The sequence below is a fragment of the Streptomyces sp. NPDC057099 genome (assembly GCF_042671245.1).
GTDB lineage: Bacteria > Actinomycetota > Actinomycetes > Streptomycetales > Streptomycetaceae > Streptomyces > Streptomyces purpurascens.
The window spans coordinates 1-57671 of the sequence record NZ_JBHUTX010000049.1 but is presented as its reverse complement, the minus strand read 5'-3'; the positions used below and the strand labels follow the sequence as shown (position 1 = coordinate 57671).

General features: G+C 71.8%; 43 protein-coding genes (1 of these 43 running past the window's edge). 20 read left to right on the top strand and 23 right to left on the bottom strand.

What is annotated here, in order from left to right; all coding sequences use genetic code 11:
• Together ACFT4A_RS35735 and ACFT4A_RS35730 are read right to left on the bottom strand one after the other, a co-directional pair.
• On the bottom strand, positions 1-1127 hold the 5' portion of the coding sequence (locus ACFT4A_RS35735) for a hypothetical protein (protein ID WP_382838922.1). The gene continues 562 nt to the left of window position 1, outside the view; the window shows 1127 of its 1689 coding nt (coding positions 1-1127); it begins with the start codon at positions 1125-1127; the stop codon falls past the left edge of the window.
• 52 nt (positions 1128-1179) lie between these two features.
• Positions 1180-1374, bottom strand: coding sequence for a hypothetical protein (locus ACFT4A_RS35730; protein ID WP_030843336.1), 195 nt, complete (start codon positions 1372-1374; stop codon positions 1180-1182).
• A 298-nt stretch (positions 1375-1672) separates the two neighbouring features.
• Here ACFT4A_RS35730 and ACFT4A_RS35725 point away from each other — a divergent pair, with 298 nt between their 5' ends.
• From ACFT4A_RS35725 to ACFT4A_RS35705, 5 genes are all read left to right on the top strand, one after another.
• Entirely contained in the window at positions 1673-2065 is a 393-nt protein-coding gene (locus ACFT4A_RS35725; protein ID WP_382838919.1) for an ankyrin repeat domain-containing protein, read from the top strand.
• A 301-nt stretch (positions 2066-2366) separates the two neighbouring features.
• Positions 2367-3785, top strand: coding sequence for a HEAT repeat domain-containing protein (locus ACFT4A_RS35720; RefSeq protein ID WP_382838916.1), 1419 nt, complete (start codon positions 2367-2369; stop codon positions 3783-3785).
• Positions 3786-3971: 186 nt separating this feature from the next.
• Positions 3972-5099: a glycosyltransferase family 4 protein gene (locus tag ACFT4A_RS35715; protein ID WP_382838913.1), complete on the top strand. Its 1128-nt coding sequence runs from the start codon at positions 3972-3974 to the stop codon at positions 5097-5099.
• Positions 5096-6271, top strand: coding sequence for a glycosyltransferase (locus tag ACFT4A_RS35710; protein WP_382838911.1), 1176 nt, complete (start codon positions 5096-5098; stop codon positions 6269-6271). The genes ACFT4A_RS35715 and ACFT4A_RS35710 overlap by 4 nt, the downstream gene beginning before the upstream one ends.
• Positions 6268-7134, top strand: coding sequence for an SGNH/GDSL hydrolase family protein (locus tag ACFT4A_RS35705; RefSeq protein WP_382838908.1), 867 nt, complete (start codon positions 6268-6270; stop codon positions 7132-7134). Before ACFT4A_RS35710 ends, ACFT4A_RS35705 begins: the two co-directional genes overlap by 4 nt.
• Before the next feature lie 27 nt (positions 7135-7161).
• Here ACFT4A_RS35705 and ACFT4A_RS35700 read toward each other — a convergent pair whose 3' ends face one another.
• From ACFT4A_RS35700 to ACFT4A_RS35680, 5 genes are read right to left on the bottom strand one after another with little or no spacing between them, the layout of a single operon-like run.
• Positions 7162-8031, bottom strand: a complete 870-nt coding sequence (locus ACFT4A_RS35700) for a biotin-dependent carboxyltransferase family protein (RefSeq protein ID WP_382838905.1) — start codon at positions 8029-8031, stop codon at positions 7162-7164.
• Positions 8028-8645: an allophanate hydrolase subunit 1 gene (locus ACFT4A_RS35695; RefSeq protein ID WP_382838902.1), complete on the bottom strand. Its 618-nt coding sequence runs from the start codon at positions 8643-8645 to the stop codon at positions 8028-8030. Before ACFT4A_RS35695 ends, ACFT4A_RS35700 begins: the two co-directional genes overlap by 4 nt.
• Positions 8642-9400 carry a LamB/YcsF family protein gene (locus ACFT4A_RS35690; RefSeq protein ID WP_382838899.1) on the bottom strand — a complete coding sequence of 253 codons (759 nt, stop codon included), beginning with the start codon at positions 9398-9400 and terminating at the stop codon, positions 8642-8644. The genes ACFT4A_RS35695 and ACFT4A_RS35690 overlap by 4 nt, the downstream gene beginning before the upstream one ends.
• A gap of 15 nt (positions 9401-9415) precedes the next feature.
• On the bottom strand, positions 9416-10237 hold the full coding sequence (locus ACFT4A_RS35685) for a putative hydro-lyase (RefSeq protein WP_382838942.1): 822 nt from the start codon (positions 10235-10237) through the stop codon (positions 9416-9418).
• Between the two features lie 11 nt (positions 10238-10248).
• Positions 10249-11550: an MFS transporter gene (locus tag ACFT4A_RS35680; protein ID WP_382838896.1), complete on the bottom strand. Its 1302-nt coding sequence runs from the start codon at positions 11548-11550 to the stop codon at positions 10249-10251.
• Positions 11551-11676: 126 nt separating this feature from the next.
• Here ACFT4A_RS35680 and ACFT4A_RS35675 point away from each other — a divergent pair, with 126 nt between their 5' ends.
• The 4 genes from ACFT4A_RS35675 (at position 11677) to ACFT4A_RS35660 (ending at position 19573) form a co-directional block, all read left to right on the top strand.
• The gene (locus ACFT4A_RS35675; RefSeq protein ID WP_382838893.1) at positions 11677-12372 is read left to right on the top strand and encodes a GntR family transcriptional regulator; all 696 of its coding nucleotides are present in this window, start codon (positions 11677-11679) and stop codon (positions 12370-12372) included.
• Between the two features lie 79 nt (positions 12373-12451).
• Positions 12452-13978, top strand: a complete 1527-nt coding sequence (locus ACFT4A_RS35670; RefSeq protein WP_382838890.1) for a hypothetical protein — start codon at positions 12452-12454, stop codon at positions 13976-13978.
• Between the two features lie 40 nt (positions 13979-14018).
• Positions 14019-14897, top strand: a complete 879-nt coding sequence (locus ACFT4A_RS35665; RefSeq protein ID WP_382838887.1) for a hypothetical protein — start codon at positions 14019-14021, stop codon at positions 14895-14897.
• 38 nt (positions 14898-14935) lie between these two features.
• Entirely contained in the window at positions 14936-19573 is a 4638-nt protein-coding gene (locus tag ACFT4A_RS35660) for a hypothetical protein (RefSeq protein WP_382838884.1), read from the top strand.
• Positions 19574-19645: 72 nt separating this feature from the next.
• Here the strand turns inward: ACFT4A_RS35660 and ACFT4A_RS35655 are convergent, their stop codons facing one another.
• The 7 genes from ACFT4A_RS35655 to ACFT4A_RS35625 form a co-directional block, all read right to left on the bottom strand.
• Positions 19646-21196: a GMC family oxidoreductase gene (locus tag ACFT4A_RS35655; RefSeq protein WP_382838881.1), complete on the bottom strand. Its 1551-nt coding sequence runs from the start codon at positions 21194-21196 to the stop codon at positions 19646-19648.
• 10 nt (positions 21197-21206) lie between these two features.
• Entirely contained in the window at positions 21207-22769 is a 1563-nt protein-coding gene (locus tag ACFT4A_RS35650) for an APC family permease (protein ID WP_382838878.1), read from the bottom strand.
• Positions 22770-22808: 39 nt separating this feature from the next.
• On the bottom strand, positions 22809-24275 hold the full coding sequence (locus tag ACFT4A_RS35645; protein WP_382838875.1) for an aldehyde dehydrogenase family protein: 1467 nt from the start codon (positions 24273-24275) through the stop codon (positions 22809-22811).
• A complete protein-coding gene (locus tag ACFT4A_RS35640; RefSeq protein WP_382838872.1) occupies positions 24256-25398 on the bottom strand; it encodes an aromatic ring-hydroxylating dioxygenase subunit alpha in 1143 nt (380 codons plus the stop codon). Before ACFT4A_RS35640 ends, ACFT4A_RS35645 begins: the two co-directional genes overlap by 20 nt.
• 96 nt (positions 25399-25494) lie before the next feature.
• On the bottom strand, positions 25495-27945 hold the full coding sequence (locus tag ACFT4A_RS35635; RefSeq protein ID WP_382838869.1) for an FAD-dependent oxidoreductase: 2451 nt from the start codon (positions 27943-27945) through the stop codon (positions 25495-25497).
• An 81-nt stretch (positions 27946-28026) separates the two neighbouring features.
• Entirely contained in the window at positions 28027-29112 is a 1086-nt protein-coding gene (locus tag ACFT4A_RS35630; protein ID WP_382838866.1) for an S-(hydroxymethyl)mycothiol dehydrogenase, read from the bottom strand.
• Positions 29113-29325: 213 nt separating this feature from the next.
• Positions 29326-30168 (bottom strand): IclR family transcriptional regulator, encoded by an 843-nt coding sequence (locus tag ACFT4A_RS35625; protein WP_382838864.1) that lies wholly within the window; start codon positions 30166-30168, stop codon positions 29326-29328.
• Positions 30169-30486: 318 nt separating this feature from the next.
• On the opposite strand from ACFT4A_RS35625, the gene ACFT4A_RS35620 reads away from it, so the two are divergent.
• Together ACFT4A_RS35620 and ACFT4A_RS35615 are read left to right on the top strand one after the other, a co-directional pair.
• Complete coding sequence (locus tag ACFT4A_RS35620; RefSeq protein ID WP_382838862.1) at positions 30487-30810, top strand: bifunctional 3-phenylpropionate/cinnamic acid dioxygenase ferredoxin subunit; 324 nt, start codon at positions 30487-30489, stop codon at positions 30808-30810.
• A 157-nt stretch (positions 30811-30967) separates the two neighbouring features.
• The gene (locus tag ACFT4A_RS35615; protein WP_382838860.1) at positions 30968-32158 is read left to right on the top strand and encodes an NAD(P)/FAD-dependent oxidoreductase; all 1191 of its coding nucleotides are present in this window, start codon (positions 30968-30970) and stop codon (positions 32156-32158) included.
• A 78-nt stretch (positions 32159-32236) separates the two neighbouring features.
• Here the strand turns inward: ACFT4A_RS35615 and ACFT4A_RS35610 are convergent, their stop codons facing one another.
• On the bottom strand, positions 32237-32800 hold the full coding sequence (locus ACFT4A_RS35610; protein WP_382838939.1) for a hypothetical protein: 564 nt from the start codon (positions 32798-32800) through the stop codon (positions 32237-32239).
• A gap of 421 nt (positions 32801-33221) precedes the next feature.
• Here ACFT4A_RS35610 and ACFT4A_RS35605 point away from each other — a divergent pair, with 421 nt between their 5' ends.
• Genes ACFT4A_RS35605 through ACFT4A_RS35585 form a run of 5 tightly spaced genes read left to right on the top strand, consistent with a single transcriptional unit; the run spans position 33222 to position 41369 of the window.
• Positions 33222-36272, top strand: coding sequence for a nitrate- and nitrite sensing domain-containing protein (locus tag ACFT4A_RS35605; protein WP_382838858.1), 3051 nt, complete (start codon positions 33222-33224; stop codon positions 36270-36272).
• A complete protein-coding gene (locus tag ACFT4A_RS35600; protein WP_382497466.1) occupies positions 36269-36703 on the top strand; it encodes a roadblock/LC7 domain-containing protein in 435 nt (144 codons plus the stop codon). Before ACFT4A_RS35605 ends, ACFT4A_RS35600 begins: the two co-directional genes overlap by 4 nt.
• 9 nt (positions 36704-36712) lie before the next feature.
• Positions 36713-37108 carry a DUF742 domain-containing protein gene (locus ACFT4A_RS35595; RefSeq protein WP_189726348.1) on the top strand — a complete coding sequence of 132 codons (396 nt, stop codon included), beginning with the start codon at positions 36713-36715 and terminating at the stop codon, positions 37106-37108.
• A 24-nt stretch (positions 37109-37132) separates the two neighbouring features.
• A complete protein-coding gene (locus tag ACFT4A_RS35590; RefSeq protein ID WP_382838855.1) occupies positions 37133-40783 on the top strand; it encodes a hydantoinase B/oxoprolinase family protein in 3651 nt (1216 codons plus the stop codon).
• Positions 40764-41369, top strand: a complete 606-nt coding sequence (locus ACFT4A_RS35585) for an ATP/GTP-binding protein (RefSeq protein WP_382838853.1) — start codon at positions 40764-40766, stop codon at positions 41367-41369. The genes ACFT4A_RS35590 and ACFT4A_RS35585 overlap by 20 nt, the downstream gene beginning before the upstream one ends.
• A gap of 87 nt (positions 41370-41456) precedes the next feature.
• Here the strand turns inward: ACFT4A_RS35585 and glpK are convergent, their stop codons facing one another.
• From glpK to ACFT4A_RS35560, 5 genes are all read right to left on the bottom strand, one after another.
• Positions 41457-42977, bottom strand: coding sequence for a glycerol kinase GlpK (gene glpK / locus ACFT4A_RS35580; RefSeq protein ID WP_382838851.1), 1521 nt, complete (start codon positions 42975-42977; stop codon positions 41457-41459).
• 19 nt (positions 42978-42996) lie between these two features.
• Positions 42997-43791 carry an MIP/aquaporin family protein gene (locus tag ACFT4A_RS35575; protein ID WP_382838847.1) on the bottom strand — a complete coding sequence of 265 codons (795 nt, stop codon included), beginning with the start codon at positions 43789-43791 and terminating at the stop codon, positions 42997-42999.
• A gap of 617 nt (positions 43792-44408) precedes the next feature.
• On the bottom strand, positions 44409-46070 hold the full coding sequence (locus ACFT4A_RS35570) for an EAL domain-containing protein (RefSeq protein WP_382838844.1): 1662 nt from the start codon (positions 46068-46070) through the stop codon (positions 44409-44411).
• 153 nt (positions 46071-46223) lie between these two features.
• Positions 46224-47414, bottom strand: coding sequence for a lipid-transfer protein (locus ACFT4A_RS35565; RefSeq protein WP_382838841.1), 1191 nt, complete (start codon positions 47412-47414; stop codon positions 46224-46226).
• Entirely contained in the window at positions 47411-47836 is a 426-nt protein-coding gene (locus tag ACFT4A_RS35560) for a Zn-ribbon domain-containing OB-fold protein (RefSeq protein ID WP_382838937.1), read from the bottom strand. The genes ACFT4A_RS35565 and ACFT4A_RS35560 overlap by 4 nt, the downstream gene beginning before the upstream one ends.
• A 129-nt stretch (positions 47837-47965) precedes the next feature.
• On the opposite strand from ACFT4A_RS35560, the gene ACFT4A_RS35555 reads away from it, so the two are divergent.
• Together ACFT4A_RS35555 and ACFT4A_RS35550 are read left to right on the top strand one after the other, a co-directional pair.
• Positions 47966-48775, top strand: coding sequence for a M15 family metallopeptidase (locus tag ACFT4A_RS35555; RefSeq protein ID WP_382838838.1), 810 nt, complete (start codon positions 47966-47968; stop codon positions 48773-48775).
• A 47-nt stretch (positions 48776-48822) separates the two neighbouring features.
• Positions 48823-49359 (top strand): NUDIX domain-containing protein, encoded by a 537-nt coding sequence (locus ACFT4A_RS35550; protein ID WP_382838835.1) that lies wholly within the window; start codon positions 48823-48825, stop codon positions 49357-49359.
• A gap of 2 nt (positions 49360-49361) precedes the next feature.
• Here ACFT4A_RS35550 and ACFT4A_RS35545 read toward each other — a convergent pair whose 3' ends face one another.
• Complete coding sequence (locus tag ACFT4A_RS35545; RefSeq protein WP_382838833.1) at positions 49362-51728, bottom strand: glycoside hydrolase family 31 protein; 2367 nt, start codon at positions 51726-51728, stop codon at positions 49362-49364.
• Positions 51729-51939: 211 nt separating this feature from the next.
• Between ACFT4A_RS35545 and ACFT4A_RS35540 the strand changes: the two genes are divergently transcribed.
• Together ACFT4A_RS35540 and ACFT4A_RS35535 are read left to right on the top strand one after the other, a co-directional pair.
• On the top strand, positions 51940-53907 hold the full coding sequence (locus ACFT4A_RS35540) for an acetoacetate--CoA ligase (RefSeq protein WP_382838831.1): 1968 nt from the start codon (positions 51940-51942) through the stop codon (positions 53905-53907).
• A 192-nt stretch (positions 53908-54099) separates the two neighbouring features.
• Entirely contained in the window at positions 54100-54990 is an 891-nt protein-coding gene (locus ACFT4A_RS35535) for a hypothetical protein (RefSeq protein ID WP_382838830.1), read from the top strand.
• A gap of 69 nt (positions 54991-55059) precedes the next feature.
• On the opposite strand, the gene ptsP is transcribed toward ACFT4A_RS35535, so the two are convergent.
• Both ptsP and ACFT4A_RS35525 read right to left on the bottom strand, forming a co-directional pair.
• Positions 55060-56730 (bottom strand): phosphoenolpyruvate--protein phosphotransferase, encoded by a 1671-nt coding sequence (ptsP, locus tag ACFT4A_RS35530; RefSeq protein WP_382838828.1) that lies wholly within the window; start codon positions 56728-56730, stop codon positions 55060-55062.
• Between the two features lie 78 nt (positions 56731-56808).
• Positions 56809-57258, bottom strand: a complete 450-nt coding sequence (locus ACFT4A_RS35525; protein ID WP_189726335.1) for a PTS glucose transporter subunit IIA — start codon at positions 57256-57258, stop codon at positions 56809-56811.
• Between the last annotated feature and the right edge of the window lie 413 nt (positions 57259-57671).

The window sequence follows — 57671 nt, the reverse complement described above, 5'->3', positions numbered from 1 at the left end:
AACGCCGTCGGGCGGTCCAGGAGGATCCACAGGGGACGCTTGGTGTCGTCCGGCGGCGGCTCGCCCGCCTGGTGGGCCCGGTTGGCCGCGATCAGCCGGCGCTCGGTCTCGGTCGCGGCCCACTCCAGGCTCGCCAGCACCCCGGGGAGGCCGCACTCCACGGCCAGCACGCCGTCCCGGCCGGTCAGACAGGCGTACTCGCCGGTGCCGCCGCCGTCGACGATCACCACGTCGCCGTGCTGGAGGGCCTGCAGGGCGATGGACCGCAGCAGGGTCGAGGTGCCGGTGCCCGGCTGGCCGAGGGCGAGCAGATGGGGCTCGGTGGAGCGCAGGCCCGTGCGCCACAGGACCGGGGGCACGTCCCGCCGCTGTTCGCCGTGGGCCAGGGGGAGGGTGCGCTGGACCCGGGTGGGGTCGGTGAAGCCGAGGACCGTCTCGCCCGGAGCGGTGACGAAGCGCTGGGCGGCGATGTCGACGGCGAGCGGCATGAACACGCTGACCGTCAACTGGTTGCCTTCCTCTTCCCACGAGAAGTGGTACTCGCGGCCGCGGCCCGACTTGGCCGCGAGCAGGCCCTCGATCCGGGCGCGGGGCTCGGCCTCGCCGTCGGCGAAGTACGCCGGGTAGTGGATCACCAGGTGCGAGATCCGGCCGGTGCCGTCGAAGGCGTAGGTGGGGAAGGCCTTCTCCCAGGTGCCGCCGTGGGAGTACAGCGGCTCGGGGTCCTCGGCGGTGGAGAAGTACGGCACGAGCGCCTCGTACAGCGACTGCAGGCGCTGGGCCTGCGACTCGTCGGGCCCATCGGAGGCCGCCGCGGCGTGTTCCCGGCCCTGCCATGCGGCCGCCGCCATCAGGGTGATGGCGGCGAGCAGCGGTCCGTACGGCATCAGTGCCACGACCAGGATGACGGAGGCCGCCAGGAACAGCAGCGCTCCCCGTTTGTCCTTCGGGGTCTCGCTCCATCTGCGCCGTCCGGCCGCTGCCAGCCGGCGCAGCCCGCGTGTGATCGTGATCAGCGGGTGGAGGACGTCGGTGGCGCTGTCGGCGGCCGTCCGGGCCAGCTCCCGGCTCCGGACGAGCTGCGCGCTGCCGTTGCTCAGAATGCGGGGGAGGGGGCGCCGGGCCACTGCTGCCTCCAGAGAGTGCGTACGGGCGGGATGCGTACGGGGTGCGGGGCCGTCAGAACTTGATTCCGCCGAGGAGGCTCGCCAGGCTCTCGCCGCCTGCCTTGATGCTCGGGGCGATGGCCGTGCTGGCCAGGTAGAAGCCGAAGAGCATCGCGACCACGGCGTGCGACGCCTTGAGGCCGTCCTTGCGGAAGAAGATGAAGACGACGATGCCGAGCAGGACCACGCCTGAGATGGAGAGGATCATTTGGGTTCTCCTGGTTCGCGGGGACAGTCACCATGAGTACTTCCAGGCTCACAGGATGTATCCATGCGATAAAAGGTGCAACTGGGTGGAAAAGGGGTGGTTTCCCACAGGCTGCGGAGTGGTCCCGGAACCGGTCGAGCTGGGGTGTTGTGCCCGCCCGGGTCCGTAGTGATCTTTACCTCGGGCACATCGGGTCATGTGCCGCGCGAGCCAGTACCCTGGCGATTCACTCGTACGGCTGCATCACTCGCAGACGTGCGCACCCGACGTGATGAGCAGTGGAGAGGCGGTCCGGCCGATGACCGAAGTCCCCGACCCCAAGGTCGTGGAGCTGGCGACCAAGATCTTCGATCTGGCCCGGCGGGGACGGACCGAGGCGCTCGTGGCGTATGTCGACGCGGGTGTTCCGGCCAACCTCACCAATGACCGCGGCGACTCGCTCGTGATGCTCGCCGCCTATCACGGCCATTCCGACGCGGTGCGCGCGCTGCTCGCCCGCGGCGCCGAGGCCGACCGGGTGAACGATCGAGGCCAGACCCCGCTCGCGGGAGCGGCCTTCAAGGGCGAGACGGACGTCATCAAGGCCCTCCTGGAGGGCGGCGCCGACCCGTCCGCCGGCACGCCGTCGGCCGTCGACACGGCTCGGATGTTCGGCCGGACGGAACTGCTCGAACTGTTCGGCGAGCGCTGAGCCGACCAGTCTGACCTGGAACGACACAGAAAACGGGGGAGGCGGTACAGGGCCGCCGAAATTTCGGTCGCGGCAGACGGAAGAGCCGAGTCATCATGACGACGTGGTTCACGGACGTGATGGTTGGGCAGGTGTTGCCGCACCGCGCGGGCCGTGACGCGGTCCGCAAGGGGCCACCGACGAGAGGCAGAGGAAGATGGTCTACAGCAAGCAGGAAACGGCGGGCACTCCGACGTGTTGTCGCGCGGCCAGGTAGTACACGTCCCCGGTTGCGTCGACGCTTGATGTGAGGCTGTTTCCCATGTTCGATCCGGTCATAGCGCCCAGCGGTACGCTGCTCGGCCTGCTCCAGCGGGGCCGCGGCGACGGCACGCTGCACGCGCTCACCGCCCCGCGCCCCGAGGCGCTCGCGGCGTTGAACCACTGTGTGCTGCGCGATCCCCGCCACGACTGGCAGGTGGAGAACCGCTCCCTCTACTACGCCCGCCTCTACCTCGACCTGAACGGCGAGCTGGACGCGATCGAGGCCCATCTCTTCGACGCCGAGGACGTCCTCGACGCCGAGGAGTCACGCACCGGCCTCGCCCTCGCCGTCCTCGGGCACCTCGCCTCCTACGGCAGGCGGGACGCACTCGAACTGCTGCGCAGGTACGCCGCCCACGGCTCGAACTGGGCCTGGGCCCTCGACGAACTCGCCCTCAGGGACGACGACGCCGGCCTGCGGGCCCTCGCCGCGCCCGTCCTCGCCCGGTTCCCGGCCGATCCGGAGGGCGAGGCCGAGCTGGCCGCCACCGTCCGCGACGCCTTCGAGCCCCGGCCGTGGCGGCTGTGGGCCGAGGATCCGCGCGAATCCATCGCCACCCGCGTGCGTGCCGCCCACGAGACCGGCAGCTTCGACCGCTGGCAGCGGCAGATGCGGCCGACGGGCCCGCGCCCGGGCTGGAGCGTGCAGGCCGTCTTCGAATGGGCCCAGCAAGGCCTCGACCGGGGCGCCGCACTCCATGTCCCGGCCGCCCGCTGCCTCACCGCCGTGGCCGGTCCCGAGGACCGGGCCGAGATCGTCCAGGCCGCGAAGGACGGCGGCGACGGAGCCCGGTGCACCGCCCTGCGCTATCTCGCCGAGGGCAACGACCCCGACGCCCTCGACCTGATCGAGGCCGCCATGGCCACCGGCTCGACGGTCGTCGTGGAGGCCGCCGTCGACTCCTTCGAACGGATGCGCAGTCTCACGGCCGTGGACCGGGCGCGCGGCTGGGCGCACCGGCCCGACGAGCTGGGTGCCGCCGCCGGACGCGTCCTCGCCTGTCTGGGCGGGGTGCACGACCGGGACCTGGTCCTCGCGGCGCTACGGGAGGCGGTGCGGGGCGAAGGCCCCGACGCCCCGACCCTGTGGACCCTGGTCGACGGCACCGGACGGCTCGGCATCGCCTGCGCCGCACCCGTGCTCCGCCACGTCTACCGCGAGACCGCCTCGTCCCATCTGCGCGGCCGGGCCGCCCGGGCCCTCGCCGCCACCGACCCCTCCTTCGCCACCGGCTTCGCCGTCGAATGCCTGTGGGACTGCGAGGAGACCACCCGCGAGATCGCCGCCCGGCACGCCGAGACCGGCGACACCCGGGTCGTGGAGCGACTGCGCCGGCTCGCCGCCGACCCGGCCGAGGAGGCCGAGGTCCAGACGGCCGTCCGCAGCCGGATCGGTCCCGAGGAGACCGCTGTGTGACCCCCCTCGTTCCAGGACGCCGGGGCGGAATCAGGCCGCCCGGGTGAACGAGGGGTGACTCGCGGGTCAGGAGCGTATGGACGCGGCCTGACCTGCGCGGGTGCACCTCAGAACGCTCATAGGACGTTCCTCGTTCGGAAAGATCCACGTTGACGCGGCCACGTCCGGCCCGGCGACAACACCGGTATGCGTGTCGTCATCGTGACCGAATCCTTTCCCCCCGACGTGAACGGCGTGGCCCACTGCGCGCTCCAGACCGCCCGGCACCTCGTCGATCGCGGTCACACCCCCGTCGTCGTCGCCCCGGCCCCGGCGCCCGGGAACAAGCCCGACGCCTCCGCGCCGTGCCGCGTCGTCCACGTCCCCTCCCTCCCGCTCCCCGGCTACCCCCAGGTCCGCGTCGCCCTCCCCAGCCGCCGCCTGGCCGCCACCCTCATCGAGCACCGTGCCGATGTCGTCCACCTCGCCAGCCCCTTCGTCCTCGGCGTGCGCGGCATGGCCGCCGCCGCCCGCCTCGGCATCCCCGCCGTCGCCGTCTACCAGACCGACCTGGCCGGATACGCCCGTACGTACATGGGCGCCGGAGAGGCCGCCGCCTGGCGGCGCATCCGCTCCGTCCACGGCGCCGCCGACCTGACCCTCGCCCCGTCCAGCGCCGCCCTCAACGACCTGGAGACCCACCAGGTGCCCCGGGTCAAGCTGTGGCCGCGCGGCGTCGACACCGAACGTTTCCGGCCGGACCGCCGCGACGAGGCCCTGCGTCGCGAGCTGGCTCCGGGCGGTGAGCTGATCGTCGGCTACGTCGGCCGGCTCGCCCCCGAGAAGCACGTCGAACTCCTCGCCGGTGTCTGCGGCCTGGAGGGTGTCAAGGTCGTGGTCGTCGGCGACGGCCCCAGCCGGCCCGGCCTGGAGCAGGCGCTGCCGGGCGCGGTCTTCCTCGGCCGCCGCACCGGTGACGATCTCGCCCGGGTCTTCGCCTCGTTCGACGTCTTCGCGCACACGGGCCCCTTCGAGACCTTCTGCCAGACCGTGCAGGAGGCCATGGCCAGCGGTCTGCCGGTGGTGGCACCCGCCGCGGGCGGGCCGCTGGACCTGGTCGCGCACGGGCAGACGGGGCTGCTGGTGCCGCCGCGCGACGCGACCGCCGTACGGGACGCGGTGCGGTCCCTGGCCGACGGTCCCGCGCTGCGGGCCGCCTTCGGCGCCGCCGGGCGGGCCATGGTGGAGGGCCGCACCTGGGCGGCCGTCGGCGACCAGCTGATCGGGCACTACGCGAACGTGCTCGCCGGGCGCAGGGCGATGGTGGCGGCGTGAGCGCGATCGGGACCGGCCAGTCGCTGCGGATCGTCCGGCTCGCCAACTTCGTCGCCCCCGCGTCCGGAGGGCTGCGCACCGCCCTGCGCGAACTCGGCAGGGGCTTCAAGGCGGCGGGGCACGAGCCCGTCCTCGTCGTCCCCGGCGAGCGGGCGAGTGACCGCGAGACCGAGCAGGGGAGGGTGATCACCCTCCCCGGGCCGCTGCTGCCCGGCACCGGCGGCTACCGCGTTCTGGCTGACAGGCGGCGAGTGGCCCGGCTTCTGGAGGAACTCGCTCCGGACCGGCTTGAGGTGTCCGACCGTACGACCCTCAGGTGGACCGGCAAGTGGGCGCGGCGCGCCCGGGTCCCGGCCGTGATGGTCTCCCACGAGACCGCCGACGGCGTGTTGCGCACCTGGGGCCTGCCCGAGGGCGCCGCCCGGCGGGCCGCCGACGCCCTCAACGTCCGTACGGCCCACACCTACGCGCGCGTGGTGTGCACCACCGAGTTCGCCGAGCGGGAGTTCGTGCGGATCGGGGCACGCAACGTCGTCCGGGCCCCACTGGGCGTCGACCTGGTGCAGCGGCACCCGGCGCTGCGCGATCCGGAGCTGCGGGCGCGGCACGCGCGCGAGGACGAAACGCTGCTCGTGATGTGCTCACGGCTGTCCGTCGAGAAGCGGCCCGGCACGGCGCTGGACGCCCTGGAGACGCTGCGGCGGCGCGGGCGGCGGGCGGTGCTGGTGGTGGCCGGCGACGGTCCGCTGCGCGCGCGGCTCGAACAGCAGGCACGCGAGAGCGCCTTGCCGGTCACCTTCCTCGGGCACGTCACCGACCGCGGGCTGCTCGGCGCGCTCCAGGCGTCCGCCGACGTCGCCCTGGCACCGGGGCCCGCCGAGACGTTCGGGCTCGCCGCGCTGGAGGCCATGGCGTGCGGCACGCCCGTGGTGGCGAGCGCTTCATCCGCGCTGTCCGAGGTGATCGGCTCCGCCGGGTCCGTCGCGGCGGATCACGGGGAGGCCTTCGCGGACGCCGTGGACCTGCTGCTGGAAGGCTTGGAGGCGGACCGCCGCGAGGCCGCACGCGCGCGTGCGGAGTGCTTCGGGTGGAACGCGGCGGTCGACGCCTTCCTCGCAGCGCACGACGCGGCCGTCCCCGTGCGCCCGTACGTGCCCGGAGGCGTGGCATGAGACCCCCGCGGTTCGTGGGAGCCCCGCGTTTCGTGGCCCTCGGCGACTCGCTGACCGAGGGCGTGGGCGACCCCGTCGGCGACGGGTGGCGCGGCTGGGCCGCGCTGCTCGCCGACGGGCTCTCCGAGGGGCCCGCCCGGTTCACCAACCTCGCGGTGAGCGGGGCGCAGACCCGGGACGTGCTGGAGCGGCAGCTGCCCGCCGCGCTGGAGCTCCGGCCCGAGCTGGTGTCCGTCGTCGTCGGCGTCAACGACACCCTGCGCTGCACCTTCGACATCCAGGCCGTGGCGGCCCGGCTCGACCGGGTGTACCAGGCCTGCACCGAGCGGGGCGCGGTCCTGCTCACCGCGTGCCTGCCCGACCCGGGCACGATGCTCGGGCTGCCCGGGGCGCTGGCCCACCCGCTGGCGCGGCGGCAACGGGCCGTGAACGCGGTCGTCCATGCCCTGTCCGACCGGTACGAAGCCCTGCACCTGCACGCGTGCGAGGGCGAGTGGACCACGGACCGCGCCATGTGGAGCGCGGACCGGCTGCACCCCGGCGAACGGGGACACCGGCAACTGGCCCTGCGCTTCCACGCGCTGCTCGCCGGGCACGGCCTCGCGACGGGGCCCGCGCCCTCGCCCGAACCCGACTTCCCCGTCCCGACGAAATCGGCGAGCCTGTGGTGGCTGGCCACGGCCGGCACCGGCTGGGTGGCCCGCCGCTGCACCGACCTGCTGCCCCAGCTCCTGACCCTGGCCGCCGACGAGCTACGCCACCGCGCCCGGGGGACCAGCGCCCGGCTCGACCTGCGGGCCTCCGCGGCGGTGTCGGCGGCGCTGGCCGCGCTGTCGGTGGCGGAACAGGCGGACGCGGCCTGACCCGGCCGGCGGCCTGCTCCGAAGGGCTCAGCGACGCCGTACGGCCACGAAGCGCACCGGCGTACCCGGGACCGCCTGCGCGGCGGCCGACAGGTCGGCGGCCCGGACCACCGCGATCACCGGGTAGCCCCCGGTGGTCGGATGGTCGGCCAGGAACACCACCGGTCTGCCGTCGGGCGGCACCTGGACCGCGCCCAGCACCATGCCTTCGCTGGGGAGTTCACCGTGCCGGACCCGCTCCAGGGCGGGGCCCTCCGTGCGCAGCCCGATGCGGTTGCCGGAGGCGGACACCCGATAGGGGAGGGAGAGGAAGGCGCGTACGGCCTCCCGCGTGAACCAGTCGTCGCGCGGGCCGAGGGTCACCCGCAGGACCAGTTCGGACGGCGGCGCCGGCTGCGGGGCGACGTCCACGCGCGCGTGCGCACCGGTCGGCGGGCCCAGCGGCAGCACCGTGCCGTCCGTGAGCGGGGCCGGGCCGAGCCCCGACAGCAGGTCCGTCGAACGGCTGCCGAGCACGGGCTCGACGGCGATGCCCCCGGAGAGACCCACATACGCGCGGACGCCCGACAGCGCCGGACCGACGTCCAGCAGCGCCCCGGCGGGCACGCGCACCGGCGCGCCCCACGGGACGGGCCGGCCGTCCACCGTGACCCGGCAGTGCGCGCCCGCCACCGCGACCGTGACCGTCGAACGCGGGCGCACGGCACAGCCGTTGAGCGTCGTCTCCAGCACGGCCGTCCCGCGCGGATTGCCGACCAGCCGGTTGACGAGGTCCGCCGCCGGCCCGTCCAGGGCACCGGAGCGGGGGACACCGAGATGGGCGTGCCCGGGGCGGCCGAGGTCCTGCACGGTGGTCAGGGCCCCGGCCCGTACGACGGAGAGGGCGCGATCCGTCATGACCCCGCCTCGGGGACGAACCGCACGCGCGTGCCCGGCGACAGCAGAGCGGCGGGCACCCGCGCGTGGTCCCACAGGACGGTGTCCGTCGTGCCGATCAGCTGCCAGCCGCCCGGCGACGAGCGCGGGTACACGCCCGTGTACGGGCCCGCCAGCGCCACCGACCCGGCGGGGACGGCCGTGCGCGGGGTGGCCCGGCGCGGGACGTCGTAGCGCGACGGCAGCCCGGTGAGATAGCCGAAGCCGGGCGCGAAGCCGCAGAAGGCGACCCGGAACTCCGTCTCCGCGTGAATGCGGGCGACCTCCCGCTCCGGCACGCCCCAGTGCGCGGCGACATCCACCAGGTCCGGGCCGTCATACCTCAGGGGGATCTCGACCACCTCACGCGCGCGCGGTGGCGCGGGCGGCAGTTCGGCGGCGGTCAGTTCGGCGGCCAGCCGGGCGGGGGAGTCGAGGCCGTCGAGGAGGACCGTGCGGGCGGCGGGGACGATCTCACGGGCCGACAGCGAGCCCTCCGCGCGGCGTCGCAGCAGCTCCGCGTGCAGGGCCTGGGCCTCGTCGCCCGAGGCGACCTCGACGAGCAGCGCGTCCTCGCCGACGGGCCGGACCTTCATGCGAAAGCCTCCACCCGGATGCCCGAGGTCTCCAGGCGTTCCCGCACCTGGCGCGCCAGCTCCACCGCGCCGGGCGTATCGCCGTGCAGACAAAGGGAACGCGCGCGTACCTCGATCCGGGTCCCCGAGTGGGAGGAGACCTCGCCTGAGCGGGCCAGGCTCAACGACCGCTCCACGACGGCCTCCGGGTCGGTGACCACGGCGCCCTCCCGCGTGCGCGGCACCAGGGTGCCCGCGTCGGTGTACGCCCGGTCCGCGAACGCCTCCGTGACGACGGGCAGGCCGGCCTTGCCCGCCAGATCGAGCAGACGCGAGCCGGGCAGGCCCAGCACGGGCAGGGCGGCATCCGCGAGGAGCACCCCGTCGACGACGGCGGCGGCCTGCTCCTCGTCGTGCACGACCCGGTTGTAGAGCGCGCCGTGCGGTTTGACGTAGGCCACGCGGGAGCCCGCGGCGCGGGCGAACACCTCCAGGGCACCGATCTGGTAGGCCACTTCGGCCGCCAGCTCGGCGGACGGCACGTCCATCGCGCGCCGCCCGAAACCGGCCAGGTCCCGGTAGGACACCTGGGCGCCGATCCGTACCCCGCGCTCGGTCGCCAGCTCGCACACCCGGCGCATGGTGGCCGCGTCCCCGGCGTGGAAGCCGCACGCCACATTGGCGCTGGTGACCACGGACAGCAGCCGTTCGTCGTCGGTGAGCCGCCAGCGGCCGAAGCCCTCGCCGAGGTCGGCGTTCAGATCGATCGAGGTCACGTGTCGCATCTCCTGTCAGGCCACGCGGTACTGCTCGTCGCGGGCGTCGGTGAGGAACATCTGCCCCGGGGCGTGCGTGAGGGCGAACGGCGGACGCGAGGCCATCACGGCCGCCTGCGGGGTCACTCCGCACGCCCAGAACACCGGGATGTCGTCAGGTTCGGTGTCCACCGGGTCGCCGAAGTCGGGACGGCCGAGGTCGTCGATGCCGAGCCCCGACGGATCCCCGCAGTGCACGGGGCTGCCGTGCACCGCCGGCAGCAGACTGCTCTCCCGGATCGCCGCGGCCAGGTGCGGGGGCGGCACCGGCCGCATGGACACCACCAGCGGCCCGTGCAGCCGCCCCGCCGGTCGGCACTGCCGACTCGTCACGTACATCGGGACGTTGCGGCCCTGCTCGACATGGCGGATCGGGACGCCCGCCTCGCTCAGCGCCCACTCGAAGGTGAAGCTGCAGCCGATCAGGAACGACACCAGATCGTCCCGCCAGTAGGCGCGCACATCCGTCGGCTCGTCCACCAACTCGCCGTCCCGCCACACCCGGTAGCGCGGCAGATCGGTGCGCAGATCCGCGCCGTCGGCGAGCACGGTGGTCCAGGATCCGGCGTCCGTGACGTCGAGGACCGGGCAGGGCTTGGGGTTGCGCTGGCAGAACAGCAGCATGTCGTAGGCCCAGTCGGCGGGCACCGAGATGAGGTTGACCTGGGTGTGACCGGCCGCGACCCCGGCCGTGGGGCCCGTCAGGCCCTCCCGGAAGCGGGCACGGGCCGTTTTCGGGCTCCACGCGTGCGCGTGCTCGTCGGCGAGGACGACGGGGCGGTCCTCGGTCCCGGTGATCGGCGTGCGGTTCACGTGAGTTCCTTCCCGCGCGTCTCCGGCAGCCCGAGCAGCGCGAGCGCGGCGAGGCCGTAGCCGATCGCCCCGAAGACCAGCGCGCCGCCGACGCCCCAGCTGTCGGCCAGGAATCCGACCATCGTCGGGAACACGGCTCCCACCGCGCGCCCGGTGTTGTACGTGAAGCCCTGCCCCGTGCCGCGCACCGCCGTCGGGTACAGCTCGCTCAGGTAGGAGCCGAATCCGCTGAAGATCGCCGACATGCAGAAACCGAGCGGGAAGCCGAGTACCAGGAGCAGGGTGTTGGCGCCGCTCGGGATGTTCGCGTACGCCAGGATGCAGATCGCCGACAGCAGGGCGAAGAGCCAGATGTTGCGCTTGCGGCCCAGCTTGTCGGTGAGATAGCCGCCGGTGAGGTAACCGATGAAGGCGCCCGATATCAGGAACGTCAGATAGCCGCCGGTGCCGACGACGGACAGCTCGCGCTCGGACTTCAGATACGTCGGCACCCAGGTGGCCAGCGTGTAGTAGCCGCCCTGGACACCGGTCGAGAGCAGCACCGAGAAGAGCGTGACACGCAGCAGACCCGGCTTGAAGATCGCCTTGAAGGAGCCCTTCTCCGCGCTCTGCTCACGGGCGGCGGCGGCCTCGGGCGCGTCCTGCACACTGCGCCGCAGCCAGATGACGAGCAGTGCGGGCAGTGCCCCGGTCCAGAACATGATGCGCCAGGCCAGGTCGTCGCCGGCCACCGAGAAGACCAGCGTGTAGGCGATCACGGCGAGGCCCCAGCCCACGGCCCAGGAGCTCTGGATCGCGCCGAGCGTGCGGCCCCGGTGCTTGGCGCTCGCGTACTCGGCGACCAGGATCGCGCCGACCGCCCACTCGCCGCCGAAGCCGAGGCCCTGCAGGGCGCGGAAGACCAGCAGCGTCTCGTAGTTGGGCGCGAAGCCGCAGGCGACGGTGAAGACCGCGTACGTGATCACCGTGATCATCAGGGCCTTCACCCGGCCGATGCGGTCCGCGAGGACGCCCGCGAGGGCGCCGCCGATCGCGGAGACCACCAGCGTGACCGTGGTGAAGAGACCGGTCTGGCCGCTGTTCAGGCCGAAGTAGGCGGACAGCGCGACCATGCTCAGCGGCAGCGTGAAGTAGTCGTACGAGTCGAGGGCATAGCCGCCGAAGGCACCGGTGAAGGCGCGGCGGCCCCGCGGGCCGAGGGCACGCAGCCAGCCGAACGCCCCGTCGTCGTCGGTGCGTCCGGCCGCCACGGGGCGTGTGTCGTCGGTCAGGGCTTGCGGTGGAGGGGGCGTGCTCATGGGCACCTCGCAGAGGGGGGACGGAGAGCGCTTCGGGCCGAGCCGTGCGTAGCACCGTAGGGGATTGTTCAACGATCCCTCAATACCCATGTTGGTTCTTCTTCTGATCTGCGATTGAATTCCCGCATGGCAGAGCAGCTGAAGGACCTCGCCGACGACCGGGCTCTCCTGGGGCGCACCAGCACCGCCGAGCGCGTCTCGGACATCCTCAGAAGCCGGATCGCCGAGGGCTACTTCCCGCCCGGAACGCGGCTCTCCGAGGACAGCATCGGCGGCGCGCTCGGCGTCTCCCGCAACACGCTCCGCGAGGCGTTCCGCCTGCTCACCCACGAACGCCTGCTCGTCCACGAGCTGAACCGGGGCGTCTTCGTCCGGGTCCTGACCGTGGAGGACGTCGAGGACATCTACCGCACCCGCATGCTCGTCGAGTGCGCCGTCGTCCGCGGCCTCGGCGAGCCGCCCTACGGCCTCGACGGGCTCGCCGGTGCCGTCGCCGAGGGGCGGGGGGCGGCCCGGGAAGGTGACTGGAAGGGCGTGGGTACGGCCAACATCCACTTCCACCGGGAGCTGGTCGCCCTCGCCGCGAGCGAGCGCACCGACGAATTGATGCGGAGCGTCTTCGCCGAACTGCGTCTCGCGTTCCATGTGGTGGACGAGCCGCAGCGGCTGCACGAACCGTACATCGCACGAAATGTCGCAATTCTTGAGGCTCTTCAGGGCGGGGACCGTGAGAAGGCCGAGAGCCTGCTCGCCGGCTACCTCGACGACTCGCTGGAGCGCGTCGTCGAGGTGTACCGAAGGAGGGTCGGCGAGGACGGCTGAGGGGCCGCTGAACGCCCGCCGAGGGGGCGTACCCGCGTCGTTTGGGTGGTTGTCAGACCCAGGACCTAGTCTGTGCACCGTGACTTCGCCTGCATCGACGGACAGCGTTCCGCCCCAGCTCAGCGCGGGGCCGCGCCCCGCGCCGGGGCCGGCCGCCGACGAGGGCCTGGCGCGGCGCCTGCGCGCGCTCGCCTGCACCGCGCCGCTGCACGACCTGGACGCGCGCAAGGCCAACCTCGCGGGTGAGTACTCGGTGTACGGCATGGCGGAGGTCGCGCTCTCGGCCATCGACCTGGTCACCCTGAACATGGACTTCGACACGGGCGCGGACCACGACCAGATCGTCGCCCGCCTCATCCCGCGCATCGCCGCGCAGGCGTCGCGGCGGCCCGCCGCCGAGCACGAGCGGGTGGCCCGCTGGGTCCTGGAGAACCTGATCAACGTCGGCAGTGTCGACCGCGGCTTCCGTGCGGTGTACGGCACGTTCGGGGCGGACGGCACCTATGTGCGCCGCGACTACGACTTCAAGCTGATCGAGGAGGTCCCCGGCCCCGGCGGCACGGTCTATCTCCGTACGACGGACGAGGCGGTCAACGTCCTCGTCGGCGCCCTCGACACCGATGTCACCAGCGCGCAGATCGCCGCCGAGGTCAAGCTGGAGGTGCTGATCAGCCGCGGCCGGCTCGCCGACGCCCAGCTCGCGGCCGAACAGGCCCGTTACCGCACCGTGCAGTACTCGGAGACGCTGCGCAGGGCCCTCGACGCGACCCGGCGCAATGTGCGCGCGGTGGACTGGCTGACCACCGTGCCCGACATGATCGCCGAGGCCCTGGAACACGTGGCCGACCGCTATCGCCACGAGAACGCGATCCTGACCAACATCCGCAAGGCCCGTGACGAGTCCGAGGACCCCGAGCAGAAGCGCCGGGCCGCCGAGCTCGTCGACATCGTCAAGGACTGCATCCGCCGGCACACGCAGTTGCAGTCCCGGCTGCTCGAGGCCGGACCGCTGTTCCGCGCCGAGCAGGACCGGCAGGCCTTCGCCACCCCGATGACCACCTCGGGGATCGACCTCTACGGTCATCTCGTCGCCCCCGTCCTGCCGCTGTCGCTCGAGCAGGCCGTCCGCGTCACGGACGCCTTCTTCGCCCGCGGCACCGGGCTGCGCACGCCGGTGTCCGTCCGGGTCGGGGACCTTGTCGACATACTGCTGACGCCGCCGGTGGAGCGGGAGCATCTGGGCGCGGAGATGCCCGAGCCGGATGTCATCGCCACGCCCGACGACAGCCGGTTCAGCGAGGAGCAGATGGCGGCCGCGCAGGAGCTGCTCGACCTGCCGGCCGACGCGCCGCGCCGGCTGTCGGGGCTGCTCGCCGAGGCCCGCCGCCGGGATCCCGAACTGCCGTATCTGGTGGCCCTGCTGGCCGTGCACGCGGCCAGTCCGCCGGTCGGCACGGCCTATCGGCAGGGCGAGCAGAAGCTGCTCTTCGCCGTGGACGACGGAGCCGAGCTCGATGATCCGGAGTTCGGCGGTGCGGACCTGATCGTCGGGACGGCGCTGCTGGACGCGGCGGGGATGGCGGCGGATCGGACCGAAGCGGCATGAGTGAGCACCACAGGAACAAGAGCAACGAGGAGCCCCGACCGTGAGCGAGCACGTCGAGTGGAGTGAGCCGGAGGGACCGGCCCCGACGGCCACCGCCGTCACCCCCGCCGACGCCGCCGACGCGGCGCGGCTCGTGTCCTTCGGGCTGCAGCCCAAGCTGCAGCCCGCCCGCGACCAGGAGTACGTGGAACTGCTGCGGCGCTACCGCGAGGACCCGCCGTTCGCGAGGCTCGCCGACGCCGTGGCCACCGGTCTGGGGCTCATCGTGCTGGAGGTGTCCCCGCGCGCGGGCATGGCCGTCACCGCCGCCGAGGACTCGGTGTTCGCCGTGCGCATGGGCGACTACGCGCGTCGTACGTCCGCCGACGGCGGCGACCGGTTCCTGCACGGACTCGCCCATCTCGCCGTCGCCGCCATGGCGTTCCCGCGTCCCGAGGACCTCGCCGACGACGGCTACATCGGCCGGGTCACGGTCAACGGCGTCGACGCCTTCGTGCGCCAGGCCTGCCGCCGCCTGGAGGAGCGCGCCGCCGAGCAGGGCGAGAACACCGACCCCGCCACCGACACGCCCGGCCTGGAGACCGCCTGGCGGATCTGGGTACGGCGCAGCGCGACCGGTGCCACCAAGGACGCGCGTCGGCTCGCCGGTTCGACCACCGGCATCGTCGCCAAGGCCGTCGCCTTCCTCACCGAATCCGGCTTCCTCCAGCGCACCGGCGACGACAACGGCGGCACGTACCGCACCACCGCCCGCTACCAGCTCCAGGTGCGCGACATGGCCGGCAGCGCGGCGATGGCCGAGCTGCTGGAGCTGGGCGTCGTCCCGGTCACCGACGGCACCCCGACGCTGCTGCCCGCCGAGGAGAGCGACGACCTGGAGCTGGTGGCCGACGCCGGGCTGCCGTTCCACTCCTCCTGACCTCCCCCACACTTCACGAAGGCTTACGAGAGTCCGCCATGTACGAGCTGTCCCGGGTCCGCCTCTACTCCATCGGGCCCGCCGGTGCGCGCTACGCCGACACCGTGCTTGACCTGCGCGGTGTGGGCGAGACCGTGCCCGACCCCGCGCCCACGCAGGCGGAGTTCTTCGAGGAGGAGCCCGTCGGCCCGCCGCGCCGGCCCGCGCCCGCGGGTGTGCTCTTCCTGGAGAACGGCGGCGGCAAGTCGGTGCTGCTCAAGCTGATCTTCTCGGTGATGCTGCCGGGCCACCGGAACACGCTCGGCGGAGCCAGCTCCGGTGTGCTGCGCAAGTTCCTGCTCGCCGACGACTGCGGGCACGTCGCGCTGGAGTGGCAGCACGTGCTGACCGGCGAGTGCGTCGTCGTCGGCAAGGTCAGCGAGTGGCGCGGACGGCAGGTCTCCAACGACCCGCGGAAGTTCGCCGAAGCCTGGTACTCCTTCCGCCCCGGGCCCGGACTGAGCCTCGACAACCTCCCCGTGGCCGAGTCCACCGCCGTACGGGCCCCGGTCGAGGGCCAGTCCGGCGCACGCGGCCGGCGTCGCACGATGAAGGGCTTCCGCGACGCCCTCACGGAGGCGGGCAAGACCTACCCGCACCTGGAGGTGCACTGGGAGGAGATCCACGACCGCTGGATCGAGCACCTGGGCGATCTCGGCCTCGACCCGGAACTCTTTCGCTACCAGCGCGAGATGAACGCCGACGAAGGCGAGGCCGCCGGTCTCTTCGCGGTCAAGAAGGACTCCGACTTCACCGATCTGCTGCTGCGTGCCGTCACCGACACCCGCGACACCGACGGACTCGCCGACCTGGTCGGCGGCTTCGGCAACAAGCTCGGCCGACGCGCCGAGCTGATCGCCGAGCGCGACTTCACCGCCGGGTCGGTCGACCTGCTCGGGCGGATCGTCGAGGCCGCCGAGGCCCGCACCCGCGCGCGGGACATCCACGCCGGAGCCGAGCGGCGTACGCGGAACCTCGCCCGCAAGCTGTCCGCGCGCGGGGTCCGGGAGCGGACCCGGGCCGCCGACCTGGCGCAGCGGGTCACCGCCGCGGCGGCTTCGGTCACGCACGCCGAAGCGGCCCGCGAGCGCAGCGCGCTGATCTCCGCCGAACTCGCCTACCGGCACGCCTCGCTGGCCCTCGCCGCGGCCGAGAAGTCCGCCGCCGCGCAGAAGCGCGAGCTGGCCGACGCCCGCACGCTGTACTCCGCGTGGCAGGCCGCCGAGGCCGTACTGCGCCACCGCGCCGCCTCCGACCGCGTCGCCCGGGTGTCCGCCGCGATCCAGGAGGCGGAGCGCGACGCCGCCCCCGCGCTGGCCGCCCGCTCCAGGGCCGCCGTCGATCTCGTACGGGCCCTGCACGCGGCCGCGGGGAACGCCGAGAACCTCGCCAACGAGGAGGAGGAGCGCTCCGCCGGCCTCCAGGAGGTCAGCGACTCGGCCTACCGCGACTCCACCGCCGCCGCCACCGAGGCACAGCGCGCCCGCAGTGAGGTCGGGCATCTCAAGCAGCGTCTCGCCGAGGTCGAGCAGGAGACCGCCGAGGCGGTCCGGGCCGGCTGGCTCGACGACAGCGCGCCCGACGCCGACCCGGCCCGCGCGGCCCTCGCCGCCAGCGATGCGGAGAAGACCGCCGTCGCGGCCTGGGACGCGGCCCGCGAGTCGTCCCACCGGGCCACGGAGCACGCGCGCGAGGCAGCCGCCACCGAGACCCGCGCGGAACTCACCGCGGCCCGCGCGGCGGACGCGGCCACGGCGGCGGAGCGGTCCTACGAGGCCGAGCGCCGCACCGCCGAGGCGCTGGCGGGGGAGGAGCGGCTCGCGGAACTGCTGAGCCTCACCTCCGAGACCCGCCCGGGCATCCCCCAGCCCCGCCACGGCTCGGACAGCGAGCCGGCCCTCCCGCCCGCCTCCGGCGAACAGGGGCTCAGCGCCGAGGAACTCGACCGCTTCGCCGACGACCTGCGCGACCTGCTCGACGACGCCGTCGGCTCCGCCGAACGCCAGCTCTTCGACCTGCGTACGGCCGCCGCCGACGACTCCCGGATCCTCGGCGCGCTCGGTGACGGCGGGCTGCTGCCGCCCGGCCCGGACGTGCTGGCCACGGTCGAGTACCTCGGCGAGCACGGCATCCCCGCGCTGCCCGGCTGGCGCTATCTCGCCCAGGCCGTCGACCCGGCCGACCACGCGCGCGTGTTGGCCGCCCGGCCAGAACTCGTCGACGGCGTGATCATCACCGACCCCGACTCCCACGCACGCGCCCGGGAGGCGCTCGGCGACGCGGCGCTGCTGCCCCGTTCCGCCGTGGCCGTGGGCACCGCGGCCGCCCTGCTCGCCCCGACCCCCGCCCCGGACGCCGACAGCGGCGACGTCTTCCTCGTCCCGCCGAACCCGGCCATGCACGACGAGCACGCCGCCGACGAGGAGCGGCAGGCGCTGCGCACCCGGGCGACCGAGCGGGACGAGGAGATCCGCGCGCTCGCCGCCCGCCTCGGCAAGGACCGCGAGCTGGCCGCCCGGCTCGCCTCCTGGCGCACCGGCTGCCCCGCCGGCCGGCTGGCCGAACTGGCCCGGGCGGCACACGACACCCGCGCGTTCGCCGAGGAGTCGGAAGCCGAACTGGCCGAGGGACGCACGGTGCGGGCCGAGGCCGACGAGACCGCCGCCGAGGCCGCCCGGGTCCGGGACGAGCGGCAGGAGGCCGCCCAGAAGGCCCGCCGCTCCGCCGACGCCCTCGCCGGGCTCGCCTTCCGGCTGCGCGAGCGGGCCGGCTGGCAGGTCAGGCTGCGGGAGCTGGCCGACGAGGCGACCGAGGCCGAGGCGGGCGCCCAGACCTGTCTGGAGCGCGCCCGCGCCGCCGACGAGGACCGGCGCGGCGCCCAGCGCGCCGCCGACGACGCCCGCCGCACCGCCCGCGCGCTGCGCGCCGAGCGCTCCGAGATCGCGGGCGCCCCCGACGACGTGCCCGAGGACGAGACCCAGACCCCGAAGGCCTCCCTGCCCGCCCTGCGCGAGGCCTACCGGGCCGCGTCGCAGGTGTACGAGAAGGTCGGCGTGGGTGCCGACCTGCGGGCCGAACAGGCCCGCGCGGAGAGCGACGAGAGCGCGGCCCGCGCGGAGCTGGACCGGCTGAGCAACAAGGTCCGTACGCGCGCGGAGCAGCTCCTCGAATCCCCCGACGGCTCCGACGGACCCAGCCGCCAGGCCGCCGCCGCCCGGGCCGAGGAGCTGGTGCAGCTCCTGGAGACCCGGATGTCGAACGCGAGCGAGCAGCTCGGGCGGCTGCGCGGCGAGGCCGAACGGCACGCGCCCGAGGACGGCGAGGCCCACACCGAACTCCCCGAGGACGCGCAGCCCCGCGACGCCGAGCACGCGCAGACCCTGCTGCGCACCGCCACGGGCGAACTCGCCTCCCACACCGAGGCGCTGAACCAGGCACGGGACGCGCACACCGAACTCCTCGACGCCCACCGCGCGGCCGAGGACGCGGCGGGCGGCTTCGACGAGATCGCCGCCATGCTCCGCGACCTGCTGCGCGAGCACGCCACGGACGAGGAACACGAAGAGCCCGAGCCCTACCCCGGCAGCCCGGAGGAGGCCCGGCAGTCGGCCGCCGAGGCCCGCCGCTCCCTGCGCGGCTGTGCCGCAGACCTGTCCGCCGCAGAGGCCGCCGTCCGCGAGGCCAGCGACATCCTCGTCCGGCACGCCAACTCCACGCGCTACGAGCAGGTCCGCACCCCGGCACGGCAGCAGATCCGCGAACTGCCCGCCTCCGCGCTGCCCGAGCACGCCCAGAAGTGGGCGGACGCCTTCGCGCCCCGGCTCCGGGTCCTGACCGACGAACTGGAGCAGCTGGAGCGCAACCGCGACTCGATCGTGGACCGGCTGCGCGGCCTGGTCGAGTCGGCCCTGGCCACCCTGCGCTCCGCCCAGCGCCTCTCCCGCCTCCCGGAGGGCCTCGGCGAATGGTCGGGACAGGAGTTCCTCCGCATCCGCTTCGAGGAGCCCGACCAGGCCACGCTCACCGAACGGCTGGGCGAGGTCATCGACGAGGCGACCCGCGCGGCCGTCAAGAAGAACTCCGACCTGCGGCGTGACGGTATGTCCCTGCTGCTGCGGGGTGTTGCCGCGGCCCTGCAGCCCAAGGGCGTCGCCGTCGAGATCCTCAAGCCCGACGCGGTGCTGCGCGCCGAGCGCGTCCCCGTCGGGCAGATGGGCGACGTCTTCTCCGGCGGCCAGCTCCTCACCGCCGCCATCGCCCTGTACTGCACGATGGCCGCGCTGCGTTCGAACGACCGGGGCCGGGACAAGCACCGGCACGCCGGCACCCTGTTCCTCGACAACCCCATCGGCCGCGCCAACGCCACGTATCTGCTGGAACTCCAGCGCGCGGTGTCGGACGCGCTGGGTGTCCAGCTCCTGTACACCACGGGTCTGTTCGACACCACCGCGCTGGCCGAGTTCCCCCTCGTCATCCGCATGCGCAACGACGCCGACCTGCGGGCCGGCCTGAAGTACATCAGCGTCGAGGAACACCTCCGTCCGGGCCTGCCGCGTGAGGCTCCCGCCGGGGAAGCCGTACACAGCGAGATCACGGCCACGCGGATGTTCAAGCGCCCGGCGTCGAGCACTCCGTAGATGCGGGGCAGCGGGGAACTGCGGGCACGTCGTGGCCGGTCGCGCAGTTCCCCGCGCCCCTGAGGCGCTCCTCTACGCGTCCTCCCGCAGCAGATCCGCGCACTTCTCGCCGATCATCATGGTCGTGATGCACGGGTTGACCGTCACGAGGTCCGGCATCACCGACCCGTCCGCGACCCGCAGTCCCTGAACCCCCTTGACCCGCAGCCGCGCGTCCAAGGGGGCCGAAGGATCGTCGTCCGCACCCATCTTCACCGTGCAGGACGGGTGATAGACGGTGTTGTGCGTCCGCTGGATGTAGCCGAGCAGTTCCTCGTCCGTCCGCAGGTCAGGCCCGGGCGCCAGCTCCGCCCCCGCCCAGCCGCTCAGCGCGGGCTGTTCGGCGATCCGCCGGGCCAGCCTCAGCCCGTACGTCATCACCCGCGCGTCGTGCTCGTGCGTGAGGTACCGCGGATCCACCCTCGGCTTGTCCCGGTAGTCCCGCGTCCGCAGCCGCACCGTGCCCCGCGACTTCGCGCGCGTCACGTTGGGTGTGAGGCAGAAGGCGTTCTCGGAGGTGGGGTAGCCGTGCCGGGCGGTGTTCATGTCGAACGGCACGGACCCGTAGTGGAACATCAGGTCCGGCCGGTCGAGCCCCGGCTCGGTGTCGTAGAAGATGCCCGCCTCCCACCACTGGCTGGACGTGGTGGTCATCGGCTGCCGGGCCTCCCACATGATCACGCCCTCGGGGTGGTCCTGGAGGTTCTCGCCGACGCCCGGCGCGTCCACGACCGTCTCGACGCCGACCTCGCGCAGGTGCCCGGCCGGTCCGATGCCCGAGAGCATCAGCAGCTTCGGCGAGTCGATCGCCCCGCACGAGACGATCACCTCGCGCCGGGCCCGTACGGTCCGGGTGTGGATCAGATCCGGGTCGAGGTACTCGGCGCCCACGCAACGCCGCCCGTCGAGAACCAGCTTCTTGGCCCGTACTCCCGTGCGTACCTCCAGGTTGGGCCGCTTGCCGAGAATCGGGTGCAGATAGGCGACCGAGGACGACTGGCGGATGTTGTTCTCGTCGGAGTTGATCTGGAACCAACCGGCGCCCCGGACGACCGTCCGGCCCGTGTTGAAGGCGACCGTGGGGATGCCGGCCTGCGCGGACGCCTCCAGCAGGGCCGTGCCGCACGGGTCGTCGCTCTTCAGCGTGCGCAGCTTCACCGGGCCGGTGCGGCCGTGGTGGTCGCCGGGCGCGTCGTTGTTCTCCAGCCGCCGGTACAGCGGATACAGGTCCGCGGCGCTCCAGCCCGTACAGCCCGCGGCCGCCCAGTCGTCGAGGTCCTCGGCGGGTGCCCAGAAGGCGATGCAGGAGTTGTGGGAGGAGCAGCCGCCGAGCACCTTCGCCCGGGCATGCCGCATGAAGCTGTTGCCGCTGGCCTGCGGTTCGACCGGATAGTCCCAGTCGTAGCCGGACTCCAGCAGCCCCATCCAGCGCTCGAGGCGCAGGACGTCGTCGTCGCCGACGTCGCTCGGGCCTGCCTCCAGCACGCACACCGTGACGGAGGGGTCCTCGGACAGTCGGGCCGCCACCACGTTGCCCGCGGTGCCGCCGCCGACCACGACATAGTCGAACTCATGCGTACTCATGGGTCCTCCTTCAGTCGGCCGCCGGGGCGGAGAGGGGAGACGTGGCCGTGGTGTCCGAGCGGTGCTCGGCGAGCACGCCGGTCCGGTGCCGCTGGACGAACCAGTAGTAGGCGAAGCCGCCGCCCGCGATGACGGCGACGAACAGCACGGCGCCCCAGCGCAGGTACCAGTGGTAGGGCGCCGCGGCGTTGTAGACCGCGGCCCGCGGCCAGATGAGGTTGAGCGTCATGGCGCCGCCCCACAGCACGGCCAGGATGTTGACCGGCAGCCCCCAGCGGCCCAGGGAGAAGCGGCCCTCGGTCGCGGGCTGCCACTTTCCGCGCAGCCGGGCGACCAGCAGCGGCACCGTGACACCCAGGTAGGCGAGGTAGATCATGATGATGCCGATGCTGGTGACGACGGTGAAGATCTGCGGCTGGCGGATGTTCACCACCAGGATCGCCAGCGCCAGGATCCCGATGATCACGGTCGGCAGGACCGGTGTCTGGAATCGCGGGTGGCACTTGGCCAGCTTCGAGGACGCGGGCAGGTTGTTGTCGCGGGCCATGGCGAACGCCAGCCGGACGGCGGCCGTGTGGACCGCCAGGGCGCACACCGTCACCGCGATCAGCACGCACCACAGCATCGCCTTGCCGGCCGTCGGGCCGAGCACGTCCAGGACGATGTACTGCAGACCGTCCGTGGACAGCTTCTCGCCCTTGAGGCTGGACACGCTCATCAGCGCGAGCAGCAGGATCAGACCGCCGAGCACGAAGGACGCGACAATCGCCCGGATGATCGCGCGCGGTGCGTTCCGGGTCGGGTCGAGGGACTCCTCGCCGAGCGAGGCGGCGGTGTCGAAGCCGTACATGACGTACGCGGAGGCCAGCGAGGCCACCAGGAAGGCACCCAGGTACCCGTTTCCGTACCCCGCGCCGGTGCCGTGCGTCTCCATGACGACCTGCGGGCCACGCGTGATGTGGACGGCGAACAGGACGATCAATACGACAGTGGCGATCAACTCGATGAACACGCCCGCCGTGTTGATCCTCGCCATCAACTTGACGCCGAAGGCGTTCACCAGGGTGGTGAACAGGATCAACACCGCGGCCAGGATGACCGCGTTGGTCGCCACGTCGTACGTACCGGTGCCGTCTCCCACGAACTGGAAGAACGACGAGATCTGCGGCAGCGTCAGCTGGTAGGCCAGCGCCACGGCCGCGATGGACACGATCGAGGCGATCAGCATCATCCAGCCGGCGAGCCAGCCCAGATGCGGATTGCCTATCTTCTTCGACCAGTTGTACACGGAGCCCGCGACGGGATAGCGCGCGGCGAGCTCCGCGAAGCAGAGCGCGACCATGAACTGGCCGACGAAGACCATCGGCCACGACCACCAGTAGGCGGGGCCGCCGCTGCCGTAGCCGAAGTAGAACAGCTGGAAGGTGCCGGTCAGGATCGATATGTAGCTGATCCCGGCGGCGAAGGTGTGGAAGTTGCCGAGGGTGCGCTTGAGCTCGGGTCTGTAGCCGAACTCGGTGAGTTCGGCGTCGTCCTGGCCGGGGGCGTCTGTGGACTGCGCGGTCGGTCTCATGGGCGGTTCCTCAATGGGTGTTCCTCGGGGCGGATTCGATCAGTCGAACCAACCCTGGGGTGTGGGACGGGTGTTGCGCCATATGTGCTTCGTCTCGCGATACTCGGCGAGCCCCGCGGGCCCGAGTTCGCGTCCGAAGCCGGACTGCTTGAAACCGCCCCATTCCGCCTGCGGAACGTAGGGGTGGAAGTCGTTGATCCAGACCGTTCCGAGGCGCAGCCGGTCCGCGACCCGCGCGGCCCGGGCCTCGTCGCTCGTCCACACGGCGCCCGCGAGACCGTAGATCGTGTCGTTGGCGAGACGTACGGCCTCCTCCTCGCCCGTGAACCGCTCGACGGTGAGGACGGGTCCGAAGGACTCCTCCTGGACCACGGACATGCCCGAGGCGCACTCGTCCAGCACGGTGGGCGGGTAGTAGAAGCCGCCGGCCAGGTCCTGCCGGTCCGGGCGCGAGCCGCCGCAGCGCAGTACCGCGCCCTCCGCCAGGCCCCTCGCCACGTAGGCCTCGACCTTGGCCCGGTGCGCGGCCGAGATCAGCGGACCGGTCCGGGCCCGCTCGTCGAACGGCCCGCCCAGCCGGATCTCCCGCGCCCGTCGTACCACCTCGTCGACGAAGCGGTCGTGCAGACAGTCCTCGACGAGCAGTCGCGTACCGGCCGAGCACACCTGCCCCGAGTGCAGGAACACGGCTGTCAGTGCCATGTCAACAGCGGCTTCGAAGCCGGCGTCGGCGAAGACGATGTTGGGGTTCTTGCCGCCGAGTTCGAGGGCCACCTTCTTCACCGTCGGAGCGGCGGCCGCCATCAGCCGGCGGCCGGTCTCCAGGCCGCCGGTGAAGGAGACGAGGTCCACGTCCGGATGGTCGCCGAGCGGGGCGCCCGCCTCCGGGCCCGCACCGAGGACCAGATTGCCGACGCCCGGCGGAAGCCCGGCCTCCGCCAGCAGCCGCACCAGGTGGATCGCGGTGTGCGGGGTCAGTTCGCTCGGCTTGAGCACGAAGGTGTTCCCGGCCGCGAGAGCCGGGGCGACCTTCCACGCCGTCTGCAGGAGCGGATAGTTCCAGGGCGTGATCAGCCCGCACACGCCGACCGGCTCGTACACGACCCGGCTGTCGACGTCCGCCCGGCCCGTGTCGACGACCCGGCCGGACTCGCTCGCCACCAGCCGCCCGAAGTAGCGGAAGCAGTTCGCGATGTCGTCGATGTCGTACTCGCTCTCCACGAGCCGCTTGCCCGTGTCCAGGGACTCCGCGCGGGCGAGGGCCGCCTTGTCCCGGGCGAGGAGGTCCGCGACGCGCAGCAGCAGGTCGCCGCGTTCGTGCGCCGGGGTCCGCGGCCACGGCCCGTCGTCGAAGGCCCGGCGGGCCGCGGCGATCGCCTCCACCGTGTCCTTGCCGCCCGCCTCGTCCACGACGCCGACCAGGGAACCGTCGGCCGGGCAGCGGATCTCACGGGTGCGCTCGTCGAGGGCGCCCCGCCACTCACCGTCAATGAACAGGTCCGGCATGCGCGCCTCCCAGCCGTTCGACGAGCCACTCGTGGAAGATCCCGATGTGGTGCTCGTTGGGCACGAGTACACCCCCTTTTCGGTACGCCCGGGAAGCCATCGCCGGCTGTGTTCGTTCGCAGGCGTCGAAATCTTGGAGGTTCACCCGATGAAAGAGCTCCACGGACCTCGACACATCCGCCCCTGACTCCACCACCTCGGGCGCGTACAGCCAGTCACACTCGACGACCGTGCGGTCCTCCGCGAGCGGGAACATGCGGTGCAGGATGACGTGGTCAGGGACGAGGTTCACGAAGACCGCCGGCTTGATCGTGATGGCGTAGTAGCGGCGGTCCTGGTCGGCGCCCACGGCCGGAAGCCTGCCGAAGCCCTCGCCGCCGTCGACGGTGAAGCCCTTGACCTCGTCGCCGAACTCGGCGCCGTGGCCCACGTAGTACTGGGCGGCGTACCCGTCGGCGAACTCCGGGAGCACCTCGGTCAGTTCGGGGTGGATCGTCGCACAGTGGTAGCACTCCATGAAGTTCTCGACGATCAGCTTCCAGTTCGCCTTCACGTCATAGGTGATGCGTTTGCCGAGCGCGAGGTTCTCCGTGCCGTAGTGGTCGATGGCCGCGACGTCACCGAGCCGCTCGACGGCGGCCTGTACGACCGTCTCCTCGAAGGAGGGCGGTTCGTCCGCCAGGCACACCCAGGCGTAGCCGAGCCACTCACGCAGAGCGACATTGATCAACCCGTACGCGACACGGTCGACGTCCGGCATCTTGATCAAGTTGGGTGCGGCGATCAACTTGCCATCGAGGTCGTACGTCCACGCGTGGTACGGGCACTGGAGCGTGCGGCGGTTCTCACCCGACTCCTCCGTGCACAGGCGCGCCCCGCGATGGCGGCAGACATTGAGGAAGGCGCGCAGTTCACCCTTGCGGGTACGGGTGATGACGACGCTCTCGCGGCCGACCTGGACGGTGCGGAAGGCACCGGGCCGCTCCAGGTCGGAGCTGCGGACCGCGCAGAACCACATCGACTCGAAGATGTGCTCCTGCTCCTGCCGGAAGACGTCCGGGTCGGTGTAGTAGCGGCCGGGGAGGGTGGTGATCAGGCTCGGGGGGATCGGGGTCGTCGTCACGTGCGTGCTCCTCGGACGGGCGCGGCGGCGAGGCGGGCGGGAGAGACGGGGGTGGTGGTTGCGATCGCGTCGTGACTGGGGGACAAGGCATGCCTCCTAGCGGCGGATACGCGTCATCTTCGGGTCGAACAGCGGCTCGTCGGCCACCGTGGCGGAGACCTTCTCGCCGACGTACTCGATGTGCACGCCCGTGCCCGTGGCGAGACGGGCGGGCAGCCAGGCGTACGCGACGCAGCGGCCGAGGGTGTAGCCGTACGACGCGCTGGTGACGTAGCCGGCGGGGGCACCGTCGACGTACACCGGCTCCTTGCCGAGGACGACGGCGGCGGGGTCGTCGAGGAGGAGGGGGGTGAGGCGGCGGCCGGGCTCGCCGGCCTCGGCCAGCGCGGCCTTGCCGACGAAGTCCTCCTTGTCCATACGGACCGCGAAGCCGACACCCGCCTCGAACGGGTCGTGCTCGTCGGTCATGTCGACGCCCCAGGCCCGATAGCCCTTCTCCAGCCGCAGGGAGTTGAAGGCCGAGCGGCCCGCCGCGACCACGCCGAGGTCCCGGCCGGCCTCCCACAGCGTGTCCCAGAGCCGGAGCCCCAGGTCGGCGGTGGTGTACAGCTCCCAGCCGAGCTCGCCGACGTAACTCAGCCGCATGGCGGTCACCGGGACATGCCCGATGTACGTCTCCTTCGCGCGGAAGTAGCCGAAGGCCTCGTGCGAGAAGTCGTCGGGAGTGAGCGGCTGGACGAGGTCACGGGCGAGCGGGCCCCATACACCGACGCAGCAGGTGCCGGAGGTGATGTCCCGGATGTGGACGTCCGCCGGCGCGTGGCGCAGCAGCCAGTCGAGGTCGGCGGGGGAGTTGGCGCCGACCTGGAAGCGGTCGGGGGCGAGGCGCGCCACGGTCAGGTCGGAGCGGATGCCGCCCGTCTCGTCGAGGAGGAGGGTGTAGGTGACCGCGCCGGGCTTCTTGCGGAGGTTGTTGCTGGTCATACGGTCCAGGAAACCGAGGGCTCCGGGGCCCGTGACCTCGAGGCGGCGCAGGGGCGTCATGTCGTAGAGGGCGACCCCCTCACGCGTCGCCCTGGCCTCGGCCGCCGCGAGGGGCGACCAGTGGCGGGCCGACCAGGCGTCGCGCTCGGGGAGAGGACCGAGGGCGTCCACGAGCGGGGCGTTCGCCTCGTACCAGTGCGGCCGCTCCCAGCCGCCGCCCTCCAGGAAGTACGCGCCGAGCTGCTGCTGACGGGCGTGGAAGGGGCTGACCCGCAGGGGCCGGGGCCGCTCCATCGGCTGGAGCGGATGGATGACGTCGTACACCTCGACGAACTGCTGCGAACCCCGCTCACGGACGTACGACGGTGAACGCTGCGCCTCCTCGAAGCGCGTGAGGTCGCACTCGTGCAGGTCGATCGACGGCCGCCCGTCCACCATCCACTCGGCGACGGCCTTGGCGACACCGGCCGAGTGCGTGACCCAGACGGCCTCGGCCAGCCAGAAGCCGCGCAGCGCCCGGGACTCGCCGAGGACCGGCATGCCGTCCGGGGTGAAGGAGAACACGCCGTTGAAGCCCGACTCGATCTCGGCGTCGCGCAGCGCGGGCATGAGCCGGCGGCAGTCGGCCCAGCTGGGGGCCCAGTCCTCCTCCGTGAAGGGACAGGAGGACGGCATGTCCATGTGGCGGGCGCGCGCCTCGTCGTACGGCAGGACGGCGAAGGGGTCGACGGGCAGGGGCCGGTGGGCGTAGGAGCCGATGCCGATCCGGTCGGTGTGCTCACGGAAGTAGAGGTCGCGGTCCTGGAAGCGGAGGATCGGTTTCGAGGCCTCCGCGGTCGCACCGTTCAGCTCGGGGAGCGGCCTGGTCCTCGCGTACTGGTGGGCGAGCGGCTGCAGAGGGACGTCGACCCCGGCCATGCGGCCGATGACCGGGCCCCAGAAGCCGGCCGCCGAGACGACGTGGTCGGCCGGGAAGGTGCCCCGGTCGGTGACGACTTCGCTGACCCTGCCGTCCTGCCGCTCGATGCCGGTGACCGTGTGCCGGTCCAGGAAGCGGGCGCCCCGCTCGGTGGCCCGTGCCATCTGGGCGCGGGCGGCGAGCAGGGCGCGGGCCAGGCCGTCCTCCGGGGTGTGGAAGCCGCCGAGGACCACCGACTCGTCGATCAGCGGCCACAGTTCCTTGCAGCGCGCGGCGTCCACGATCTCGCCGCGCACGCCCCAGGCGGCGGCGTAACCGGACCTGCGCTGCAGCTCGGCGAGACGCTCGGGAGTGGTGGCCAGCTCCAGGCCGCCGACCTGGTCGAAGCAGGAGACGCCGTCGACGTCGAGCGAGCTGAACTTCTCGACCGTGTACCGGGCGAGGGCGGTGAGGGTCTTCGACGGGCTGGTCCGGAAGACGAGGCCGGGTGCGTGCGAGGTGGAGCCGCCCGGCGCGGGCAAGGGCCCCTGTTCGAGAACGGTGACGTCGGTCCAGCCGCGGGCGGTCAGCTCGTCGGCGAGGGAACAGCCGACGATGCCGGCGCCGATGACGACCACGCGGGGGATTTCGGGTGTGCTGGACATGCCCCTCCTTGTCCTTGGCGTTGTCCTTGCCGGGATGGATGAACACGCTGGGGGGAGTGAGGTGTTGGGTCTATACAGCGCTCACAGGACGACCACCGAGCGCAGCACCTCACCCCGGTGCATCCTCGCGAACGCCTCCTCCACCTGGTCCAGCGCGATGGTCTCGCTGACGAAGGCGTTCAGGTCCAGCAGCCCGTACAGGTACTGGTCGACGAGGAACGGGAAGTCCCGGCTCGGCAGACAGTCGCCGTACCAGGACGACTTGATCGCGCCGCCCCGCGAGAACACGTCGATCAGCGGCAGCTCGACCTTCATCTCGGGGGAGGGCACGCCGACCTGGACCAGCAGGCCCGCGTGGTCGCGCATGTAGAAGGCCTGCGTGAACGTCTCCGGGCGGCCCACCGCGTCGATCGCGATGTCGACGCCGAAGCCGTCGGTGAGTTCCCGCACTGCCTGGACGGGGTCGGTCCCCCGGGAGTTGACGGTGTGTGTGGCGCCGAACTTCTCCGCCTGGTCGAGCTTCCGGTCGTCGATGTCCACGGCGATGACCTTCATGGCGCCGTTGAGACAGGCGCCCGCGATCGCCGCGTTGCCGACGCCGCCGCAGCCGATCACGGCGACCGAATCGCCCCGGCCGACCTTGCCGGTGTTGACCGCGGCGCCGTAGCCCGCCATGACCCCGCAGCCGATGAGCCCGGCGGCCTCCGGGCGCGCGGCCGGGTCGATCTTCACCGCCTGGCCCGCCGCGACCAGCGTCTTCTCGGCGAAGGCGCCGATACCGAGGGCGTTCGTGAGCGGCGTGCCGTCCAGCAGGGTCATCGGCTGGGCGGCGTTGCGGGAGTCGAAGCAGTACCAGGGGCGGCCCCGGCGACAGGAACGGCAACGGCCGCAGGGAGCACGCCAGGCCAGCACCACGTAGTCACCGGGTTTGAGGTCGGTGACGCCCTCGCCGACCGCCTCGATCGTGCCGGCCGCCTCATGGCCCAGCAGGAACGGGAAGTCGTCCGTGATCGCGCCCTCCCGGTAGTGCAGATCCGTGTGGCACACCCCGCACGCCTGCACGGTGACCAGGACCTCTCCGGGGCCGGGATCGGGAACCACGATCGTCTGCACCTCGACGGGTGCGCCTTTCTTGACAGCGACTGCGGCACGGACCTCGTGTGGCACGACCACTCCTCTGCTGTTGCGCAGTGCACGATGGGTTGCGCGATGGGGAACATAGTGGGAATCGCATCAAGGAGCCGTCAAGAGGTACGAGTCAAGCCTTGGAAAACGGAACGGGGCGGGCGAAACACACCGGACACACAACAGCGCGGGACCAGGGATTCCACCTGGTCCCGCGCTGTGTGCCCTGCGTCCCGGCCAACCGGCCCGGGTACGTCAGAAGCCGTATCCCATACGACGGGACAGTTCGGCCGCCGCCGCCTCCGTACGCTTCGCCAGCTCGGGCAGCCGCTCCTGGCTCAGCCGGTACACCGGCCCCGAGACACTCAGCGACGCGATGACCTTGCCGTCGTGCGAGCGGATGGGCGACGCCGCCGCCGCGAGGCCGATCTCCAGCTCCTCGACCGTGATCGCGTAGCCCTGCTGCACGACGGTGTCCAACTCGCCCCGCAGCATGGACGCGACCGTGACCGTGCGCTCCGTGAAACGGTGCAGCGGGCGCGCCAGCAGGCCCTCGCGCAGGGTCGGCGGCATGTGGGCGAACAGCACCTTGCCGCTGGACGTGGCGTGCAGCGGGGTGCGGCGGCCGAGCCAGTTCTGCGCGGTGACCGAGGCGGTGCCGCGGGCCTGCATGATGTTGACCGCCGCGTCGTCGTCCAGGACCGCGATGTTGACCGTCTCGCCCAGCTCGTCGGCGAGTTCCCGGCACACCGGGACGCCCTCCTGGGACACGTCCAGCCGCACTGCCGCCGCCCCCGCGAGGCGCAGTACGCCGGCGCCCAGGTAGTACTTGCCGCGGTCCTTCGCCTGGGCGACCAGGCCGCGGTTCTCCAGGACGCCGAGTAGCCGGAACGCCGTGGACTTGTGCACGTCCAGCTCGTCGGCGATCTCGGTGACGCCCGCCTCGCCGTGCCGGGCCAGGATCTCCAGGACGCTCACGGCGCGATCCACCGACTGGACGGCACTCGCCGCGCCTCTGCCACCAGGCTTCGCCGTGCTCTCCGAGGGGTTCTCCGGCGGGTTCTCATCGCGGTCGGACCGCTTCTGCGTGCGGGTCATGGCTGAACTCTCACCACCTGTCGGCCCTGTTTGGGCCGCATCTTCGGGAACCCCTTGACGCGACGGTCGCCTCGCCCGGATTCTGTTGCGTATAGCGCTTGCCAATGCGCCATGTGAAACATCATGTTACCGAAGCGTCCGGATCTCGGAAGGGGACGAGCTCCCGGCAGGGGGACTCGGTCCTGACGGCGCGACCGGACCTCGGCACCGACACACACACCTCTCCGTGCCCGGACCCGCCCCGGTCCGTGGCACTCCATGAACTGCCTACAGTCTGGCCGAACGGTCCGGCCACGTCCCGGACCGAAAGGGGGGCCCGTGATTCCCGTCTGCCGCCTCGAAGACCTCCCCAAGGGCGAATCCGTCCGCATCGAGACGACACCGCCCGTCGCCGTGTTCCATACCGACGACGGTGACCTCTACGCCATCGACGACACCTGCACCCACCAGGACGCCTCCCTCTCCGAGGGGTGGCTGGAGGGCTGCCTGGTCGAATGCCCGCTGCACGCCGCCTCGTTCGACCTGCGCACGGGCCGCCCGACCTGCCTCCCGGCCCGCCGAGCCGTCCGCACCCACAGCGTCACCGTCGAGGACGGCCTCATCCACGTCCACGTCGCTGCGGAGGAGGGGACGGCCGCGTGAACGCGAAACGCGAAGGCGGCGCGAGCGGTACGGCCCGCACGCCGGCAGCCGGGAGCAGGCGCATCACCACCGGCGGAGCCGGCAGGGCGGATGCCGTGGTCCGGCGTGCCGCGACCGGTGAGGCGAGTGTGTGGGACGCCGCAAGGAGGCATGCCGCATGCGAACCGTGACCATCGTCGGCGCCTCCCTCTCCGGCCTGTACGCGGCCCGGGAACTGCGTGCCCAGGGCTACGACGGGCGTCTGGTGATCGTCGGCGACGAACCCCACCACCCCTACGACCGGCCTCCCCTCTCCAAGGACTTCCTCACCGGCCGAGCCGACGAGACCCACCTCGCCCTCACCGACAGCGAGGAGACCACCGAACTCGGCGCCGAGTGGATCCTCGGCGTCCGTGCCCGCGCCCTCGACGCCCGCGGCCGCACCGTGCTGCTCGACGACGGCCGCACCGTGTCCACCGACGGTGTCGTCATCGCCACGGGCGCCTCGGCCCGCCGTCTCCCGGGTGACACCCTCGCCGGCGTACACACGCTGCGCACCCTCGACGACGCCCGTGCCCTGCGCGAGGAACTCACCCGTGGCCCGTGCCGTGTCGTCGTCATCGGCGGTGGCTTCATCGGCGCCGAGACCGCGTCCTCCTGCTCCTCCCTCGGCCACTCCGTCACCGTCGTGGAGGCCGCCCCGCTCCCCCTCGTGCCCCAACTCGGCGCCGAGATGGCCGCCGTGTGCGCTTCACTGCACCACCGTGGCCGGGTGGACCTGGTCACCGGCACCGGAGTGACCGGACTTCGGGGCACCACCACCGTCACCGGCGTGGACCTCACCGACGGTCGCACCCTCCCCGCCGACATCGTGATCGTCGGAATCGGCGCCACCCCCAACACCGCGTGGCTGGTCGGTTCGGCCCTGGCCCTGCACGACGGCGTCCTGTGCGACGACGGCTGTGTGACGGTCCTGCCCCAGGTGGTCGCCGTCGGCGACGTGGCCCGCGTCGGCGGCACCCGCGCCGAGCACTGGACGTCGGCCACTCAGCAGCCCAGAGCCGCCGTGACCAACCTGCTCGCCGGACGAACCGTCGAGACCGCGACCGCCGTCCCCTACTTCTGGTCCGACCAGTACGGCGCCGCCATCCAGTTCGCCGGCCGGCGCACGGACGGCGACACCGTCCGCGTCACCGAGGGCGAGCTCTCCGACGGCACACCGGCCGAGGGCGGCTTCCTCGCCCGCTACGAGCGGGACGGCCGGACGACCGCGGTGCTCGCCGTGGACCGCCCGCGGCCGTTCATGCGGGCGCGACGCGAACTCGCTCGGGGTGCGGGGGAGGAACGGGTGCAGTCCGCCGCACGGTGAGGAGTGCCGGCCAGGGCATCGACCGGGCGTGCGCTTCGAGGTCCGGACGCCTCGCCACGGTCACCCGGCCGTCACTCCTCACGAGTGGGACAACTGCCCGGCCCCGCCCCGCCGGCGTATCCGCTCCTGGGCACGCATGGCCGCGCGTGCCTGCCGTCGGGCCCGGCGCCGCTCGCGGCGCAGCGCCCGAGCCGTGCTGCTGGGCATGGAGACCACGCCGTTGCGCTGGTTCCAGACCTGACGCGTCACCCACACGTCGAGGGCTCCCCAGGTGGCCGCGATCGTGCTGACCACGCTGCTGATCACCATGGGGAACGCCGGCCAGGACCCGGCCATCGTGCACAGGAAGGCCACCATCGCCTGGATCAGCGTCAAGGCGATGAGGAGCACCGCCCGCACGGCCGCCGTCCGTACCGGATCCGGCAGCCGCCGTCGCCGGGCCGGCTCCTCCACCCACAGGGGCCGGTTGTACTGCTGCTCGCGTCCGCCGCGGCCCACCTCGTGAGCCAGGGCTGCTCTCTCGTGAGCCCTGGTCTCCGTCCCCTCAGCCGGAATGTCGCGATCAGTCGCCTCGCGACTCCGATGCCCCGGCACGTGCGCCCCACCAGCCCTGGGCGTCCCGCGCCGCTCCGCCGTGCCCATCAACGTGTCACTCCCCACCGCCAGCAGACCGCTCGCTCGCATCCGAAGACCCGTGCTCCTCAGTGGGCTGCCCGGCTTGCGCTGTCTTACGCCGCCCAGGTGCGGGATGCGGCTCCTGTGGCCGATTCCGCCCCCAACTCCCGTAGAGAAGGACGAACGACCCACCACGAAGATTCCCGAGAAACGAAAAATTTCAGCCAACCGCCCTGGCGGGTCACGGCGATCGGCCCCCACGGCCGCCACCGGTTTAGGGGAGACAACTCCCGCAATGCCCGGACAACTCCCCATGCCTCGTGGCTGGCGCGGAAGTTCACCTTCCGGACCGGTCTTCGAGTTCCCTGTGGGTCGGTAGTAGGCTCGCGCCGTTTGTTGACGCACATGTGTACCCCCGGTAGGCCGGGGGCCCGAGCTGGGGGAGGCCATGCGCTTTCGCGGGAAGTCCATCCGCCGGAAGATCGTGGCGCTGCTTCTCGTGCCGCTGGTGTCCCTGAGCGCGATCTGGGCCTTCGCCACGGTGCTCACGGGGCGTGAGGCGGCCGACCTGTTCAACGTGTCGTCCGTGGTGGAGAAGATCGGCTACCCCATCGAGGACACCGTCCGCGTCCTCCAGGAGGAACGCCGCCAGACCCTCGTCTACCTCGCCGACCCCCGCGGCTCCGACGGACTCGCAGCGCTCCGGCGCAGCCGGTCCGCCACCGACAAGGCCGTCGGCAGCATCCGCGAGAACGCCCGGAATCCGGACGTGCGCGATGCGATGGGCGAGGACACCGACGAGCGGCTGACCGCGGTCCTGGACGCCTTCGAAGGCATCGAGTCGCTGCGCAGCAGTGTCGAGGACGGCACCGTCAACCGTTCTCAGGCCCTCGACCTCTACAACCGGCTGGTCGACCCCTGCTACGTCCTCCTGGCCAACCTGCACGTGGTCGACAACGTCGAACTGGACAAGCAGTACCGCGCGCTGGTCAATCTCGCCCGCGCCCGCGAACTCCTCTCCCGCGAGGACGCCCTCCTCGGCTCCGCCCTGATCGTCGGCGAGATCTCCCACTCCGAAGAGCGCGACATCTCCGACCTCGTGGCCCAGCGCATCCTGATGTACGACGCCAACCTGCCGCTGCTGCCCGTCGCGGAGCGCGACCGCTACGAGAGCTTCTGGAAGAACGCCTCCTCCGCTCCGCTGCGCGTGGCCGAGGAAGCGGCCGTCTCCTCCGGGACCGGAGCGCCCCGCGGTGTCTCCGCGAAAAGCTGGGACAGCGCCGCCGGCAACGTGCTCGACGAGCTCGGCACCCTCAACGACCAGGCCAACGACCGCTACCAGGACCGCGTCGATCCGGTGGCCATGGGCGTCATCGCCAAGGCGGTCGTCGCCGGAGTGCTCGGCCTGCTCGCGCTGCTGGTCTCCCTCTTCCTGTCCGTGCGCGTCGGCCGCACCCTCATCCGCGATCTGCGGCAGCTGCGCCTGGAGGCCCACGAGGCGTCCGGGGTACGGCTGCCCAGCGTGATGCGCCGGCTCTCCGCGGGCGAACAGGTCGACGTCGAGACCGAGGTCCCGCACCTGGAGTACGACAAGAACGAGATGGGCGAGGTCGGCCAGGCCCTCAACACCCTGCAGCGCGCCGCCGTCGAAGCCGCCGTCAAACAGGCCGAGCTGCGCGCCGGCGTCTCCGAGGTCTTCGTCAACCTCGCGCGCCGCAGCCAGGTCCTGCTCCACCGGCAGCTCACCCTGCTCGACGCCATGGAGCGCAGGACCGAGGACACCGAGGAACTCGCCGACCTGTTCCGCCTCGACCACCTGACCACCCGCATGCGCCGGCACGCCGAGGGCCTCGTGATCCTCTCCGGCGCCGCCCCCTCCCGTCAGTGGCGCAAGCCCGTCCAGCTCATGGACGTCGTCCGCGCCGCCGTCGCCGAGGTCGAGGACTACGAACGCATCGAGGTCCGCCGCCTTCCGCGTATCGCCGTCACCGGCCCGGCCGTCGCCGACCTCACCCATCTCGTGGCGGAACTCCTGGAGAACGCCACGGTCTTCTCGCCGCCGCACACCGCCGTCCAGGTCCTGGGCGAGCGGGTCGCCAACGGCTTCACCCTGGAGATCCACGACCGCGGCCTCGGCATGGCCGCCGAAGCACTCCTGGACGCGAACCTCCGGCTCGCCGAGACGCCGGAGTTCGAGCTGTCCGACACCGACCGGCTCGGTCTGTTCGTGGTCAGCCGGCTCGCCCAGCGACAGAACGTCCGGGTCTCCCTGCAGCCCTCCCCGTACGGAGGCACGACCGCCGTCGTCTTCATCCCCGACGCGCTGCTGACGGACGACATCCCGGACACGAACGGCATCGGGTTCCGCCTCGACCGCCCCCAGCTGGCCACCGAGAGCGAGTCGCAGGACAGCCGCCGCGCCGCCCTGTCCCAGGCGCCCGCACAGCGCCCCGGCCTGCCTGCCTCCCTCCTGGACGGCCCGGTCGAGCTGGAAGCCCCGGTGGACCTGGACGCCATCAGCGGCTTCCCCGGCTCCCTCGAGGACGAGAACAGCGGACACGGCGCCCTGTTCCGCCCCCGCCACTCCCTCACCCGCGCCCAGGACGAGACAGCCGGCCGCCCCGATCCGCAGCAGCAGAGCGACGCCCGCGGCGGACGGGACCGGACCGACACCGACGACGAGCCCGGCGCTCCGGCCGTCCCGCTTCGCCGCCACACCCCCAAGCTGGTCAGCTCGCACGGGCGCCCGGTCACCGAGCAGCGCACCCGTCGGGGGAAGACCGACGAGGAGCCCACCACGGCCACCGGCCGAGCGGAATCGGGGGCGACGTCCTCGCTCCCCTCGCGTCGCCGGGGCGAGGACTCCGCGAGCGGCCGTGCCGCGGGCCGGCCGGGGCCGGACCCCGCGCTTCCGGTCCGGCGCCGCACCGAGGACTCCTCGGCCGGCACCCGGCGGGGCGAGGCGCGGACCGATGCACCCCCGCCCCTGCCGGCCCGTCGCCGGGGGACGGAATCCGCTCGCCCGGCCATCGGCGCGGTCGGCCGGGACGCCGACCACACCGAATCCCCGGCCACGCCCGGCAACGCCGTCGGAGACCGGTCGGAACCGCCCGGTCTGCCCAAGCGCACCCGCCGCGCGGAGATCGCGTCCAGTGGCCCGGACGCACCCGACCACCGCTCCGGACCCGCACCGGAGAACACCGGCGGGCCCACGCGCCACGAGGCAGGCTCCGGTGCCGCGCCACAGGACACCGGCTCCGGCACCACTCCACTGCCCCGGCGCGTTCGGCAGGCCAACCTGGCTCCGCAGCTGAAGCGGGGGGCCGAGCCGCGTACGGAGGACAAGGCCGAGCCCGTCGAACGCGACGCCGAGGAAGTACGCAGCCGCATGGCCTCGCTCCAGCGCGGCTGGCAGCGCGGCCGTGATGAGAACGCCGCGGGCGATGCCGCCTACAGCGGCGCAGCACGACAAGGAACGACAGAGGGGGACGGTCGATGACCGCACCGAAGGCCACCGGCCACACCGCGACCATCAAGGGGGAGCTGAACTGGCTCCTCGACGACCTGGTGGACCGCGTCGCGAGCATCCGCAAGGCCCTCGTGCTTTCCAGCGACGGTTTGGCGACGGGGGTGTCCAGGGACCTGACCAGGGAGGACAGCGAGCACCTGGCTGCCGTGGCCTCCGGGTTCCACAGCCTCGCCAAGGGTGTGGGACGCCACTTCGAGGCCGGCAACGTCCGCCAGACCGTCGTCGAGCTCGACGACGCCTTCCTGTTCGTGACCGCAGCCGGTGACGGCAGCTGCCTCGCCGTCCTCTCGGACGCCGACTCCGACGTCGGCCAGGTCGCCTACGAGATGACGCTCCTCGTCAAGCGGGTCGGTGTGCATCTGGGTGCCGCTCCGCGCACCGATCTGCCCGCAGGCGGGTAGTGGGATGACATGAGCGCTGACGGTCAGGGAAGAAGCCACTGGTTCGACGACGAAGCCGGACCGGTCGTCCGTCCGTACGCCATGACACGCGGCCGCACCAGCAGCCAGGGCCAGCACCGCCTGGACCTGATCGCGGTCGTGGTCACGGAACCGCACGCGGATGACCCGGAAGCGGACCACATGCTCTCCCCGGAGCACGTGGACATCGTCGAGCTGTGCCGTGACGTCCCGCAGTCGGTCGCCGAACTCGCAGCGGAACTCGACCTGCCGATCGGGGTGGTACGGGTCCTTGTCGGAGATCTCGTGGACTCGGAATTCGTCCATGTGAACCGGCCCGTACCCCCTGCCGAACTGCCGGACGAGAGTATTCTGCGCGACGTGATCAACGGCCTCCGGGCGCTGTGAGCAGCGCGGAAGCGGGGTACTGACGTGACAGGCTGGCAGTTCTGGGTCGACCGAGGCGGCACCTTCACCGACGTCGTCGCGCGACGCCCGGACGGCCGGCTGCTCACGCACAAGCTCCTGTCGGACAACCCGGCCCGCTACGCCGACGCGGCGGTCGAGGCGGTCCGCACCCTGCTGGCCGGCTCGGGCGACCCCGTCGAGACCGTGCGCATGGGGACCACGGTCGCCACCAACGCCCTCCTGGAGCGCAAGGGCGAGCGCACCCTCCTGGTCATCACCCGCGGCTTCCGCGACGCCCTGCGCATCGCCTACCAGAACCGCCCCAGCATCTTCGCCCGCCGCATCGAACTGCCCGAGCTGCTGTACGAACGAGTCGTCGAGGTCGACGAGCGCATCGCCGCCGACGGCACCGTCCTGCTCGCACCCGGCCTCGACGCCCTCGCCGGGCCCCTCCGGGAGGCGTACGACGACGGGATCCGGGCCGTGGCCGTGGTCTGCATGCACAGCCACCTCCACCCCGCCCACGAACAGGCCGTCGGGGAACTCGCCGCCCGCATCGGCTTCCCGCAGATCTCGCTCTCCAGCGAGGCCAGCCCCCTGATGAAACTCGTCCCCCGCGGGGACACCGCCGTCGTCGACGCCTACCTCTCGCCCGTACTGCGCCGCTACGTCCGGCACGTCGCCGACGAACTCGAGGGCGTACGGCTGATGTTCATGCAGTCCAACGGCGGTCTCACCGAGGCCGGGCAGTTCCGCGGCAAGGACGCCATCCTGTCCGGGCCGGCCGGTGGAATCGTCGGCATGGCACGTATGTCGCAGCTGGCCGGCTTCGACCGCGTCATCGGCTTCGACATGGGCGGCACCTCCACCGACGTCTCCCACTTCGCGGGTGAGTACGAACGCGTCTTCACCAGCCGGATCGCCGGCGTCCGGCTCCGCGCCCCCATGCTCGACATCCACACCGTGGCGGCCGGCGGCGGCTCGGTGCTGCACTTCGACGGCTCCCGCTACCGCGTAGGGCCGGACTCGGCGGGCGCGGACCCCGGGCCCGCCTGCTACCGGGGCGGCGGCCCGCTCGCCGTCACCGACGCCAACGTCGTCCTCGGCCGCATCCAGCCCGACCACTTCCCGAAGGTGTTCGGCGCGAACGGCGACGAGCCCCTCGACGAGGCACTCGTCCGGGACCGCTTCACCGCCCTCGCGCGCGAGATCCGCGAGCAGACCGGCGACGACCGCACCCCCGAACAGGTCGCCGAGGGGTACCTGCAGATCGCCGTCGCGAACATCGCGTCGGCCGTGAAGCGGATCTCCGTCCAGAAGGGCCACGACGTCACCCGCTACGCCCTCACCACGTTCGGCGGCGCCGGCGGCCAGCACGCCTGCATGGTCGCCGACTCCCTCGGCATCCGCACCGTCCTCGTGCCGCCCATGGCCGGTGTCCTCTCCGCACTCGGCATCGGCCTCGCCGACACCACCGCCATGCGCGAACAGTCCGTCGAGGTGCCCCTGGAACCCGCCTCCATGCCCGGCGTCCGCAAGACCGCCGAAGACCTGGAGGCGGCGGCGCGCGCCGAACTCCGCGCCGAGGACGTCCCCGAGGAACACATCGAGATCACCCGCCGCGCGCAGCTCCGCTACGACGGCACCGACACCACCCTCACCGTCGAGCTGACCGAGCCCGGCACGATGCGGCACGCCTTCGAAGAACGTCATCGCGCCACGTACTCCTTCACGCTCGACCGACCGATCGTCGTCGAAGCCCTCTCCGTCGAAGCCACCGGCATCACAGAACCCCCCGATCTCTCCGCTCTCGCCCCCTGCGAAGCCACCGCCGACGGCAGCCCCGCAGCGCCGCAGACCGTCCGCCTCCACACGGGCGGCGCCTGGCACGACGTACCCCTCCACCGCCGCGAGGGCCTTCCCCCCGGCGGCACCGTCATCGGCCCGGCGATCATCACCGAAGCCGGCGCGACGACCGTCGTCGACGACGGCTGGCAGGCCGCGGCGACCGACGACGGGCATCTGGTCATGGAACGCGCCGCGATTACGGAGAGTTCCGATCTCGACACGAAAGTCGACCCGGTTCTGCTGGAGGTCTTCAACAACCTCTTCATGTCCATCGCCGAACAGATGGGCGCCCGCCTCGAGTCCACCGCCCAGTCCGTCAACATCAAGGAGCGCCTGGACTTCTCCTGCGCTCTCTTCGACCCCGACGGAAACCTGGTGGCCAACGCCCCGCACATCCCCGTCCACCTGGGCTCGATGGGCACGAGCGTCAAGGAGGTCATCCGCCGGCGCGGCTCCCGCATGCGCCCGGGCGACACCTACGCCGTCAACGACCCGTACCACGGCGGCACCCACCTGCCCGACGTCACCGTGATCACCCCGGTCTTCGACACCACACCGTCGGACGTCACGGAGAGTGACCCGACTCTCCTCTTCTACGTCGCCTCACGCGGCCACCACGCCGAGATCGGCGGCATCGCCCCCGGCTCCATGCCCGCCGACAGCCGCACCATCGAGGAGGAGGGCGTCCTCTTCGACAACTGGCTGCTCGCCGAGGACGGCCGCTTCCGCGAGGACGAGACCCTCCGCCTCCTCACCGAGGCGCCGTACCCCTCCCGCAACCCGAAGACCAACCTCGCCGACCTGCGCGCCCAGATCGCCGCCAACAGGAAGGGCGTCGACGAGGTCGGCCGCATGATCGAGGACTTCGGCCTCGACGTGGTCCAGGCGTACATGAGACACGTCCAGGACAACGCGGAAGAGGCCGTACGCCGCGTCATCGACGCCCTCGACGACGGCGAATACGCCTACGAGACCGACTCGGGCGCCGTCATCCGCGTATGCGTGCGCGTGGATCGCGAGAACCGCGCGGCCACCATCGACTTCACCGGCACGTCGGCGCAGCTGCCCAGCAACTTCAACGCGCCCTTCTCGGTCGTCAACGCGGCCGTCCTGTACGTCTTCCGCACCCTCGTCGCCGACGAGATCCCCCTCAACGACGGCTGTCTGCGCCCCCTGAGCATCGTCGTACCGCCCGGCTCCCTGCTCGCCCCCGAGCCGCCGGCCGCCGTCGTCGCCGGCAACGTGGAGACCTCCCAGGCCGTCACCGGTGCCCTCTACGCCGCGCTCGGCGTCCAGGCCGAGGGCTCCGGGACCATGAACAACGTCACCTTCGGGAACGAGCGCCACCAGTACTACGAGACCGTCGCCTCGGGCTCCGGCGCGGGCGACGGCTTCCCCGGCGCACCCGTCGTCCAGACCCACATGACCAACTCACGCCTCACCGACCCCGAGGTCCTGGAGTGGCGGCTTCCCGTGCGCCTCGAGGAGTTCGCGGTCCGGCCCGGCAGCGGCGGCGGCGGCCGGTGGCGCGGCGGGGACGGCGCCGTGCGCCGCATCCGCTTCCTGGAGCCCATGACCGTCTCCACGCTGTCACAGCACCGACGTGTCGCCCCGTACGGCATGGCCGGCGGCGAGCCGGGTGCTCTCGGTGCCAATCGGGTGGAACACGCCGACGGCACCGTGACCGCACTCGGCGGCAGCGACTCTGCGGACGTCGTCACCGGCGACGTTCTCGTCATCGAAACCCCCGGCGGCGGAGGCTATGGTCCGCCGTCGCCCGACCCCCATCAAGCAGGAGTAGAGATCGATGATCTTCGGGCGTTCTGAGCGCGGCAAGCCTCCGGTCGAGCCCGTCACGCTCAAGATCCTGGTGGCCGGCGGCTTCGGCGTGGGCAAGACCACGCTCGTCGGCGCGGTCAGCGAGATCAGGCCGCTGCGCACCGAGGAACTGCTCACCGAGGCCGGTCGCCCGATCGACGACACCAGCGGCGTGGAAGGCAAGCACACCACGACCGTGGCCATGGACTTCGGCCGCATCACCCTCCGTGAGGACCTGGTGCTGTACCTCTTCGGCACCCCCGGCCAGGAGCGGTTCTGGTTCATGTGGGATGAACTCTCCGAAGGCTCGCTCGGTGCCGTCGTGCTCGCCGACACCCGCCGCCTGGAGGACTGCTTCGCCGCCGTCGACTACTTCGAACGGCGCTCGATCCCCTTCCTCGTCGGCGTCAACTGCTTCGAGGGCGCCCCGCGTTACCCGATCGAGGACGTCCGCCAGGCCCTCGATCTCGACGACGGCGTACCCCTCCTGATGTGCGACGCCCGCGACCGCGAGTCGGTCAAGGAGGCACTCATCGGCGTCGTCCAGCACGCCATGGCGTACGCGGCCGGCCAACGCCCAACCGTGACGACCTGACGCGGGCCCGACCCACCGGCGCGGCCCGCACCCCCGCCGACCGGGGTACGGGCCGCAGTCCGGAAACAGGGCCCCACGCGCGCGTGGTCAGCTTTCGCCGTCCTCCTCCCAGCCGAAGCTCTTCTCCACGGCCTTGCGCCAGTTGTGGTACTCGCGGTCCCGCACCGACGCGTCCATGGACGGCGTCCACTCGACGTCCTTCTGCCAGTGCGCCTTGAGCTCGTCCAGGTCGTTCCACACACCGGTGGCCAGACCGGCCGCGTAAGCGGCGCCCAGACAGGTCGTCTCGGAGACCTTGGGCCGCACCACCGGGACATCGAGCACGTCCGCCTGGTGCTGCATGAGCAGATTGTTCTTCGTCATGCCGCCGTCGACCTTCAGGGTGGTGATCTGCACCCCCGAGTCCTGGTACATGGCGTCCACGACCTCGCGCGTCTGCCAGCTCGTCGCCTCCAGCACCGCACGCGCGAGATGTGCCTTCGTGACGTACCGGGTGAGTCCGGTGACCACGCCACGCGCGTCGGAGCGCCAGTACGGGGCGAACAGGCCCGAGAACGCCGGCACGATGTACGAGCCGCCGTTGTCCTCCACGCTCGCCGCCAGGGGCTCGATCTCGTCGGCGGTCCGGATGATGCCGAGCTGGTCGCGGAACCACTGGACCAGCGCGCCCGTTATGGCTATCGACCCCTCCAGACAGTAGACCGGCGCCTCAGTGCCGATCTTGTAGCCCATGGTCGTCAGCAGACCGCTCTTCGACGGCACCGGGCGGTTGCCGGTGTTGAGCAGCAGGAAGCTGCCCGTGCCGTAGGTGTTCTTCGCCGTGCCGACGTCGTAGCAGGCCTGGCCGAACACGGCCGCCTGCTGGTCGCCCAGCGCGGAGGCCACGGGCACGCCGGCGAGCTGGCCGACAGCGGTGCCGTACGTCTCGGCGGAGGACCGGATCTCGGGCAGCATCGCTTCGGGGATGTTCATCGCGGAGAGGATCGAGGAGTCCCACTGGAGGGTCTCCAGGTTCATCAGCATGGTGCGGCCCGCGTTGGTCACGTCGGTGACGTGCTGCCCGCCGTCCGTGCCGCCGGTGAGGTTCCAGATCAGCCAGGAGTCCATCGTGCCGAAGGCGATCTCACCGCGTTCGGCACGCCCCCGCAGGTCGGGCACGTTGTCGAGCAGCCAGGCGGCCTTGGGCCCGGAGAAGTAGGTGGCCAGCGGCAGCCCCGTCTGCTCGCGGAACCGGTCCTGCCCGTCCGAGCCGCCCAGCTGGTTGCAGAGTGCCGCCGTCCGCGTGTCCTGCCACACGATGGCGTTGTGCACCGGCTTTCCCGTCGCGCGGTCCCACAGGAGGGTCGTCTCGCGCTGGTTGGTGATCCCGAGCGCGCTCAGCTGGTCGGCGCGCAGTCCGGCCTTGGCGATCGCCCCGGCCACCACGGCCTGCACCTTGGACCAGATCTCGGTGGCGTCGTGCTCCACCCAGCCCGGTTTGGGAAAGATCTGGCGGTGTTCGCGCTGGTCCACGGCGACGATCGCGCCGTCCTGGTTGAAGACGATGCAGCGGCTCGATGTGGTGCCCTGGTCGATTGCGGCGACGTACTTTTCTGCGTTGTCCGTCATGGCTACCCCTTGGGCTGGTTCAGAAGGCTGCGTTGTAGATGACACCGCCGAGCAGTCCGCCGATCAGTGGGCCGACGACGGGGATCCACGAGTAGCCCCAGTCGGAGGTGCCCTTGTTCGGGATCGGCAGGAAGGCGTGGATGATGCGCGGGCCGAGGTCACGCGCCGGGTTGATGGCGTAACCGGTCGGACCGCCCAGGGACAGGCCGATGCCGACAACCAGGAGGGACACCAGAAGGATCGCGATACCGGACCCGTAGATGCCGCCACCACCCTCGATCAAGCCGATACCGATGCCCTCGACATGCCTGTCCTGGCCGACCAGGGCGAGGATGGGCAACACCAGGGCGATGGTGGCGAGGATCTCGGTGACCAGGTTGGCGACCGGGTTCCGGATCTCCGGGATCGTGGAGAAGATGCCCAGCGTCGGAACAGGTTCGTCCGCTGTGCCCTCCGTGGTGCCCGTCTTCCGCACGTTGGCCGCGAACTGGGCGTAGTACACGAGGTAGCACAGGATCGCACCGATCATGGCGCCGGTGATCTGGCCCAGCAGATAGACCCAGACCTTGCTCCACACGCCGGTGTCGACGGCGAGACCGAAGGTGACGGCCGGGTTGATGACCCCTCCGGAGAGGGGAGCGGCGGTGTACGCGCCGGCCAGTACGCCGAAGCCCCAGCCGAACGCGATCACGATCCACCCGGAGGCCCGTGCTTTCGAGAACCTGAGGGTGACGGCGGCACACACACCGGCGCCGAACAGGATCAGGATCGCCGTGCCGATCATCTCGCCGAAGAAGATATCTCCGTTAGTCATGGCGGCTCCTAGGCCGTGGCCCGGGACGGTCCGCCCCGGTCCTCACGTGCAGGGTGCGTTTCCCATGGCGACTTCAGCCGAAGGCAGGGACATACCGCGATCCCGTGCCCCGCCCGGCATCCGTGACGAGCGTGCCGTCGCAGCCGAATCGCCCGTGGAGGAATGGGCCTTGGCGCAGGCGCGCCCACGCGCCGCAGTGCCGGAATACGCCGAGAATGTACGGCGATGTCGACTGACACCGGAAGTGTTCACCGGCACCCAAGGGGCGTCAAGGTCGCCGACCGCAACGGTTGACGGCCTTGTGACGGCGGCCGGGCTCCTGCCAGGGCCGGGTGGCCGGTTGCACGGCCTGACGGCGCTCGGTCGGGTCGTTGTTCAGATCTGGTCGGGGCCACCGCGCCGCCTGGGTGGGCCGCGCGAGGCTCTGCTGGTGGTGTCCGGCCTCCGCTGAGCTCCGACCGTCGGCACTCGCCCAGCCGCACCTGACTCCTCGCTTGCTAGCCACCAGCATCCACCTGACCTGGCGGTTTCTCAACCGCACGACCAGAGCCCCCCAAGAGCGGCCGTACGGACCCGTCAGAGCCCAGTACCTGTCTCGGTCCTCCCCTTATGTGGTGTCACGCCCCTGAACCCCCACCCGGCTCCGCCATCCCACACCCCGCCGGTGCCGGTGCCGGCTCGGCGCCCCGGCGGGTCTCATGCCCGGGCAGGCCCGCCCGGCCCAGCACCCAACTCGCCCCGCGCAGCGACTTCGCCGCCTTCTTCAACGGTGCCAGGCAGGCCGCCGCCTGCCGGTGATCCGTCACAGCGCCCGGCGCGCACAGCACCGTGGCGAGCGACAGGGTGACCGGCCGGCCTCCCGCCGACCAAGCGGCGTCCAGCACAGCGGCGGCCAGCGGATCAAGACCCTCCGGATCGGCGAGTACCAGGAAGTCGTCCCCGCCGATGTGCCCCACGCGCGCGCTGTCCGTCGCGGCCTGCTGCAGCGCCCGTCCGACCGCCCGGATCAGCTCGTCTCCCGCCGCGAAGCCGGCCCCGTCGTTGACCTGCTTGAAGTGATCGACATCCAGCCAGCTGAGCGCGAACGGCCGCCCGGCAGCGATCCGCCGGTCCACCTCACCGGTGATCGCGTCCGAGCCGGGCAGACGCGTCAGCGGATTGAGCCCCGCCGCTTCCTCCACTCGGGTCTCGGCCAGCGCTCGCACCAGGTCCGCGAGCCGTACGACCCCCACACACCGCCCGTACTCGTCCACGACGGCCACGTCGTCCGACGTACGGTCCCGCCCGCCGACCGCCACCACGTCCAGGACCTCCCAGGCGGTCGCGTCGACGCCCACCGTCCGCGGCGGGTCGCCCAGCTTCGCCGCGGGCCGGTCGGCGTACAGGGCATGCCCGTAGCGCCCCGACATCGACAGCAGGAAGCGGGACCGGTGCAGCGACCGGACCGGCACCCCCGCGGTGTCCACGAGCAGCACCCCTGACACGTCCGGCGACCCCGTCAGCAGTGCCCGCACCTGACCCGCGGACGCCGTGGCGGGCAGCAGCGCCGCGGGCCGCACGAACTCCCGCACCGACGGCCCGGACCGCGGCACGGCCAGGTCGGCGGGGGAGCGGGGCGGGACGTACACGTCCGCGGCGGGCAGCCGCGCCGGCGGCGCGAACAGCTCGCCCTGTGCCAGCTGTGCCCCGGCCGCCAGTGCCGCCGCGCACTGACCTTCGGTCTCCACGCCCTCGACCGCCAGGAGCGCCCCCAGTTCGTCGCACAGCGTCCGCATCGACCGCACCACGGCCGGCCGCGCCAGCAGCGACGCGTCCAGCTTCACCAGGCCGGGCGCGATGTCCGAGAGCAGCCGCAAGGGCACGTCCCCGTCCCCGACGCCGTCCGCGCAGATCCGGAAGCCCTGGCCGCGCAGCGCGGTCACCGCCTCCAGCAGTGCCTGCTGCGGCACGTGCGTGTACGGCGGGCAGACGTCGATCGTCACCTCCCACGGCAACCGTCCCGCCTCACGCACGGCGGCGTGCAGTGAAGGGAGGCCGCCGAGGTCGGCGAGGGTACCGGCGAACACGTTGACGAACAGGGGAAGCAGGGTCTCCTTGCGCACCGCCGCACGGACCGCCGACACCGCCAGCCGGCAGTCGAGCTCGGGGTCCCGGCGGGCCTCGGCCAGGATGTCGCCGGTCTCCGGGCGGGCGAGTATCTCCAGCCCCGCGACCGCGCCGGTCGTCAGATTGACCACCGGCTGGAAGGCGAAGCGGAGAGTATCCGTCCAGGAGTGCACGGCAGCATGATGGCTCCACCGGCGCACGCCCAAGCGCAGTTCATGAGACGTTCACGCAGGATTCCGGCGTGGTCACACAGCGTATGACCAAGGCCGGCCGCGGCCCCACGACCAGCTCACACGCGACGGCACCGCGACCACGGCAGCACGCGATCACCGCACCGCGATCACCGCCGACCCATGCCCGAACAGCCCCTGGTTCGCGCTGATCCCCACACGCGCCCCAGCGACCTGCCGGTCACCCGCGTCGCCCCTCAACTGCCAGGCCAGCTCGCACACCTGGGCGATCGCCTGCGCCGGCACCGCCTCGCCGAACGAGGCCAGTCCACCGCTGACGTTCACCGGTATGCGCCCGCCCAGTGCCGTCGCCCCCTCCCGCAGCAGCTTCACGCCCTCGCCCTCGCCGCAGAGCCCCAGGTCCTCGTACCACTGCAACTCGAGCGCCGTGGACAGGTCGTAGACCTCGGCCAGCGACAGGTCCTCCGGCCCGACTCCCGCCTCCTCGTAGGCCGCCCGGGCGATCGACCTCCGGAACGTCTCGCCGGGCGGATCCACCGCCACCGCGGAGTCCGTGGCGATGTCCGGCAGGTCCAGCACGGTGTTCGGGTAACGCGGCGTCACCGTGGACACGGCCCGGATCCGCACCGGCTCCGCATGCCCGTGCCGCCGCGCGAATTCCATGCTCGAGAGCACCACCGCGGCACCGCCGTCGGAGGTAGCGCAGATGTCGAGCAGCCGCAGCGGATCGGCGACGACAGCGGAGGCGGCGACCTCCTCGGCGGTGACCGGGCTGCGGTAGCGCGCCTTCGGGTTCAGCGCGCCCATCGCCGCGTTCTTCACCTTCACCTGAGCGAAGTCGTCCGTCGTGTCGCCGTGCAGAGCCATGCGCCGTCGGGCGTACAACCCGAAGTACACCGGGTTGGTCGCCCCGAGGATCCGGAAGCGCAGCCAGTCGGGATCGTCGGGCCGATCCCCGCCCGCAGGGCGGAAGAATCCCTTGGGAGCGGCATCGGCCCCCACCACGAGCACCGCGTCGGCGAGCCCGGAGAGTATCTGCGCCCGTGCCGTGTCGACGGCCTGCGCCCCGGACGCGCACGCCGCGTACACGCTCGTGACCCGGGCCCCCTGCCAGCCCAGTGCTTTCGCGAACGTCGCTCCGGCGACATACCCCGGGTAGCCGCCACGCACGGTGTCCGCCCCGATGATCGAGCCGATGTCCCGCCAGTCCAACCCGGCGTCCGCGAGCGCCGCCTGAGCCGCCGCGACGCCGTACTCGACGAAGCTCCGCCCCCACTTGCCCCACGGGTGCATGCCCGCGCCGAGCACCGCCACCTCTTCTGTCATGCCGTCACCCCCGTCGGCCGCCAGTGCCACGTCGTCCAGGTCGTCTCCGCGTCCTCGTGGAGCACCCCGGGAACGACCTCCGCTTCCATACCCACCGTCAGATCCGCGACAGTCACCCCGGGAGGCGCCTGTCCCAGCACCACGATCCGCTCGGCCTCCAGCTCCACAGCGATCAACGCACACGGCTCCCACGGAAGTTCCGGATCGCTCACATAGGGTGACGGCGGCCGGTACCGGCTGTTCGTGTACGACCACACGCGCCCCCGTCGCGACAGCGCGACCTCTTCCAACTCCTCTCCCGTACAGGAGGGGTTGCGGCAGTGGTGGTCCTCACGCGGGAAGAAGACCGAGGTACACGCCGTACAGCGCGTGCCGAGCAGCCGGAAGGCGTCACCGTCCCCGGCGAACCACCCCGCCACCACAGGTGTTCGTGTACGCGACACAGTCCCTCCCCGCAGCCGGATCTGACGGAACGTCAGAAGTCTGCCACGGTGTTCCGGAATTGGGCATCCCTTCCCCGATGGGACCGTCTCCTGGTAGATGCAAGGGCCATGACAAGACTCACCACCGTGGCACGCGGCCTCATCACGGCGTTCGCCGCCTTGCTGGCAGCGACCGCCTCCACCGCGACCGCCCATGCCCAGACCGAGCCCAAGGCACCGAAGGACTTCGTGGCGCTGAGAAGCGTGGACCCGACGATCATCCAGGAGATGCGCTACGTCACCCCGCACAACTTCGTCGGCGAGCGCGTCGACGGCTACCTCCAGCCGACCTGCATCCTCACCCGCCCCGCCGCACAAGCCCTCCACAAGGCCCAGAGGAAGCTCCTGCGGCAGGGCTACACACTCAAGGTGTACGACTGCTACCGGCCGCAGCGCGCGGTGGACCACTTCGTCCGCTGGGCCGAGGACCTCGACGACGAGGCGATGAAGGGCGAGTTCTACCCGAACGTCGACAAGACCCGGCTGTTCGCCGACGGCTACATCGCCGAGAAGTCCGGCCACAGCCGCGGATCGACCCTGGACATCACCCTCGTCAGGCTGCCGGCGAAGCCGACCCGGCCGTACCACCCCGAAGAGCCCCTTGTGCCGTGCTTCGCACCCAAGGGTGAGCGGTTCCCCGACAACTCGATCGACATGGGGACCGGCTTCGACTGCTTCGACACCCTTTCGCACACCCTCGACCCACGCGTCCAGGGCCAACAGCGCGCCAACCGGCTGCTGCTCAAGAACACCCTGGAAGGCCTCGGCTTCGTGAACCTGCCGGAAGAGTGGTGGCACTACACCTACAAGCCCGAGCCCTACCCGGACACCTACTTCGACTTCCCCGTGTCCAGGAAGTCGCTCACCGACGCCCACTGAGCAGCCTGCCCGAGACGCCCTCTCCGTGATCGGCTACAGTCCGCCGCGTGTCCGAAACTCAGCACTCCAGTTCCAACTCCGCGCCGGACTCCCACTGTTCGAGCTGCGGCGCGCCCTACGGAGAGGGCGTCTCCGGCTGGCCCCGCCCCTGCCCGGCGTGCGGCGCCGTGGCCTACCGCAATCCGCTCCCGGTCGCGGTGGCCCTCCAGCCCGTCTACGACACCAAGGGCACCGCCCTGGTCGTCATCACCCGAACCGTCGCCCCCGCGCGCGGGGGCACTGCCCTGCCCGGGGGCTACATCGACGACCGGGAGGACTGGCGGCAGGCCGTCGTACGCGAACTCAAGGAAGAAACCGGCATCGACGCGGTCGCCCGCGAGGTACGGCTCGTCGACGCCATGAGCTCGCCCGACGGGCACCTGCTGCTGTTCGGTCTCCTCCCGGAACGCCCGGTCGAGAGCCTGCCGCCCTCAACCGCCACCGACGAGACGGAGGGCTGGCATCTCCTCCGCAGGGCGGACGAACTCGCCTTCCCTCTGCACACCGTGGCCGTACGGGCCTGGTTCGAGGGCCGGTACATCTGAGGTCAGCGTTCCCCGGCACCGCGGACGCGCACGGGTGAGGAGGGCTCGCTCCTGCCGTCCTCCCCCTCCCGCTCGACGACCACTCGCGAGCCCATCCACCGAGCGGTGTACCGCTCGATCTCCGGCTCGTCCCATCCCTCGCCCCCGTCCTGCACGACCAGCCCGCCCCCGGTCCGTCCGCGGGCGGGCGCCCACACCTCCAGTGTGATCCCGCCGTCCTCCCCGAGTACGGGAAGAACGGCACCCGCGCGCGCGAACACGGGGATGCGCGACAGAGGGGCGTCGACCAGCACCTGCGCCGACCCCTCGTACGCCTGCTCCGTCACCGTGTCGTACCAGCGCCCTCGCGGCAGCTGCACCGCACGCCGGTCCGCACCAGGGCCCAGCACCGGCGCCACCAGCAGGCTGTCGCCCAGCAGGAAGGCGTCCTCGCAGTCACGCAGCGTCCGATCCTCCGGCGCGGCCCACCACAGGGGCCGCACGTACGGCGCTCCGGTACGCCGCGCCAGATGCGCCAGCGTCATGAAGTACGGCAGCAGCCGCCGGCGTTCGACCAGCGCCACGCGCGCGTGCTCCAGCACCTCGGGACCGAACTCCCAGGGCTCCCTGCGCCCCGCCCGCAGACTCGCGTGCGTACGGAACAGCGGCAGATACGCGCCCAGCTGGAACCACCGCAGATACAGCTCGGGCGAAGGATCCCCGTCGAAGCCTCCGATGTCCGGCCCCGAATACGGAACGCCGCACAGTCCGAGCCCCATCACCAGCGCCAAGGACGCCCGCAGTCCCGGCCACCCGGTGGCCACATCCCCCGACCACGTGCCCCCGTAGCGCTGCATGCCGGCCCATCCGGAGCGGGAGAACAGGAACGGCCGCTCCTGGGGCGCGAGTTTCCGCAGTCCCTCGAAGCCCGCCCGGGCCATGCACAGCGCGTACACGTTGTGCGCCTCACGATGGTCACCGTCTCGCCCCTCCAGGGAGTGCCGCGCCGAACGCGGCAGCGTCGACTCCCCGAACGCGGTGAACGACGTGGGCTCGTTCATGTCGTGCCAGAAACCCGAGAACCCCTGCGCGAGCCGCTCCTCGTAGAGGCCGCCCCACCACTCACGCACACGCGCGTGCGTGAAGTCGGGAAACACCGCCTCCCCGGGCCACACGACTCCCTGCACGACCTGCCCCGACGCGTCCCGCACGAACGCGTCCTCGGCCGCCCCGCCGTCGTACACGGCATTGCCGGGCAGGGCCTTGACGGCCGGGTTCACGATCGACACCAGCCGGATGCCGTCCCGCCGGAGTTCCTCGGCCAGAACGGGCAGCTTCGGGAAACGGTCCTGGTCGACGGTGAACACCTGATGCGCGTCGAAGTGATCGATGTCGAGGTGCACGGCGTCGAGCGGCAGACCGTGCTCCACATAGCCCGCGAGGATCCGCCGCACCTCCTGCTCGCTGCCGAACCCCCACCGCGCGTGGTGATGGCCGAGCGCCCACGCGGGCGGCAGCGCGGGCGCCCCGGTGAGCGAGGCCCAGGCGAGCAGCACGCGCGCGGGGGTGCCCACCATCACCCAGCAGCGCAGCGGACCGCCGTCCATCCGCAGCTCGCTCGTCCCGCCGCGGTCGTGCCCGGAGCCCGCGCCCTCCTCGCCCTCGCGCAGCGTCACCGTTCCGTCCCACGAGCTGTCGTGGAACGCCAGATGCGTACCGCCGTCGGACACGACGAGCTGCACCGGCATCGTGATGTACAGGGGGTCGTCACCCGGTGCGAAGGCGTGGCCGGGGTCGGTGTTCCACAGCCGGTACGTCCCGTCCGGCAGGCGCGGACCCGCGGCACGTCCACCCAGGCCGAAGAAGCGCGCGTCGGCGGCCACCTCCGACCGCTGCGACCACCGCGCCGGGCCGCCACCGACCGGCTCCCACCATCGCGGCGGCAGATCACGCCGCAGGGTCACGCCACCGGGCGTGAGCACCTCCACCGCGCCGTGCCGCGAGACGACGACCGTCACCCGCTCGGCCACCACCCGCCAGCCGCCGTCCTTGTCCGGCTCCAGCACCGCCCGGGGATCGGCTTCCGGACACCGGCCGGCCAGCGCGTACGACGGCTCGGGCTCCGCCCCGTCCCAGCCCCAGAAGACGGCCCCGTTCACGGCGACGAGAATGCGCAGCTCGGACCGGCTGAACCGGACTACACCGCCCCCCGGCCCCGGCTCCACCTCCCGCACGGGACCGGGCACGCGCGCACGCTCCGCCCCGCGCGACGGCAGCCCGGTGGCGTCGGCCCGCCGCCTGCGCCACGCTGCTCGTACGGTACGCACACCCTGCGCCGCCCCCACCGAACCCATCGCCTTTACCGAACGCACCAGGTCACGACCGTTCATGCTGCTCACCCTGCCATTGACCGCGCCACGCGGGCGTGGCGTTCAACTGCCGTTCACCCGTGTCAGGACCACATCTTCACGAGGCGGACTATGTGGGACGCGCCCTGGTGCCGAAGTCGATCACATGGCATTGTCCGTGCCAGCCGCTCACGCGCACACCCCAGCCCGTGCGCGGAGGCCGCACACGACGCGCACAGTCCGGGAGCCGACCATGTCGACCGCTAGTCCCCAGCCGCTCTGGCAGCCAGACCCCGAGCGCATCGACCGAGCACGGATCACCAGGTTCCAGGCCTGGGCCGCCGAGCACCACGGCGCCCCCGCCGAGGGCGGCTACGCGGCTCTCCAACGCTGGTCAGTCGACGACCTGGACGCCTTCTGGAAAGCCGCCACCGAGTGGTTCGACGTCCGTTTCTCGACCCCGTACACGCGCGTGCTCGGGGACCGAGCCATGCCGGGCGCCCAGTGGTTCCCCGGGGCGACCCTCAACTACGCCGAGCACGCCCTCCACGCGGCCGACACCCGCGCGGACGAACCGGCCCTCCTGTACGTCGACGAGACACACGAACCACGCCCTGTCACCTGGGCCGAGCTACGCCGCCAGGTGGGCTCCCTGGCCGCCGAGCTGCGCGCCCTCGGCGTACGCCCCGGAGACCGCGTCAGCGGCTACCTCCCCAACGTCCCCCAGGCCGTGGTCGCTCTCCTCGCCACAGCCGCCGTGGGCGGCGTCTGGACCTCCTGCGCACCCGACTTCGGCGCCCGCAGCGTCCTCGACCGCTTCCAGCAGGTCGAACCCGTCGTGCTCTTCACGGTCGACGGCTACCGCTACGGCGGCAAGGAGCACGACCGGCGAGAGACCGTCGCCGAACTGCGCCGCGAACTGCCCACTCTGCGCGCCGTCATCCACATCCCCCTCCTCGGCACCGAGGCACCCGAAGAGGCCCTCGACTGGTCGGCCCTCACCTCCGCCGACACGACCCCCGTCTTCGAGCAGGTGCCTTTCGACCACCCCCTGTGGGTGCTCTACTCCTCCGGCACGACCGGCCTGCCCAAGGCCATCGTCCAGTCCCAGGGCGGCATCCTGGTCGAGCACCTCAAGCAACTCGGCCTGCACTGCGACCTGGGCCCCGAGGACCGCTTCTTCTGGTACACGTCGACCGGCTGGATGATGTGGAACTTCCTCGTCTCCGGCCTGCTCACCGGCACCACGATCGTCCTCTACGACGGCAGCCCCGGCTACCCGGACACCGGCGCCCAGTGGCGGATCGCCGAACGCACGCAGGCCACCCTCTACGGCACCTCGGCCGCCTACGTCATGGCCTGCCGCAAGGCCGGCGTGCACCCGTCCCGCGACTTCGACCTCTCCACCGTCCAGTGCGTCGCCACCACGGGCTCGCCCCTGCCGCCCGACGGCTTCCGCTGGCTCCACGACGAGGTCCGCGACGACCTGTGGATCGCCTCCGTCAGCGGCGGCACGGACGTGTGCTCCTGCTTCGCCGGAGCCGTACCGACCCTTCCCGTCCACGTCGGCGAGCTCCAGGCCCCCTGCCTCGGCACCGACCTGCAGGCCTGGGACCCGAGCGGCAGCCCCCTCGTCGACGAGGTCGGCGAACTCGTGGTCACCAACCCCATGCCGTCGATGCCCATCCACTTCTGGAACGACCCCGACGGCAGCCGCTACCACGACAGCTACTTCGACACCTACCCCGGCGTATGGCGGCACGGCGACTGGATCACCGTCACCTCCCACGGATCCGTCGTCATCCACGGCCGCTCCGACTCCACGCTCAACCGCCAAGGCGTCCGCATGGGATCCGCCGACATCTACGAAGCTGTGGAGCGCCTCCCGGAAATCAGGGAGTCCCTCGTCATCGGCATCGAGCAGCCCGACGGCGGCTACTGGATGCCCCTGTTCGTGCACCTGGCCCCCGGAGCAGCCCTCGACGCGGACCTGCTGAAGCGCATCAAGCAGACCATCCGCGAACAACTCTCGCCGCGCCACGTCCCCGACGAGATCATCGAGGTCCCCGGCGTCCCGCACACCCTCACCGGCAAGCGCATCGAGGTCCCGGTCAAACGTCTCCTCCAGGGCACCCCACTGGAGAAGGCAGTCAACCCGGGCTCCATCGACAACCTCGACCTCCTGACCTTCTACGAGGACCTCGCCCGCAAACGCGCCTGACCGAAGCCGTCCACGCCGCTTCGAGCTACTCCCCGTCACCATGACCGTGGGCGGGGAGCGCGCGCGATAGGCCGGTTTTACCTGGTGCTTTGTGACCGCTCACCTTCGTCGCCACCTCCGCCAGCCCCCCGGTGTCAGTGCCGTCGATTACTGTGAGTGAGCATTGATCGACTGCGCACAGGGGGAAAGACAATGGCGCACACCGACAGCCGGACCATGCGACGCGTCCTGCGCCGCGAAATCGCCGGCACCATCGGCCTGCTGACCGACGAGCACGACTTCCGAGCCATGCGCTGCTACCGCAGCTTCACCTTCGACGACCACGCGACCTACCTCAAACAGGTCGAGGCCCTCCTCAGGACACGGACCCTGCAGGGCAGTCACACCACGGTGGCCCTCTTCGATCCCGAGGAGTACGCCGAGTTCTGCACGCAGAAGAGCCTGGACCCGGACAACCCGTCGAGCCGCACACGCTTCACGGCCCAACTCGCGGTGACAGGCCCGACTCTCCCGTACGACGGCCAGCCCCTGGCCGACCTCCTGGCGGCCCTCGTCGACGAGGGCGTGCGGCAGGCCACCTGGGAGTACGCGACCACACTCCTCGCTCGCCTGGGCGCCTGCACGTCCTGCGGCGAGGACCTCGGACGCACCGCCTTCGCCCGGGCCTCGGACCTCCTCGTCCGCATCCTCGACACGGCCCCACCCGGCGACCGGCACCTCGTCTGCAGCGTCACCGGACCGCCCGAAACCCTCATCGCCGCACTCCACGCCGCCGACACGAACGGCACCTTGAAGCTGGACGAGACGGAAGCCCTCGAGTTCACCACCGTCCTGGCCCTCGGCCTCGCCACCGAAAGCCCCGGTGGACTCGTCATCCGCGCCAGCGCCCCAGACAGGCCCGACCGTGTCTACGGCTGGCGCCTGCGCGCCTACGGACTCGACCCCCTCACCGCGGGAGAGGTCTTCGACGCCTACTGCACCGACGTCGAGTCCGGCGACCTCATCTCCCCGGAATCCAACGTCGACTACTGCGAGCCGCCCGGCCTCGGAGAGGAGCAACCCCACCGGGGACACAACCACTGAAACGCGGGAGGGGCGCCCCACGTGAGTGGAGCGCCCCTCCCGGACAGTCGTAGGCCGACCAAGCCCGGCCTACTCGCCCGACAACACCGCCTGCGCCGCGCTGCGCGCGTCCTCGGCACTGTCCGACGCACGGGCCGCCGCAGCTGCCCGCTCGCACTGCGCCAGCGTGTACTTCGCCAGCGTCGCCCGGACGTAGGGAATCGACGCCGCGCCCATCGAAAGAGAGGTGACGCCCAGACCAGCCAGGACACAAGCGAGCAGCGGGTCGGACGCGGCCTCACCGCAGACGCCACAGCTCTTGCCCTCGGCCTTCGCCGACTCGGCGGACAGTGCCACCAGGTCGAGCAGCGCGGGCTGCCACGGGTCCTGCAGACGGGAGACCGCACCCACCTGACGGTCGGCGGCGAAGGTGTACTGCGCCAGGTCGTTCGTTCCCAGCGACAGGAACTCGACCTCCTGCAGGATCGAGCGGGCCCGCAGCGCGGCCGACGGGATCTCCACCATCGCGCCGAACTTCGCCCGCAACCCGGCCTCACGGCACGCGTCCGCGAAGGCCCGGGCATCCGTACGGTCCGCCACCATCGGGGCCATGACCTCGAGGTAGACCGGCAGCCCTTCCACGGCCTTCGCGAGCGCGGTCAGCTGCGTGCGCAGGACCTCCGGGTGGTCGAGCAGCGTCCGCAGCCCCCGCACACCGAGCGCCGGGTTCGGCTCGTCGGCCGGCGTCAGGAAGTCGAGCGGCTTGTCCGCACCCGCGTCCAGCACCCGCACCACGACACGCCCCTCGGGGAACGCCTCGAGCACCTGCCGGTACGCCGCGACCTGCTTCTCCTCGGAAGGCGCCTGCTTGCTGTCGTCCAGGAAGAGGAACTCGGTACGGAAGAGACCGACGCCCTCGGCGCCGGCGTCGACGGCGGCCTCCACATCCGCGGGACCACCGATGTTCGCCAGCAGCGGCACCTTGTGACCGTCCGCCGTGGCACCGGGCCCGGTCGAGGCCGCCAGCGCGGCCCTGCGCGCGGCGGCCGCGGCCTCGAGCTCGGCCTTCTTGTCCTCACTCGGGTCCACGAAGATCTCACCCGTGCTGCCGTCGACGGCGATCATCGTGCCTTCGGCGAGCTCGCCGGCCCCCGGCAGCGCCACCACGGCCGGCACCCCGAGCGCCCGCGCCAGAATCGCGCTGTGGCTGGTGGGACCGCCCTCCTCGGTGACGAAGCCGAGCACCAGCGTCGGGTCCAGCAGCGCGGTGTCGGCAGGCGCGAGGTCACGCGCAACCAGGACGTAGGGCTCGTCGCTGTCGGGGACACCCGGCATCGGCACGCCCAGCAGACGGGCGACGATTCGATTCCGCACGTCGTCGAGGTCGGCCACGCGGCCGGCGAGGTACTCACCGGCACCCGCCAGCAGCTCGCGGTACGCGGCGAACGCGTCGTACACCCCGCGCTCGGCCGTGCTGCCGACGGCGATCCGCCGTTCCACGTCGGCCATCAGCTCGGGGTCCTGGGCCATCATGGCCTGCGCCTCGAGCACCGCCTGGGCTTCGCCGCCCGCCAGATTGCCGCGCGCCATCAGGTCGGCCGCCACAGCCTCCACGGCCTTGCGGGCGCGCCCCTGTTCGCGCTCCGCCTCGTCCGCCGGGATCTGCTTCGCAGGCGGCTCGAGCACCGCCGTTCCCATATGCCGAACCTCGCCGATCGCCACACCGTGGCTCACGCCGACGCCTCGCAGCGTTGTCTCCATCTCACCCGTCTCCGATAGTGCGGCGGCTCCCGCCGCCGTGTTGGTTGTCCTACTCGCCGTCATACGACGGCACTGGCGTCACTTCCAGAGGAAGAGACTGTCGCCGGCCTTCACATCGCCGTCGATACGAAGATCGGAGAGGGCTTCGGCCGTGGCCTCCAGTGCCACGATCGGGCAGATCGCCGACTTGCCGGCGGCCTCGACGGCAGCCGGGTTCCAGCGCACGATGCCCTGACCGCGCCTGACGGTGTCGCCCTTGTTCACCAGCAGCTCGAAACCCTCGCCGTTGAGCTGCACCGTGTCGATACCGAGGTGCGTGAGCACGCCGTGTCCGCTCTCGTCCACGACGACGAACGCGTGCGGGTGCAGGGAGACGATGACGCCGTCCACGGGTGAGACGGCCTCGGAAGGCTCACGTACGGGGTCGATCGCTGTGCCCGGGCCGACCATGGCCCCGGAGAAGACGGGATCCGGCACGGCTGCCAGTCCGATGGCGCGTCCTGCAAGCGGGGACGTCACGGTGGTCATGGGAAGCCTCCCAGGGGTGGAGATCGTTATGGGCCGTCCCTGTCGGTACCGGGCGGCACACTGTTCAGCAGGGTATGTCACCTGAAGTGCCGGTTCCGCGCGGGCACTCCGGAGTGGTCTAGACCATACCGTAAACGGATTTGCACGCACTCTGCGGCCGCGTGTACAGTCGTACTCCTGCCTGGGGCTGAGCGACACAACATCGTGTCCGTGCCTGGCAGCACCCAAACTTGTTAGATCCTATCTCGGGGTCATCTTCTGCATGCCTGCAGGACGGTGGTCAGGGAGTCGGAAAAACACTGATAGAGTTTGGAACAACGAAGGGAAGCGCCCGGAGGAAAGCCCGAGAGGGTGAGTACAAAGGAAGCGACCGTTCCTTGAGAACTCAACAGCGTGCCAAAAGTCAACGCCAG

Excerpts from the sequence above, each read along its gene's own strand:
- ACFT4A_RS35655 (WP_382838881.1), bottom strand. The coding sequence starts at position 21,196 with ATGAGTACGCATGAGTTCGACTATGTCGTGGTCGGCGGCGGCACCGCG.
- ACFT4A_RS35610 (WP_382838939.1), bottom strand. The coding sequence starts at position 32,800 with ATGGGCACGGCGGAGCGGCGCGGGACGCCCAGGGCTGGTGGGGCGCAC.
- ACFT4A_RS35625 (WP_382838864.1), bottom strand. The coding sequence starts at position 30,168 with ATGACCCGCACGCAGAAGCGGTCCGACCGCGATGAGAACCCGCCGGAG.
- ACFT4A_RS35600 (WP_382497466.1), top strand. The coding sequence starts at position 36,269 with ATGACCGCACCGAAGGCCACCGGCCACACCGCGACCATCAAGGGGGAG.
- ACFT4A_RS35545 (WP_382838833.1), bottom strand. The coding sequence starts at position 51,728 with ATGAACGGTCGTGACCTGGTGCGTTCGGTAAAGGCGATGGGTTCGGTG.
- ACFT4A_RS35715 (WP_382838913.1), top strand. The coding sequence starts at position 3,972 with ATGCGTGTCGTCATCGTGACCGAATCCTTTCCCCCCGACGTGAACGGC.
- ACFT4A_RS35525 (WP_189726335.1), bottom strand. The coding sequence starts at position 57,258 with ATGACCACCGTGACGTCCCCGCTTGCAGGACGCGCCATCGGACTGGCA.
- ACFT4A_RS35660 (WP_382838884.1), top strand. The coding sequence starts at position 14,936 with ATGTACGAGCTGTCCCGGGTCCGCCTCTACTCCATCGGGCCCGCCGGT.
- ACFT4A_RS35585 (WP_382838853.1), top strand. The coding sequence starts at position 40,764 with ATGATCTTCGGGCGTTCTGAGCGCGGCAAGCCTCCGGTCGAGCCCGTC.
- ACFT4A_RS35720 (WP_382838916.1), top strand. The coding sequence starts at position 2,367 with ATGTTCGATCCGGTCATAGCGCCCAGCGGTACGCTGCTCGGCCTGCTC.
- ACFT4A_RS35645 (WP_382838875.1), bottom strand. The coding sequence starts at position 24,275 with ATGCCGGACCTGTTCATTGACGGTGAGTGGCGGGGCGCCCTCGACGAG.
- ACFT4A_RS35650 (WP_382838878.1), bottom strand. The coding sequence starts at position 22,769 with ATGAGACCGACCGCGCAGTCCACAGACGCCCCCGGCCAGGACGACGCC.
- ACFT4A_RS35635 (WP_382838869.1), bottom strand. The coding sequence starts at position 27,945 with ATGTCCAGCACACCCGAAATCCCCCGCGTGGTCGTCATCGGCGCCGGC.
- ACFT4A_RS35695 (WP_382838902.1), bottom strand. The coding sequence starts at position 8,645 with ATGAAGGTCCGGCCCGTCGGCGAGGACGCGCTGCTCGTCGAGGTCGCC.
- ACFT4A_RS35705 (WP_382838908.1), top strand. The coding sequence starts at position 6,268 with ATGAGACCCCCGCGGTTCGTGGGAGCCCCGCGTTTCGTGGCCCTCGGC.
- ACFT4A_RS35680 (WP_382838896.1), bottom strand. The coding sequence starts at position 11,550 with ATGAGCACGCCCCCTCCACCGCAAGCCCTGACCGACGACACACGCCCC.
- ACFT4A_RS35615 (WP_382838860.1), top strand. The coding sequence starts at position 30,968 with ATGCGAACCGTGACCATCGTCGGCGCCTCCCTCTCCGGCCTGTACGCG.
- ACFT4A_RS35730 (WP_030843336.1), bottom strand. The coding sequence starts at position 1,374 with ATGATCCTCTCCATCTCAGGCGTGGTCCTGCTCGGCATCGTCGTCTTC.
- ACFT4A_RS35700 (WP_382838905.1), bottom strand. The coding sequence starts at position 8,031 with ATGACGGATCGCGCCCTCTCCGTCGTACGGGCCGGGGCCCTGACCACC.
- glpK (WP_382838851.1), bottom strand. The coding sequence starts at position 42,977 with ATGACGGACAACGCAGAAAAGTACGTCGCCGCAATCGACCAGGGCACC.
- ACFT4A_RS35555 (WP_382838838.1), top strand. The coding sequence starts at position 47,966 with ATGACAAGACTCACCACCGTGGCACGCGGCCTCATCACGGCGTTCGCC.
- ACFT4A_RS35675 (WP_382838893.1), top strand. The coding sequence starts at position 11,677 with ATGGCAGAGCAGCTGAAGGACCTCGCCGACGACCGGGCTCTCCTGGGG.
- ptsP (WP_382838828.1), bottom strand. The coding sequence starts at position 56,730 with ATGGAGACAACGCTGCGAGGCGTCGGCGTGAGCCACGGTGTGGCGATC.
- ACFT4A_RS35540 (WP_382838831.1), top strand. The coding sequence starts at position 51,940 with ATGTCGACCGCTAGTCCCCAGCCGCTCTGGCAGCCAGACCCCGAGCGC.
- ACFT4A_RS35605 (WP_382838858.1), top strand. The coding sequence starts at position 33,222 with ATGCGCTTTCGCGGGAAGTCCATCCGCCGGAAGATCGTGGCGCTGCTT.
- ACFT4A_RS35725 (WP_382838919.1), top strand. The coding sequence starts at position 1,673 with ATGACCGAAGTCCCCGACCCCAAGGTCGTGGAGCTGGCGACCAAGATC.
- ACFT4A_RS35575 (WP_382838847.1), bottom strand. The coding sequence starts at position 43,791 with ATGACTAACGGAGATATCTTCTTCGGCGAGATGATCGGCACGGCGATC.
- ACFT4A_RS35535 (WP_382838830.1), top strand. The coding sequence starts at position 54,100 with ATGGCGCACACCGACAGCCGGACCATGCGACGCGTCCTGCGCCGCGAA.
- ACFT4A_RS35595 (WP_189726348.1), top strand. The coding sequence starts at position 36,713 with ATGAGCGCTGACGGTCAGGGAAGAAGCCACTGGTTCGACGACGAAGCC.
- ACFT4A_RS35565 (WP_382838841.1), bottom strand. The coding sequence starts at position 47,414 with ATGACAGAAGAGGTGGCGGTGCTCGGCGCGGGCATGCACCCGTGGGGC.